General features: G+C 73.2%; 50 protein-coding genes, 1 tRNA gene and 1 pseudogene (1 of these 52 only partly in view). 28 read left to right on the top strand and 24 right to left on the bottom strand.

The annotated features are described in order from the left end of the window. The 3 genes from ABEB07_RS14025 to ABEB07_RS14015 all read left to right on the top strand — a co-directional run. Positions 1-612, top strand: partial view of an acyl-CoA dehydrogenase family protein gene (locus ABEB07_RS14025; protein ID WP_345668612.1) — the 3' portion only. Its footprint begins 540 nt before the window's first position; only the last 612 of its 1,152 coding nucleotides appear in the window; its start codon lies beyond the left edge, outside the window; it ends in the stop codon at positions 610-612. An 80-nt stretch (positions 613-692) separates the two neighbouring features. Next, positions 693-980, top strand: coding sequence for a YiaA/YiaB family inner membrane protein (locus tag ABEB07_RS14020; RefSeq protein WP_164587291.1), 288 nt, complete (start codon positions 693-695; stop codon positions 978-980). A 91-nt stretch (positions 981-1,071) separates the two neighbouring features. Continuing rightward, positions 1,072-1,734, top strand: a complete 663-nt coding sequence (locus ABEB07_RS14015; RefSeq protein ID WP_345668611.1) for a TetR/AcrR family transcriptional regulator — start codon at positions 1,072-1,074, stop codon at positions 1,732-1,734. Between the two features lie 13 nt (positions 1,735-1,747). Here the strand turns inward: ABEB07_RS14015 and ABEB07_RS14010 are convergent, their stop codons facing one another. Further along, positions 1,748-2,209 carry a MaoC family dehydratase gene (locus ABEB07_RS14010; RefSeq protein ID WP_345668610.1) on the bottom strand — a complete coding sequence of 154 codons (462 nt, stop codon included), beginning with the start codon at positions 2,207-2,209 and terminating at the stop codon, positions 1,748-1,750. A gap of 116 nt (positions 2,210-2,325) precedes the next feature. Here ABEB07_RS14010 and soxR point away from each other — a divergent pair, with 116 nt between their 5' ends. Continuing rightward, complete coding sequence (soxR, locus tag ABEB07_RS14005; RefSeq protein ID WP_176148364.1) at positions 2,326-2,808, top strand: redox-sensitive transcriptional activator SoxR; 483 nt, start codon at positions 2,326-2,328, stop codon at positions 2,806-2,808. Between the two features lie 304 nt (positions 2,809-3,112). Here the strand turns inward: soxR and ABEB07_RS14000 are convergent, their stop codons facing one another. Beyond that, positions 3,113-3,715: a hypothetical protein gene (locus ABEB07_RS14000; protein ID WP_164587521.1), complete on the bottom strand. Its 603-nt coding sequence runs from the start codon at positions 3,713-3,715 to the stop codon at positions 3,113-3,115. Positions 3,716-4,006: 291 nt separating this feature from the next. Between ABEB07_RS14000 and ABEB07_RS13995 the strand changes: the two genes are divergently transcribed. Continuing rightward, complete coding sequence (locus tag ABEB07_RS13995) at positions 4,007-6,799, top strand: penicillin acylase family protein (protein ID WP_345668609.1); 2,793 nt, start codon at positions 4,007-4,009, stop codon at positions 6,797-6,799. 66 nt (positions 6,800-6,865) lie between these two features. Here the strand turns inward: ABEB07_RS13995 and ABEB07_RS13990 are convergent, their stop codons facing one another. After that, the gene (locus ABEB07_RS13990) at positions 6,866-8,113 is read right to left on the bottom strand and encodes an exo-beta-N-acetylmuramidase NamZ family protein (protein ID WP_345668608.1); all 1,248 of its coding nucleotides are present in this window, start codon (positions 8,111-8,113) and stop codon (positions 6,866-6,868) included. 183 nt (positions 8,114-8,296) lie between these two features. Here ABEB07_RS13990 and ABEB07_RS13985 point away from each other — a divergent pair, with 183 nt between their 5' ends. Genes ABEB07_RS13985 through ABEB07_RS13975 form a run of 3 tightly spaced genes read left to right on the top strand, consistent with a single transcriptional unit; the run spans position 8,297 to position 11,371 of the window. Then, positions 8,297-9,061, top strand: coding sequence for an SDR family oxidoreductase (locus ABEB07_RS13985; RefSeq protein ID WP_176148361.1), 765 nt, complete (start codon positions 8,297-8,299; stop codon positions 9,059-9,061). Continuing rightward, entirely contained in the window at positions 9,058-10,752 is a 1,695-nt protein-coding gene (locus ABEB07_RS13980; protein WP_345668607.1) for a class I adenylate-forming enzyme family protein, read from the top strand. Before ABEB07_RS13985 ends, ABEB07_RS13980 begins: the two co-directional genes overlap by 4 nt. Before the next feature lie 25 nt (positions 10,753-10,777). After that, the gene (locus ABEB07_RS13975) at positions 10,778-11,371 is read left to right on the top strand and encodes a TetR/AcrR family transcriptional regulator (RefSeq protein WP_176148359.1); all 594 of its coding nucleotides are present in this window, start codon (positions 10,778-10,780) and stop codon (positions 11,369-11,371) included. A 59-nt stretch (positions 11,372-11,430) separates the two neighbouring features. Here ABEB07_RS13975 and ABEB07_RS13970 read toward each other — a convergent pair whose 3' ends face one another. The 6 genes from ABEB07_RS13970 to ABEB07_RS13945 form a co-directional block, all read right to left on the bottom strand. Further along, positions 11,431-12,645 carry an acyl-CoA dehydrogenase family protein gene (locus tag ABEB07_RS13970; protein ID WP_345668606.1) on the bottom strand — a complete coding sequence of 405 codons (1,215 nt, stop codon included), beginning with the start codon at positions 12,643-12,645 and terminating at the stop codon, positions 11,431-11,433. Positions 12,646-12,651: 6 nt separating this feature from the next. Beyond that, positions 12,652-13,686, bottom strand: a complete 1,035-nt coding sequence (locus tag ABEB07_RS13965; RefSeq protein WP_345668605.1) for a phosphotransferase family protein — start codon at positions 13,684-13,686, stop codon at positions 12,652-12,654. A gap of 130 nt (positions 13,687-13,816) precedes the next feature. Beyond that, a complete protein-coding gene (locus tag ABEB07_RS13960) occupies positions 13,817-14,119 on the bottom strand; it encodes a DUF202 domain-containing protein (RefSeq protein WP_345668604.1) in 303 nt (100 codons plus the stop codon). A 299-nt stretch (positions 14,120-14,418) separates the two neighbouring features. After that, on the bottom strand, positions 14,419-14,811 hold the full coding sequence (locus ABEB07_RS13955) for a YidH family protein (protein ID WP_176148355.1): 393 nt from the start codon (positions 14,809-14,811) through the stop codon (positions 14,419-14,421). Between the two features lie 46 nt (positions 14,812-14,857). Beyond that, on the bottom strand, positions 14,858-15,373 hold the full coding sequence (locus ABEB07_RS13950; RefSeq protein ID WP_345668603.1) for an NUDIX hydrolase: 516 nt from the start codon (positions 15,371-15,373) through the stop codon (positions 14,858-14,860). A 100-nt stretch (positions 15,374-15,473) separates the two neighbouring features. Beyond that, on the bottom strand, positions 15,474-16,370 hold the full coding sequence (locus ABEB07_RS13945) for a DMT family transporter (protein ID WP_345668601.1): 897 nt from the start codon (positions 16,368-16,370) through the stop codon (positions 15,474-15,476). Between the two features lie 557 nt (positions 16,371-16,927). Between ABEB07_RS13945 and ABEB07_RS13940 the strand changes: the two genes are divergently transcribed. The 4 genes from ABEB07_RS13940 to ABEB07_RS13925 all read left to right on the top strand — a co-directional run bounded on the left by ABEB07_RS13940 (position 16,928) and on the right by ABEB07_RS13925 (position 21,100). Continuing rightward, entirely contained in the window at positions 16,928-17,875 is a 948-nt protein-coding gene (locus ABEB07_RS13940; protein WP_345668599.1) for a hypothetical protein, read from the top strand. Positions 17,876-18,060: 185 nt separating this feature from the next. Continuing rightward, the gene (locus tag ABEB07_RS13935) at positions 18,061-19,614 is read left to right on the top strand and encodes an APC family permease (RefSeq protein WP_345668597.1); all 1,554 of its coding nucleotides are present in this window, start codon (positions 18,061-18,063) and stop codon (positions 19,612-19,614) included. Positions 19,615-19,701: 87 nt separating this feature from the next. Continuing rightward, on the top strand, positions 19,702-20,490 hold the full coding sequence (locus ABEB07_RS13930; protein ID WP_176148351.1) for a molybdopterin-dependent oxidoreductase: 789 nt from the start codon (positions 19,702-19,704) through the stop codon (positions 20,488-20,490). Beyond that, complete coding sequence (locus tag ABEB07_RS13925) at positions 20,474-21,100, top strand: cytochrome b/b6 domain-containing protein (RefSeq protein ID WP_345668596.1); 627 nt, start codon at positions 20,474-20,476, stop codon at positions 21,098-21,100. The genes ABEB07_RS13930 and ABEB07_RS13925 overlap by 17 nt, the downstream gene beginning before the upstream one ends. A gap of 92 nt (positions 21,101-21,192) precedes the next feature. On the opposite strand, the gene ABEB07_RS13920 is transcribed toward ABEB07_RS13925, so the two are convergent. Both ABEB07_RS13920 and ABEB07_RS13915 read right to left on the bottom strand, forming a co-directional pair. Further along, entirely contained in the window at positions 21,193-22,590 is a 1,398-nt protein-coding gene (locus tag ABEB07_RS13920) for a GntP family permease (RefSeq protein ID WP_345668595.1), read from the bottom strand. A 79-nt stretch (positions 22,591-22,669) separates the two neighbouring features. After that, complete coding sequence (locus ABEB07_RS13915; RefSeq protein ID WP_345668594.1) at positions 22,670-23,215, bottom strand: gluconokinase; 546 nt, start codon at positions 23,213-23,215, stop codon at positions 22,670-22,672. Between the two features lie 143 nt (positions 23,216-23,358). Here ABEB07_RS13915 and ABEB07_RS13910 point away from each other — a divergent pair, with 143 nt between their 5' ends. Next, entirely contained in the window at positions 23,359-24,060 is a 702-nt protein-coding gene (locus ABEB07_RS13910) for a FadR/GntR family transcriptional regulator (protein WP_176148350.1), read from the top strand. A gap of 30 nt (positions 24,061-24,090) precedes the next feature. Here the strand turns inward: ABEB07_RS13910 and ABEB07_RS13905 are convergent, their stop codons facing one another. Beyond that, positions 24,091-24,465, bottom strand: coding sequence for a YchJ family protein (locus tag ABEB07_RS13905; RefSeq protein ID WP_345668593.1), 375 nt, complete (start codon positions 24,463-24,465; stop codon positions 24,091-24,093). Positions 24,466-24,634: 169 nt separating this feature from the next. Here ABEB07_RS13905 and ABEB07_RS13900 point away from each other — a divergent pair, with 169 nt between their 5' ends. Together ABEB07_RS13900 and ABEB07_RS13895 are read left to right on the top strand one after the other, a co-directional pair. Further along, positions 24,635-24,946, top strand: a complete 312-nt coding sequence (locus ABEB07_RS13900; RefSeq protein WP_164581994.1) for a dsRBD fold-containing protein — start codon at positions 24,635-24,637, stop codon at positions 24,944-24,946. Between the two features lie 10 nt (positions 24,947-24,956). Further along, the gene (locus tag ABEB07_RS13895) at positions 24,957-26,249 is read left to right on the top strand and encodes a phosphoribosyltransferase family protein (RefSeq protein ID WP_345668592.1); all 1,293 of its coding nucleotides are present in this window, start codon (positions 24,957-24,959) and stop codon (positions 26,247-26,249) included. A 58-nt stretch (positions 26,250-26,307) separates the two neighbouring features. Here ABEB07_RS13895 and ABEB07_RS13890 read toward each other — a convergent pair. Beyond that, positions 26,308-26,395 (bottom strand) — tRNA-Leu (locus ABEB07_RS13890). Between the two features lie 223 nt (positions 26,396-26,618). Between ABEB07_RS13890 and ABEB07_RS13885 the strand changes: the two genes are divergently transcribed. The 3 genes from ABEB07_RS13885 to ABEB07_RS13875 all read left to right on the top strand — a co-directional run bounded on the left by ABEB07_RS13885 (position 26,619) and on the right by ABEB07_RS13875 (position 29,399). Then, the gene (locus ABEB07_RS13885) at positions 26,619-27,944 is read left to right on the top strand and encodes a M20/M25/M40 family metallo-hydrolase (RefSeq protein WP_345668591.1); all 1,326 of its coding nucleotides are present in this window, start codon (positions 26,619-26,621) and stop codon (positions 27,942-27,944) included. 143 nt (positions 27,945-28,087) lie between these two features. Continuing rightward, positions 28,088-28,321, top strand: coding sequence for a chaplin ChpH (gene chpH, locus ABEB07_RS13880; RefSeq protein ID WP_009187766.1), 234 nt, complete (start codon positions 28,088-28,090; stop codon positions 28,319-28,321). Positions 28,322-28,514: 193 nt separating this feature from the next. Beyond that, entirely contained in the window at positions 28,515-29,399 is an 885-nt protein-coding gene (locus ABEB07_RS13875; RefSeq protein WP_345668590.1) for a chaplin family protein, read from the top strand. 100 nt (positions 29,400-29,499) lie between these two features. On the opposite strand, the gene ABEB07_RS13870 is transcribed toward ABEB07_RS13875, so the two are convergent. Beyond that, the gene (locus tag ABEB07_RS13870) at positions 29,500-29,688 is read right to left on the bottom strand and encodes a DUF5703 family protein (RefSeq protein WP_164587194.1); all 189 of its coding nucleotides are present in this window, start codon (positions 29,686-29,688) and stop codon (positions 29,500-29,502) included. A 47-nt stretch (positions 29,689-29,735) separates the two neighbouring features. On the opposite strand from ABEB07_RS13870, the gene ABEB07_RS13865 reads away from it, so the two are divergent. Next, the gene (locus ABEB07_RS13865) at positions 29,736-30,482 is read left to right on the top strand and encodes a hypothetical protein (RefSeq protein WP_345668589.1); all 747 of its coding nucleotides are present in this window, start codon (positions 29,736-29,738) and stop codon (positions 30,480-30,482) included. Between the two features lie 126 nt (positions 30,483-30,608). On the opposite strand, the gene ABEB07_RS13860 is transcribed toward ABEB07_RS13865, so the two are convergent. Together ABEB07_RS13860 and ABEB07_RS13855 are read right to left on the bottom strand one after the other, a co-directional pair. Further along, the gene (locus ABEB07_RS13860) at positions 30,609-33,344 is read right to left on the bottom strand and encodes a helix-hairpin-helix domain-containing protein (RefSeq protein ID WP_345668588.1); all 2,736 of its coding nucleotides are present in this window, start codon (positions 33,342-33,344) and stop codon (positions 30,609-30,611) included. Then, positions 33,341-34,324, bottom strand: a complete 984-nt coding sequence (locus ABEB07_RS13855) for an aldo/keto reductase (protein WP_176148344.1) — start codon at positions 34,322-34,324, stop codon at positions 33,341-33,343. The genes ABEB07_RS13860 and ABEB07_RS13855 overlap by 4 nt, the downstream gene beginning before the upstream one ends. A 255-nt stretch (positions 34,325-34,579) precedes the next feature. Between ABEB07_RS13855 and ABEB07_RS13850 the strand changes: the two genes are divergently transcribed. Next, a complete protein-coding gene (locus tag ABEB07_RS13850) occupies positions 34,580-35,635 on the top strand; it encodes an LLM class F420-dependent oxidoreductase (protein WP_345668586.1) in 1,056 nt (351 codons plus the stop codon). Between the two features lie 138 nt (positions 35,636-35,773). Here the strand turns inward: ABEB07_RS13850 and corA are convergent, their stop codons facing one another. After that, positions 35,774-36,775 (bottom strand): magnesium/cobalt transporter CorA, encoded by a 1,002-nt coding sequence (gene corA, locus ABEB07_RS13845; RefSeq protein ID WP_345668585.1) that lies wholly within the window; start codon positions 36,773-36,775, stop codon positions 35,774-35,776. Positions 36,776-36,836: 61 nt separating this feature from the next. Here corA and ABEB07_RS13840 point away from each other — a divergent pair, with 61 nt between their 5' ends. The 4 genes from ABEB07_RS13840 (at position 36,837) to mshC (ending at position 40,368) form a co-directional block, all read left to right on the top strand. Further along, positions 36,837-37,523 (top strand): histidine phosphatase family protein, encoded by a 687-nt coding sequence (locus tag ABEB07_RS13840; protein ID WP_345668584.1) that lies wholly within the window; start codon positions 36,837-36,839, stop codon positions 37,521-37,523. Between the two features lie 107 nt (positions 37,524-37,630). Continuing rightward, the gene (locus ABEB07_RS13835; protein WP_164586043.1) at positions 37,631-38,221 is read left to right on the top strand and encodes a DUF3090 domain-containing protein; all 591 of its coding nucleotides are present in this window, start codon (positions 37,631-37,633) and stop codon (positions 38,219-38,221) included. Then, on the top strand, positions 38,185-39,015 hold the full coding sequence (locus ABEB07_RS13830) for an SCO1664 family protein (RefSeq protein WP_345668583.1): 831 nt from the start codon (positions 38,185-38,187) through the stop codon (positions 39,013-39,015). The genes ABEB07_RS13835 and ABEB07_RS13830 overlap by 37 nt, the downstream gene beginning before the upstream one ends. Positions 39,016-39,138: 123 nt before the next feature. Continuing rightward, positions 39,139-40,368, top strand: a complete 1,230-nt coding sequence (mshC, locus tag ABEB07_RS13825; RefSeq protein ID WP_345668582.1) for a cysteine--1-D-myo-inosityl 2-amino-2-deoxy-alpha-D-glucopyranoside ligase — start codon at positions 39,139-39,141, stop codon at positions 40,366-40,368. Between the two features lie 107 nt (positions 40,369-40,475). On the opposite strand, the gene ABEB07_RS13820 is transcribed toward mshC, so the two are convergent. The 5 genes from ABEB07_RS13820 to ABEB07_RS13800 all read right to left on the bottom strand — a co-directional run bounded on the left by ABEB07_RS13820 (position 40,476) and on the right by ABEB07_RS13800 (position 47,111). Continuing rightward, positions 40,476-41,600: a PAC2 family protein gene (locus tag ABEB07_RS13820; RefSeq protein ID WP_345668581.1), complete on the bottom strand. Its 1,125-nt coding sequence runs from the start codon at positions 41,598-41,600 to the stop codon at positions 40,476-40,478. Positions 41,601-41,948: 348 nt separating this feature from the next. Next, positions 41,949-43,565 (bottom strand): glycerol-3-phosphate dehydrogenase/oxidase, encoded by a 1,617-nt coding sequence (locus tag ABEB07_RS13815; protein ID WP_164584679.1) that lies wholly within the window; start codon positions 43,563-43,565, stop codon positions 41,949-41,951. Between the two features lie 9 nt (positions 43,566-43,574). After that, positions 43,575-45,113 (bottom strand): glycerol kinase GlpK, encoded by a 1,539-nt coding sequence (glpK, locus tag ABEB07_RS13810; protein WP_176148337.1) that lies wholly within the window; start codon positions 45,111-45,113, stop codon positions 43,575-43,577. 97 nt (positions 45,114-45,210) lie between these two features. Next, positions 45,211-46,005: an MIP/aquaporin family protein gene (locus ABEB07_RS13805; protein WP_345668580.1), complete on the bottom strand. Its 795-nt coding sequence runs from the start codon at positions 46,003-46,005 to the stop codon at positions 45,211-45,213. Between the two features lie 341 nt (positions 46,006-46,346). Continuing rightward, positions 46,347-47,111 carry an IclR family transcriptional regulator gene (locus ABEB07_RS13800; RefSeq protein WP_164584682.1) on the bottom strand — a complete coding sequence of 255 codons (765 nt, stop codon included), beginning with the start codon at positions 47,109-47,111 and terminating at the stop codon, positions 46,347-46,349. A gap of 307 nt (positions 47,112-47,418) precedes the next feature. On the opposite strand from ABEB07_RS13800, the gene metH reads away from it, so the two are divergent. The 3 genes from metH (at position 47,419) to ABEB07_RS13785 (ending at position 53,872) form a co-directional block, all read left to right on the top strand. Continuing rightward, positions 47,419-50,937: a methionine synthase gene (metH, locus tag ABEB07_RS13795; protein ID WP_345668579.1), complete on the top strand. Its 3,519-nt coding sequence runs from the start codon at positions 47,419-47,421 to the stop codon at positions 50,935-50,937. 207 nt (positions 50,938-51,144) lie between these two features. After that, positions 51,145-51,846 (top strand): HAD family hydrolase, encoded by a 702-nt coding sequence (locus ABEB07_RS13790; RefSeq protein ID WP_345668578.1) that lies wholly within the window; start codon positions 51,145-51,147, stop codon positions 51,844-51,846. A gap of 421 nt (positions 51,847-52,267) precedes the next feature. Next, a complete protein-coding gene (locus ABEB07_RS13785) occupies positions 52,268-53,872 on the top strand; it encodes an ABC transporter substrate-binding protein (RefSeq protein ID WP_176148334.1) in 1,605 nt (534 codons plus the stop codon). A 94-nt stretch (positions 53,873-53,966) separates the two neighbouring features. Here the strand turns inward: ABEB07_RS13785 and ABEB07_RS13780 are convergent, their stop codons facing one another. Continuing rightward, positions 53,967-54,638, bottom strand: coding sequence for a response regulator (locus ABEB07_RS13780; protein ID WP_164583224.1), 672 nt, complete (start codon positions 54,636-54,638; stop codon positions 53,967-53,969). Positions 54,639-54,660: 22 nt separating this feature from the next. Continuing rightward, complete coding sequence (locus tag ABEB07_RS13775; RefSeq protein ID WP_345668577.1) at positions 54,661-55,809, bottom strand: RecB family exonuclease; 1,149 nt, start codon at positions 55,807-55,809, stop codon at positions 54,661-54,663. A 181-nt stretch (positions 55,810-55,990) separates the two neighbouring features. On the opposite strand from ABEB07_RS13775, the pseudogene ABEB07_RS13770 reads away from it, so the two are divergent. Continuing rightward, positions 55,991-56,533 (top strand): annotated as a pseudogene (locus tag ABEB07_RS13770) (hypothetical protein); the annotation flags it as partial.

Here is a 56,533-nt window from a genome sequence, read left to right as displayed (position 1 = left end):
GTCTCCGCCTTCCTTGTCCCCACCGACACCCCCGGCCTGACCCGCCGCACCGTCCACGGCAAGCTGGGCCTGCGCGGCCAGACCACCGCCGAACTGGTGCTGGAGAACGTGCGGGTGCCGGCGACGGCGATGCTGGCGCCGGAGGGCAAGGGCTTCGCGGTCGCCATGTCCGCGCTGGCCAAGGGCCGGATGTCGGTGGCGGCCGGCTGCGTGGGCATAGCCCAGGCCGCGCTGGACGCCGCGGTCCGCTACGCCGGTGAGCGCGAGCAGTTCGGCAGGACGATCGCCCACCACCAGCTGGTCCAGGAGCTGATCAGCGACATCGCCGTCGACGTGGACGCGGCCCGGCTGCTGACCTGGCGGGTCGCCGACCTGATCGACCGCGGCCTGCCGTTCGCCGTGGAGTCCTCCAAGGCCAAGCTGTTCGCCTCCGAGGCCGCCGTGCGGGCCGCCAACAACGCCCTCCAGGTCTTCGGCGGCTACGGCTACATCGACGAGTACCCGGCGGGCAAGCTGCTGCGCGACGCCCGCGTGATGACCCTGTACGAGGGCACCAGCCAGATCCAGAAGCTGGTCATCGGACGGGCGCTGACGGGCGTGTCCGCCTTCTGAGCCCCGGACACGGGGCCTGAGTACCCGCCTGAGTACTCCGGCGGATGTGGCGGCGGCCGCGTCCGCCGATGCTGTCCGGCATGAGTGACACACCGGTCAAGCAGCAGAGCACGGCCGCCTTCCACGGCCAGGCCGTCGCCTCCTTCTCGGTCGCCCTGGCGGCCACCGCCATCGGCATCTTCCGGCTCGACGCCAACGCCTGGGTCCGGGGCTTCCTCGCCGTCGCCGTGCTGTATCTGGTCACCTCCGCCTTCACCCTCGCCAAGGTGATCCGGGACCGTCAGGAGGCCGGCCAGATCGTCAGCCGGGTCGACCAGGCCCGGCTGGAGAAGCTGCTCGCCGAGCACGACCCCTTCGAAAAGCCGTGAGGCCGCCGGTCGGACCCCGCTCCGTCCACTAAGCGCCCGCTCAGCTTCAACGGTATGGTGGGGCCAGGACGCAGAGAGGGGCTTGTGAGCGATGAGTACGGCGGAGGAGACGGGCGGCGACGCGCAGCCGTGGGGCGAGGTCACCCCGGACGCGGCCCGGAGGCTGCTGGTGGCAGCCGTGGAGGCCTTCGCCGAGCGGGGCTACCACGCGACGACGACCCGTGACATCGCGGGCCGCGCCGGCATGAGCCCGGCCGCGCTCTACATCCACTACAAGACCAAGGAAGAACTGCTCCACCGGATCAGCCGGATCGGCCACGAGAAGGCCCTGGAGATCCTGCGCACCGCGGGCCGGCGCGAGGGCTGCGCGGCCGACCGGCTCGCCGACGCGGTCGGCTCCTTCGTCCGCTGGCACGCCGGCGGGCGCACCACCGCGCGCGTCGTGCAGTACGAGCTGGACTCGCTCGGCCCCGACGCCCGCGCCGAGATCCTCGCGCTGCGCCGCCAGGTCGACGCCGAGGTGCGCGCGATCATCGAGGAGGGCGTGGCGGCGGGCGAGTTCGAGGTGCTGGACGTGCACGGCACCACCCTGGCCGTGCTCTCCCTGTGCATCGACGTCGCCCGCTGGTTCAACGTGGACGGGCCCTACACCCCGGAGGAGGTCGGCGCGCTCTACGCCGACCTCGTCCTGCGGATGGTCGGCGCCAAGCCGGCCGGCCCCGCCCAGGAGCGCTCCGGCGCCGCTCAGAGGTAGTCTCCGGCGCCGCTCAGAGGTAGTAGCGGGAGACCGACTCCGCCACGCACACCGGCTTGTCGCCGCCCTCGCGTTCCACGGTGAAGGCGACGGTCACCTGCACCCCGCCCGGCACGTCGTCCACCCCGGTGATCACGGCGGTGGCGCGCAGCCGCGAGCCGACGGGGACGGGGGCGGGGAAGCGGACCTTGTTGGTGCCGTAGTTGACGCCCATCCGCACGCCCTCGGCCCCGAGCAGCTGCGGCCCGAACAGGGGCAGCAGGGACAGGGTCAGATAGCCGTGGGCGATGGTGGTGCCGAACGGGCCGGCGGCGGCCTTCTCCGGGTCCACATGGATCCACTGGTGGTCGCCGGTCGCCTCGGCGAACAGGTCGATCCGCTTCTGGTCGATCTCCAGCCAGTCGGTGTGCCCCAGCTGCTCGCCCACCGCCGCCCTCAGCTCGTCGACGGAGGTGAAGATCCTCGGCTCTGCCATGTGCCCGGCCTCTCGCATCGCGTATCACTGTCTAAGCAACTGCTTAGCATGCTAGCGCCCGCGGCCCCTGTCAACGAACGGCCGCGGCGACACGGCGGGTGGGTAGGCTGTGACGGGTGCCCCAGATTCCCGGCAAGATCCACGAGCTGACCGTCGGGCAGGTCGCCGCGCGCAGCGGCGCCGCCGTCTCCGCCCTGCACTTCTACGAGTCCAAGGGCCTGATCAGCAGCCGCCGCACCAGCGGCAACCAGCGCCGTTACGCCCGTGACACCCTGCGCCGGGTGGCCTTCGTCCGGGCCGCGCAGCGCGTCGGCATCCCGCTGGCCACGATCCGCGAGGCGCTCGCCGAACTCCCCGAGGAGCGCACCCCGACCAAGGCGGACTGGGCCCGCCTGTCGGAGCGGTGGCGCTCCGAACTCGACGAGCGCATCCAGCAGTTGAACCGGCTGCGCGACCACCTCACCGACTGCATCGGCTGCGGCTGCCTGTCCCTGGACACCTGCGTCCTGTCCAACCCGGACGACGTGTTCGGCGAGCGCCTGTCCGGCTCCCGCCTGCTGGCGGAACGCCCCACCGGGGAGCCCCGCCCCACCGCGTGAGTCCGCCCGGCCTCCAACGCCGCGAGGCGCCCCGGCCGACGGCGCCCGGGAGCCCCCGCCGCACCCGGCGCGGCCCGGCACCGCCAGCCGCCCTCGGGCACACGGGAGCCTCCGCCCCGCCGGTTCTGGCGCAGCCCGGCACCCGCAGCCGCCCTCCGGCGCGCGGAAGTCCCCGCCGGATACGACGCCGGCCGCACCGGCAGCCGCCCCCGGCGCGCGGGAGACCCCGTCCCGCCAGGCCCGGCGCGGGCCGCCCCCGGCGGCCGCCCCCGGCGCGCGGGAGCCCCGCCCCGCCGGATACGGCTCAGGCCGACACCAGCAGCCGCCCCCGCCTGGCACAGGCCAGCGCTCCGTCGGTGAGGACCGGGCGCGGGACCAGGATGCCGCAGTCCGCGCAGACCGGGCCCGAGGACGGCTCGTGGTCCAGGCCGTGCCGCCAGACCAGGCGCTCGCCGTCGCACACCGGGCACGCCGCGCCCGGCTCGCGCTCCAGCGCGTCGATCAGCCGGCGCAGCACCTCCGCCAGCGGCTCACCGGGATGCACCCGCGGATCGTCGCACCAGGCCACCCCGAAACCGCCCCAGGTCAGCCGGTGCCAGTCGTCCACGCTGCCCGGCCGGCGCAGCCCGTCGTGCTTCTCCTTCCTGCGCCGCCGGGCGAACCCGGCCTCGTAGTCGAGCCACACCGAGCGCGCCTCCTCCAGCTCCTCCAGCGCGGCCACGAGCCGCACCGGATCGGGAGACCTGTCCTCGGGACCGAACCCGGCCCGCGAGCACAGATGGTCCCAGGTCGCCCGGTGCCCGTAAGGGGCGAACCGCTCCAAGCACTTGCGCAGCGAGTAACGCCGCAGTGCCAGATCGCACCGCGGGTCCCTCACCTGTCTCGCCAGACTCCGAAAACCGGCCATCGCCCTGCACCTCCGTCACACCTGCACCTGTACTTCGGTCACTTCGGCGGCTGCGTACCGTCCTTCGCACCCGGTCGTCGTACGAGCGTCGCCGAGTAGACGTGCCGACCGGCGATCCGGCTCCATCCGATGTCCGATGTCCGCCATGTCTCCGCCGTGCCTCCGTCCCCCTCGACCGTCATCTCCGCCACGAGGTGGTGCCGTGACGCCAAAAAGTGACGCATGTTCATCTTCCAACTCGGGGATACCGGCAGTAACGTCCGGGCCCACCCCATCGGGAGGAGTTGGCCCATGCCACGGCGCACCCCACACGACGCGCTCGACGAAGTGAGAACTCCCCGCAGAATGAACGGGTTCCTGAAGACCGCATCCGTATGCGTCCTCATTGCCGGTCTTTTGTCGCCCTTTTCCCAAGCGGTGGCCGTCGACGCCGCACCGAAGGCCGCCGCGGGCGACTACTGCGGCGGCCAGTGCTCGGACATCCTGCCGCCCGGCGAGAACGGCAACGCCACCCTCGCCCAGATCCTGCTGAACCAGGGCTTCGGCACCCAGCCCAGCCACGCCGAGGACCAGCTCGGCCCGTACGCCAACCTGGCCAAGGGCTATCCGGCGCTCACCGACGACAAGATCAACACCTTCTTCAACGACGCCTCCTTCGGCGTCCCCGCCGGGCAGGTCGCCTCCACCGAGAAGCCCGCCGGCCGCGGCGACGTCACCATCGTGCGCGACAAGAAGTCCGGCGTCCCGCACATCACCGGCACCACCCGCTACGGCACCGAGTTCGGCGCCGGGTACGCGGCCGCCGAGGACCGGCTGTGGCTGATGGACGTCTTCCGGCACGTCGGCCGCGGCCAGTTGACCTCCTTCGCCGGCGGCGCGCCCGCCAACCAGGGCCTGGAGCAGCAGTTCTACCGCAACGCCCCCTACACCGAGGCCGACCTCCAGGCCCAGATCGACAGCGCCGTCGCCAAGGCCGGCGACCGCGGCCGGCAGACCCTCGACGACGTCAACGCCTACCTCGCCGGCATCAACGCCTACATAGACGCCGCCGACCCCGGCCGCTACTTCCCCGGCGAGTACGTCCTGACCGGCCACAAGGACGCCATCACCAACTCCGGCACCATCGACCACTTCAAGGTCACCGACCTGGTCGCCCTGGCCTCCGTGGTCGGTTCCCTGTTCGGCTCGGGCGGCGGCGGCGAGGTCAACAACGCCCTCTCCCTGCTGGCCGCCCAGGCCAAGTACGGCGTCCAGGAGGGCACCAAGGTCTGGGAGTCCTTCCGCGAACGCAACGACCCCGAGGCCGTCCTCACCCTGCACGACGGCCAGAGCTTCCCCTACGCCGCCAAGCCCGCCAGCCCCAAGGGCCAGGCGCTGCCCGACGCCGGCTCGGTGACCGCCGAGCCCCTGGTCTACGACCGCACCGGCGGCGCGGCCACCGGCGCCGCCAAAAGCGCCACCGGCACGGCCCAGAAATCCACCCTGTCCTCGGCCAGGCGCGGCATGTCCAACGCCCTCGTCGTCAGCGGCGCGCACACCGCGAGCGGCCACCCGGTCGCCGTCTTCGGCCCGCAGACCGGCTACTTCGCCCCCCAGCTGCTCCTGCTCCAGGAGATCCAGGGCCCGGGCATCAGCGCCCGCGGCGCCTCCTTCGCCGGCCTGAGCATGTACGTCGAACTCGGCCGCGGCCAGGACTACTCGTGGAGCGCCACCACCTCCGGCCAGGACATCATCGACACCTACGCCGTCGAGCTGTGCCAGGACGACCACCACTACCTGTTCCACGGCGTCTGCACGGCCATGGATCAGGTGCAGCAGGCCAACTCCTGGAAGCCCACCGTCGCCGACGGCACCGCGGCCGGCTCCTACACGATGCGTGTGTGGCGCACCAAGTACGGCCCCGTCCAGTACCGCGCCACCGTCGGCGGCAAGAAGGTCGCCTACACCACCCTGCGCTCCTCCTACCTGCACGAGGCCGACTCCATCATCGGCTTCCAGATGCTGAACGACCCCGACTTCGTCAAGGGCCCCGCCGACTTCCAGAAGGCGGCGCAGCACATCAACTTCACCTTCAACTGGTTCTACGCCGACTCCCAGCACACCGCCTACTACAACAGCGGCGACAACCCGGTCCGGGCGAGCGGCGTGGACGCGGAGTTCCCGGTCTGGGCGCAGCCGGCGTACGAGTGGCAGGGCTGGGACGCGGCCGCCAACACCGCGACCTACACCCCCGCCTCCGCGCACCCCAACTCCATCGACCAGGACTACTACATCTCCTGGAACAACAAGCAGGCCGAGGACTATGCCGCCGCGCCCTGGGGCGAGGGCTCGGTGCACCGCGGGAACCTGCTGGAGGACCGGGTCAAGAAGCTCGTCGCGGCCGGCGGGGTGACCCGCTCCGCCCTGACGAAGGCGATGGCGGACGCGGCCCTGGCCGACCTGCGCGCCGAGGACGTCCTGCCCAAGCTTCTGAAGGTGATCGACAGTTCGGCGGTCACCGACCCGGCGGCCGCCGCCGCGGTCGCCAAACTCCGGACCTGGGTGGCCGCGGGCGCCCAGCGCACCGAGACCTCGGCCGGCTCCAAGACGTACGCGAACGCCGACGCCATCCGCATCCTGGACGCCTGGTGGCCGCTGCTGGTGAAGGCCGAGTTCCAGCCGGGAATGGGCGACGACCTCTACAACGCCGTCGGCGCCAACCTGCCGATCGACGAGGCGCCCTCCGCCGGGCACGGCCCGACCGGCTCGCACGCCGGCAGCGCCTTCCAGTACGGCTGGTGGAGCTATGTCGACAAGGACATCCGGTCGGTGCTCGGTGAGTCCGTCCAGGGACCGCTGGCCCGCGCGTACTGCGGCAACGGCGACCTGAACGCCTGCCGGGACAGCCTGATCGGCACCCTCAAGCAGGCGGCTGCGCTGACCGCCGCGCAGGTCTACCCCGGCGACGACCAGTGCTCGGCGGGCGACCAGTGGTGCGCCGACTCGATCGTCCAGCGCGCGCTGGGCGGCATCAAGCACGGCAAGATCAGCTGGCAGAACCGGCCCACCTTCCAGCAGGTGGTGGAGTACACCTCGCACCGGTAACCGCCGGGCGCCCGACGGCGCGGGGCGGGGGCGCGGCACCGCACCCCCGCCCCGCGCACGGCCGGCTCAGTGGTAGGCGAGGTAGCGGGCGCGCACCTTCCGGAACGCGGCCAGCTCGTCGTGCCAGCCGGCCACCACCTCGTCGGTGTCCGCCCCGGCGTCGATCATCGTGCGCACCCGTGCCGAGCCGGTGAGCCTGTCGATCCAGTCGTCCGACCGCCAGGCGAAGCCGTCCCAGACCTGTTTGGCGGTGACCAGCAGCGCGATTCCGGTGCGCACCGGGTCGAAGGCGGCCCGGTCGTGTACGTGGAGCTGCACCCCGCCGACCGTCGTGCCCTGGAACTTGGAGAAGGTGGGCGCGAAGTACGCCTCGCGAAAGCGCACCCCGGGCAGCCCGAGCGCGTCGGCGGCGGCGGCCCAGCGGCCGTCGAGGCCCTCCGCGCCGAGGAGTTCGAAGGGGCGGGTGGTGCCGCGGCCCTCCGAGAGGTTGGTGCCCTCGAACAGGCAGGTGCCGGAGTAGACGAGGGCGGTGTCGGGGGTGGGCATGTTCGGGCTCGGCGGCACCCAGGTCAGGCCCGAGGCGTCGTAGAAGTCGGACCGCCGCCAGCCGGTCATCAGGACCGTCTCCAGCGGCACCGGCGTGCTCAGGAACTCGCCGTTGAACAGCCGCGCCAGCTCCGCGACCGTCATGCCGTGCGCCTGGGCGATCGGCTGCCGTCCGACGAAGGTCGCGAACTCCCGGTGCAGCACCGGACCCAGGGCCTGGCGGCCGGTCGCCGGGTTGGGCCGGTCCAGCACCACGAACCGCTTGCCGGCCAGCGCCGCGGCCTCCATGCAGTCGTACAGGGTCCAGATGTAGGTGTAGAAGCGGGCGCCGGCGTCCTGGATGTCGAAGACGACCGTGTCCACCCCGGAGGCGGTGAACACGTCGGCGAGCGGCTGCCCGCTCTTGAGATACGTGTCGTACACGGGCAGTCCGGTGGCCGGGTCGGTGTAGCGGCCCTCGGAGCCGCCCGCCTGCGCGGTGCCGCGGAAGCCGTGCTCGGGGCCGAAGACGGCGGTCAGCGCCACCCGGCGGTCGGCGTGCAGCACGTCCACGATGTGGCGCACGTCCCGGGTGACGCCGGTGGGGTTGGTGACGACGCCGACGCGCTGTCCGGCGAGGAGGGCGTAGCCGCTCTCGGCGAGCCGCTCGAACCCGGTCCGCGGCGACCGGTCGCGGCCCCGCGGGGCCGCCTCGGCCTGCGCGGCCGGGACGGACGAGGCCGCGACCGCGGCCGTCGTGGCGAGCAGGCTCCGGCGGGACAGCTTCATGCGGTGACCTCCGTGATCGCGACACGTGTCATGCGCACGCACGCTAGCGCGAGGCGGCGCGGCGGGGAACGCGCCGGACCGCCCCGACGACCGGACACCGGGCGGAAACCCCCCTTCCGGACTCCATACCGACCGGTTAGTGTGGCGCGGCAGAGCCGTAGTGTGCCGTGTCGAAGGAGACCGATGGTGCAAGCCGTTCAGGGTGCGGGAGTGGTCGTCACCGGGGCCGGAGGCGGCATCGGCGCCGCGCTGGCCCGCCGGTTCGCCGCCGAGGGCGCGAAGGTCGTCGTCAACGACCTCGACGCCGCCCGGGCCGCCGCCGTCGCCGACGAGATCGGCGGCATCGCGCTGCCCGGCGACGCCGCCGCGGTCGTCGCCGACGCGCGGGACGCGCTCGGCGGCACGGTCGACGTGTACTGCGCCAACGCCGGCCTCGGCTCCGGCGGCTCCGAGGCGGCCGGCGAGGAGGTCTGGGCACGGGCCTGGGACGTCAACGTCATGGCCCACGTCCGCGCCGCCGAGGCACTGCTCCCGGCCTGGCTGGAGCGCGGCGCCGGCCGGTTCGTCTCCACCGTCTCCGCCGCCGGCCTGCTCACCATGATCGGCGCCGCCCCCTACAGCGTCACCAAGCACGGCGCGTACGCCTTCGCCGAGTGGCTGTCGCTGACCTACCGGCACCGCGGGATCAAGGTGCACGCGATCTGCCCGCAGGGCGTGCGCACCGACATGCTGGCCGCCACCGGCAGCGCCGGCGACCTGGTGCTCCAGCCCACCGCGATCGAACCCGAGGACGTGGCCGACGCCCTGCTCAAGGGCATCGAGGAGGACCGCTTCCTCATCCTGCCGCACCCGGAGGTGGCCGGCTTCTACCGGGCGCGGGCCGCCGACCCCGACCGCTGGCTGGCCGGCATGAACCACCTCCAGCGCACCTGGGAGGAGACCCGGTGAGCGCCGCCCCCGCCTCCCGCTACGCCGCCAGGCCCTGGCTGGACCTGCTCGACGACGCCCAGCGCGCCCCCGTCCACCCGGCCGGCTCGCTCGTGCACGCCCTGCGCCGCTCGGCCGCCGAAGCCCCCGACCGCGCCTTCCTCGCCTACTTCGACGCCCGCCTCACCTACCGCGAGACGGACGAGCTGAGCGACTCGGTCGCCGGTCACCTCGCCGCGCGCGGCCTGCGGCCCGGCGAACGGGTCGCCGTCCTGCTCCAGAACTCCCCGCACTTCGTGCTCGCCGTCCTCGGCGCGTGGAAGGCCGGCGCCGTCGTCGTCCCGGTCAACCCCATGTACAAGTCGGCCGAGGTCGCCCACGTGCTGGCCGACGGCGAGGTGGCCGCGCTGATCTGCTCGGACCGCGCCTGGGAGTCCTACCTGCGCGAGACGGCCGCCGGCTCCCCGGTGCGGATCGCGCTCACCGCAAGCGAACGCGACCTCCAGACCCGCGACGACGCGCGCGTCCTCGCCTTCGAACGGCTGCCGCGGGCCGCCGACGCCGACGACCTGGTCGCCGTCGCCCGCGCCGGCCACCCGGCGCCCGAGGGCCGCGACCCGGCCCCGCACGACATCGCCCTGATCAGCTACACCTCGGGCACCAGCGGCACCCCCAAGGGCGCCACCAACACCCACGGCAACATCATGTACAACGCCGAGCGGCAGCGCACCGGCCTCGGCCTGCCCGAGGCGCCCGTGTACTTCGCGCTGGCGCCGCTGTTCCACATCACCGGCATGGTCTGCCAGTTCGGCGCCTGCCTGAACAGCGCGGGCACGCTGGTGCTGGCGTACCGCTTCGAACCCGGCGTGGTGCTGGAGGCGTTCGCCGAGCACCGGCCGCACTACACGGTCGGCCCCTCCACCGCCTTCATGGCGCTGGCCGCCCACCCCGACGTCACCCCCGACCACTTCGCCTCCTTCGCGGTCATCTCCTCCGGCGGCGCGCCGCTGCCGCCCGCGCTGGTCGAGAAGTTCCGGGCCGGCTTCGGACCGTACCTCCGCAACGGCTACGGCCTCACCGAGTGCACCGCGCCCTGCGCCTCCGTGCCGCCCGGCCGGGAGGCGCCCGTCGACCCGGTCTCCGGGACGCTCGCGGTGGGCGTGCCGGGCCCGGACACGGTGGTGCGGATCGTGGACGACGAGGGCCGGGAGCTGCCCTTCGGCGAGCCGGGCGAGATCGTCGTCAGCGGCCCGCAGGTGGTGCCCGGCTACTGGCGGCGGCCCGACGCCACCGCCGAGACCTTCCCCGACGGCGAGCTGCGCACCGGCGACATCGGCTTCATGGACGAACGCGGCTGGCTCTACGTCGTCGACCGCAAGAAGGACATGATCAACGCCTCCGGCTTCAAGGTGTGGCCGCGCGAGGTCGAGGACGTCCTCTACACCCACCCGGCGGTGCGCGAGGCGGCCGTGGTCGGGGTGCCCGACGGGTACCGCGGCGAGACCGTCCGGGCGTACATCAGCCTGCGTCCGGACGCCCGGGTGGCCCCGGAGGAACTGGCCGCGTACTGCAAGGAGAGACTGGCCGCCTACAAGTACCCGCGGCAGGTGGAGATCCTGCCCGAGTTGCCGAAGACGGCCAGTGGGAAGATCCTCCGTCGGGAACTGCGTTCCCGTACCCGAGGAACCCCGCGCGAACAGCAGGACCGGTAGGTCCACGGAAAGGCAGGTGGCGGCAGTGCCCACGACGACGGACCCGGCCGGGACCCCGGTTCCCCAGCGGCTCCTGGCCGCCGCCACCCGGCTCTTCGCCGAGCAGGGCTACGACCGCACCTCCGTGCAGGAGATCGTCGAGGCGGCCGGCGTCACCAAGGGCGCCCTCTACCACTACTTCGGCTCCAAGGACGACCTCCTGCACGAGGTGTACGCGCGCGTGCTGCGCGTCCAGCAGGAGCGGCTCGACGCCTTCGCCAACGCCGACGAGCCGGTGGAGCAGCGGCTGCGGGGCGCCGCCGCCGACGTCGTCGTCACCACGATCGACAACCTCGACGACGCGATGATCTTCTTCCGCTCCATGCACCACCTGAGCCCCGAGAAGAACAAGCAGGTCCGCGCCGAGCGCCGGCGCTACCACGAGCGCTTCCGCGCACTCATCGAGGAGGGCCAGGAGCAGGGCGTCTTCTCCCGGGCCACCCCGGCCGACCTGGTGGTGGACTACCACTTCGGCTCCGTCCACCACCTGTCCACCTGGTACCGCCCCGGCGGCCCGCTCACCCCCCAGGAGGTCGCCGACCACCTGGCCGACCTGCTGCTGCGGGCCCTGCGGCCGTAGACCCGAGCGGCAGGGGTAAGGGGCGGTCGCCATGGCGACCGCCCCTTACCCCTGTGGCCCTACAGGTACTTCTTCAGCTCCCGGCGGGCCAGCGACCGCTGGTGCACCTCGTCCGGGCCGTCGGCGAGCATCAGGGTGCGCGCCCCCGCGTACAGCTCGGCCAGCGGGAAGTCCTGGCTCACCCCGCCCGCGCCGTACAGCTGGATCGCCCGGTCCAGGATGGCGACCACCGCGCGGGGCGTGGCGATCTTGATGGCCTGGATCTCGGTGTGCGCGCCCCGGTTGCCGACGGTGTCCATCAGCCAGGCCGTCTTCAGCACCAGCAGCCGCAGCTGCTCGACCTGCACCCGCGCGTCGGCGATCCAGTTCTGCACCACGCCCTGCTGCGCCAGCGCCTTGCCGAACGCCGTACGGGACACCGCCCGGCGGCACATCAGCTCGATCGCCCGCTCGGCCATGCCGATCAGCCGCATGCAGTGGTGGATCCGGCCGGGGCCGAGCCGGGCCTGCGCGATGGCGAAACCGCCGCCCTCCTCGCCGATCAGGTTCGACACCGGCACGCGCGCGTGGTCGAAGACCACCTCGGCGTGCCCGCCGTGGTAGTGGTCCTCGTACCCGAACACCTGCATGGCCCGCTCGACGGTCACGCCCGGCGTGTCGCGCGGCACCAGCACCATGGACTGCTGACGGCGGATGTCGGCGCCGTCCGGGTCGGTCTTGCCCATCACGATGAAGATCGAGCAGTCCGGGTGCATCGCCCCGGAGATGTACCACTTGCGGCCGGTGACGACGTACTCGTCGCCGTCCCGCTCGATGTGCGTGGTGATGTTGGTGGCGTCCGAGGAGGCCACCTCCGGCTCGGTCATCGCGAACGCCGAGCGGATCTCACCGGCCAGCAGCGGCTGGAGCCACTGCTTCTTCTGCCGCTCGTCGCCGAACTGGGCCAGCACCTCCATGTTCCCGGTGTCCGGGGCCGCGCAGTTGGTGGCGGTGGGCGCCAGCTGCGGGGAGCGGCCGGTGATCTCGGCCAGCGGGGCGTACTGGAGGTTGGTCAGCCCGGCGCCGTGCTCGGCGTCCGGCAGGAACAGGTTCCACAGCCCCTGCCGGCGCGCCTCGGCCTTCAGCTCCTCCACCACCGGCGGGTTCTCCCACGGGGAGGCGAGCCGTGCCCGCTGCTCGTGCGCCACCGGCTCGGCCGGGTACACGAACTCGTCCATGAAGGCGAGGAGCCGGGCGCGCAGTTCCTCGGTGCGCGCGTCGAACGCGAAGTCCATGATGGATCAGCCCTCCTGGAGGCCCTCGTGAAGTGTGGTCAGACCGTGCTGGATGAAGACGGGGACGAGGTCACCGATGCGGTCGAAGCCGCGGCCGACCGTCTGGCCGAGCGTGTAGCGGTAGTGGATGCCCTCCAGGATCACGGCGAGCTTGAACCAGGCGAACGCCGTGTACCAGGCCACCGCCGAGACGTCGCGCCCCGAGCGCGCGGCGTACCGCTCGATCAGCTCGGCGGGGGAGGGGTGCCCGGCCGCCTCGGCGGTCGTGGACACCGGCGACTTCGGCAGGCCGAGCGGGGTGCAGTACATCACCAGCAGGCCCAGGTCGGTGAGCGGGTCGCCGAGCGTGGACATCTCCCAGTCGAGGATCGCGTTGATCCGGTCGTCCTGGCCGATCAGCACGTTGTCCAGGCGATAGTCGCCGTGCACGACGGTGGGCGCGGGGGAGTCGGGCAGCGCGCGGCCGAGCGCCGAGTGCAGCTCGTCGATGCCGGGCAGGTCGCGGTCGCGGGAGGCGTCCAGCTGCTTGCCCCAGCGGCGCAGCTGCCGGTCCAGGAACCCCTCCGGGCGGCCGAAGTCGGCGAGGCCCACCTCGGCGGGGTCCACCGCGTGCAGCTCGACCAGGGTGTCCACCAGCGACAGCACCGCGTCCCGGGTGCGCCGCTCGCCCAGCGGGGCGAGCTGGTCGGCGGTGCGGTACGGCGTGCCCTCGACGAACTCCATGACGTAGAACGGCGCGCCCAGCACCTCCTCGTCCTCGCACAGCAGCACCGGGCGCGGCACCGGCACGTTCGTCGGGTGCAGCGCGCTGATCACCCGGTGCTCGCGCCGCATGTCGTGCGCGGTGGCCAGCACATGGCCGAGCGGAGGCCGCCGGACCACCCACCGGGCGGCGCCGTCGGAGACCGCGTACGTCAGGTTCGAGCGCCCGCCCTCGATCAGCCGGCCGGTCAGCGGGCCCCGCACCAGGCCGGGCCGCTCCCGGTCCAGCAGGCGGCGCAGCCGGTCGAGGTCGAGTCCGGGCGGGTGGTCGGGGCTCATCATTGCTCCTACGGGCTGATCCGAGGGGAACGGGACGCGTCCATGATGCCGACCGGTCGGTATGTCGTCCAGTGGCTGACCCGGACGTGACCGGGGCCACCCTCCCTTTCAGCCCATTCCCGTCGGAAACTCAGGCGATCAGCGCCGCCGCGCAGACCGCCAGCGCGACCGTGGCCGCCACCGCCGCAGCGGCGAGGCGCGGGGGGAGCGCCCGCGGGGCCGCCCGGTCCAGGCGGCGGATGCGGAACTGGGCGATCAGCAGGAAGCAGAGCCAGAGCAGACAGCACACGGCGCACACGACGAGCCCGCCGGCCGTGGCCCCGCCGTGCAGGGTCGCCCGCACGGCCAGCACGGCGGCCACCGTCCCGGACAGCGTGGTACGCCGCCAGGCCAGCCGGGTCCGCTCGGGCTGAAGCCCAGGATCCCGCCGCACGACCCCCACCCCGACACCGTCCCGCCCGGCCCCCGAGCCGTCCCGTTCGGCCCCGGCACCGGCGCTGTCGCGTCCGGTCCCGGAGCCGTCGCGTTCCGCCGTGGTGCCGTCCCGCCCGGTTGCGGTGCCGTCGCGCCCTGCCCCCGAGCCGTCCCGTTCGGCCTCGGCACTGTCGCGCCCAGCCCCCGAGCCGTCCCGTTCGGCCCCGGCACCGGCGCCGTCCCGTCCGGTCTCGGCGCCGTCCCGTCCGGACCCCGCACCGTCGGGTCCGGACCCGATGCCGTCCGGCCCGGGCCCGTTCATCCCGCCCGGCCGGCGAGTACGACCACGACCATCACCACGGCGACCACCGCGACGAGCACGCTCAGCAGCGCGGGGAACCGCGACGTCGGCAGGTCCTCCCCGCGCCGCATCGCCCGCTCGCACCGCACCCAGTGGTTGATCGCCCGCAGCGAGCACAGCACGCCCGCGGCGAGCAGCGCCAGCGCGAGCCCGACCCGCCACGCCCAGCGCAGGTGCGGCAGGAACTGGTCCACCGCGAACCCGCCGCCGATCAGGGCGAGCGCGGTCCGCAGCCAGGCGAGGAAGGTCCGTTCGTTCGCCAGCGAGAAGCGGTAGTCCGGCGTCCGGCCCTCCTCCCGCACCTCTTCGGGGGCGAACCACAGCCGGACGTTCCGTACGAAGTCGATCACCCCAGGACCCTACCCAGGCGGGCGCGCCGACGGCCCGGGAGCCGCCTCACCGCATCGACCGGTAGGTCTTCAGCCGCTCGTACGCGGCCAGGCTGTCCGGCGTCCACTCCCACCCGGGCAGCCGGCGCTCCAGCTCGTCGGCCGGCAGGAAGTCGTGCCAGGCGACCTCCTCGACCTGCGGGCGCACCGGCAGCTCGCAGCGGACCTGGTACACCGCCGACCACCAGCTGAGGCCCCCCTCGTGCTCGTACAGGAACTTGAACAGGAACTCCGGGCGGGGCAGCCCGCTCACCCCCAGCTCCTCCTCCGCCTCGCGCAGCGCCGCCGCGTCGTAGCTCTCGCCGGCCCCGACGACCCCGCCCACGAACATGTCGTGCAGGGAGGGGAAGGTGAGCTTGGTCGCGGTGCGGCGGTGCACGAAGAGGCGGCCGTCGGCGTCCCGGGCCTCGATGAAGACACAGCGGTGCCGCAGCCCGCGGGTGTAGGCCTCGCCGCGCGGGGCCTGCCCGACGACGTGGTCGTTCTCGTCGACGATGTCGAGGATCTCGTCCGCAGCGCTCATGCCCCCATCCAACCAGGCGCCCCCGCCGCGGCGGACGGCCGGCGGCCGTCGAGACGGCGGGGGCGGGACGGGGGCGGGGCGGCCGTCGGCGGGCGCCGGGTCAGCGCGGCTGGAGCCGGTGCTCGCCGCGTTCGGTGGGCGAGGCCCCGCAGGGCATCGCCGGGTGCAGCCCCAGCAGGACGATGCCGGCGACGATCGCCGCGAGACCCGACGCCTCCCAGGCCAGCGCGGCCACGTCGGTGCGCAGCCGGTCGCCCAGGAAGCCCACCCCGCAGGCGATCCCGGCCAGCGGCTCGGCCGCCGTGAGCGCGGGCAGCGACATGCGCAGCGGCGCCGTCTCGAAGGCGCTCTGCACCAGGATCAGCCCGGTGACACCGATGGCGAACAGGCCGTACGGCTGCCAGCTGGTGAACAGCTCCGCCCAGCCGCCCGCCGAGAAGCGCTGCCCGCTCACCCGGGTGAGCGCGTCCTGCACGCCGTACAGCAGCCCGGCGGCCACCGCCAGCAGCACCGGACCCCAGCTCAGCCGGGAGCGCTTGGCGTAGGCGGTCAGCACCAGTGCCACGCCCACCATGGTCCCGATGATCAGCCAGTGCCGCAGCGGATCGGTGACCGCGGTGCCGGCCCGCGGCTGGCCGCCGAGGATGAACGCCGTCACCCCGCCGGCCAGCAGCGCGAGCCCCAGCCAGCCCTGGCGGCCCAGCGGCTGCCGGGTCTGTCTTCGCGACAGCGCGAGCGCGAACAGGAGGTTGGTCGCCAGCAGCGGTTCCACCAGGGAGATCTCCCCCCGGCCCAGCGCCACCGCGCCCAGCACCATGCCGACGACCATCAGCCCGAGACCGCCGAGCCAGCGCGGCACCCTGATCAGGTCCAGCAGCAGCCGGGGCGAGAGGAAGTCGCTCAGCGGGGCCCGCTGGGCGGCGTTCTGCTGGAGCACGAATCCGAACCCCAGGCAGCAGGCGGCGCTCACGGCGAGGATCAGAACCAGAACCGACACGCTGCGTACCTCGATCATCCGGTCGGGCCACGGGTGCGTAAGGGCCGACTCTAGCGGCCCGGGGCACCGTTCGCCGCTGGGAGTACCCGGATCCGGGCAGCCGACTCGGTCACGACGTCCACCGCGTCGGGGCGACGGCCCGGCCCTGCGGCCAGGGTGGGGCCTTTGGCGGCGCCGCGCCATGGCGTACGCCACACGAGTGAGACGCGCGCGGTCTCGCGGGCTCGTGACGCGAGACGCCGACCGGCGGCGGGCCGCGATGCCGATCAGGTCCTGCCACCCCCCAGGTGACACAAGTGCCTTTCCGGTCACCCCAGTTGACGCGTGTAACGCGCCGGTGGCCCTTGACGCCGGGTGTTGGCTGCGGGTTTGCTGTCCGTGATCAGCCGACGGTCGGCCGACGACCGGAGGGCGGACCGCGGCGAGCGGGTCGGACGGGGCGGCACCGCCCCACCGGACCGGCCCGCGGCCACCGCCACCGCACGGAGACCGGCGTGCGCGGCACGGACACGGCACGAACACAGCATCATCGAAGAGCGCGTAGAGGAAGTCCCGCGGTGTCCCCACCCCCGCCCCTCGGCCGCGGCCGCAAGCGCGCGGCCCAGGCCTTCGACGCCGCTCTCGACGACGCCGAACTCGGCGCCGCCCGCTCCGCGTTGGCCCAGGGCCGCTGGCAGGCGGTGCGCACCCTGCTGGCCCGCACCGGCGACGAGTGGGACCGGCGCGGCCATCGCGTCGCCGTCCTGGCCGAGCCCTCGCACACCGCGGCCTGGACCCGCGACTGGCTGCTGGCCGAACCCGAGTCCGCCGACGCCCGCGTCCTGCTCGGCATGGCACTGGTCCAGCGCGCCCTGCGCGGCGAGGAGAAGCCCGGCCCCGCCCGCGAGGCGTGCCGGGCCGCGGCCGCGCTCGCGCCCGCCGACCCCACTCCGTGGCTGGGACTGCTCCTGCTGGAGCGCGCCGTGGGCGAAGAGGCCGACGTGGTCCGCCTCTTCGACGAGGTGCGGCTGCGCCACCCCGACCACCACCACGCCCACCACGTGATGGTGGCCGCGCTCGCCGAGCGGCACGCCGACGCCGGCCCGGACCCGCTGCACGAGGTCTACGACTTCGCCAACTGGGCCGCCGAACAGGCCCCCGCCGACTCCCCGCTCGCCATCCTGCCGGTGGTCGCGCACGCCGAGCGCTACCGCGTGCTGGCCGGCGCCGGTCTCACTCCCGCCGATCCGGCCGCCTCCGGGCACTGGGCCGGCCGCCGGGCCCGGCAGGTGATGAAGACCGCCTTCGACTGGTGGCTGGAATGGGGCCAGGAGGGCCATCCACGGCACATGATCGACCTGAACTACCTCGCGCACGCCAAGCACTGCCAGGGGCGTGCCGCCGAGGCCGCCGCGCTGTTCCTCCGCATCGGCGACCACGCCACCCCGGCGCCGTGGTCGTACCCCGACCACGACCCGTGCGCCGCCTTCCGCACCGCCCGCGCCACCGCCCTGGGCACCGCCTAGCCCCACCACCCGCAAGCCGGCACGACCGCAAGCCCGCACGACCGCAAGCCCGCACGACGAGCAAGCCCGCACACGCGGCAAGCCGCACGTCCGCAACCGCACCAGAGCACCGCAAGAGCACCGCACACGAGCACCGCACACGAGCCATTCCCGCAAGCCTGACGAGGCCCGAAAGGACGGTCCCGATGACGACGGGCAGTTCGCGCACGAGCAGACCCACCGCCGGCGGCGACGGCATCAGCACCTTCAAGGGCCAGGAACGCGCGCTGCGCGCCGACCGCCTCGGCACGGGCGGCCTGCTCCTGTCCGTGCTGGCCGCGACCGCCCCGCTGATGGTGGTCGCCGGGGTGATGCCCACCACCTTCGCGGTGATGGGCATCGTCGGACAGCCCCTGCTCTTCGTGGTCCTCGGCGTCGTCCTCGTCCTCTTCAGCGTCGGCTACGCCGAGATGAGCCGGCACGTCCACAACGCGGGCGCCTTCTACGCGTACATCTCCCGCGGCCTCGGCGGCACGGCCGGCGCGAGCGCCGCGCTGGTCGCGCTGGTGGCGTACAACGCCCTCCAGGCCGGCATCTACGGCATCTTCGGCTTCGAGGTCTCCAACCTCTTCGCCACCTACGCCGACGTCACCGTCGCCTGGTGGATCCCGGCGCTGCTGGCCGTCGCCGCCGTCGGCGCGCTCGGCTGGCTGAAGATCGACGTCAACGCGCGCGTGCTCGGCGTCCTGCTGGTCATCGAGGTGATCCTGGTGGTCGTCTTCGACGTGGCCGCGATCGGCGACCCCGCCAAGGAGGGCCTGTCCCTGCACGCCTTCAACCCCGACACCCTCTCCGGCGCCGGGATCGGCACCGCGCTCTGCTTCTGCATCGCGGCCTTCCTCGGCTTCGAGCAGGCCCCGGTGTACGCCGAGGAGACCAGCCGCCCGCACGTCCTCGTGCCGCGCGTGATGTTCCTCGCGGTGGCCGGCGTCGCCGTCTTCTTCGCCGTCAGCAGCTGGGCGCTGACCGTCGCCGCCGGCCCGTCCGCGATCGTCGGCACCGCCCGCAAGGAGAGCGCGGGCCTGCTGTTCACCCTCACCGAGTCCCGGCTCGGCGGGACGTTCACGGACATCCTGCACGTGCTGTTCGTCACCGGCATGTTCGCGGCGATGCTCAGCTTCCACAACGTGGTGGCCCGCTACGCCTTCGCCATGGGCCGCGAGGGTCTGCTGCCCGCGACGTTCGGCCGCACCTCCAGCGCCAGCGGCGCGCCCGCCATCGGATCGCTGTCGCAGACCGTCTTCTCGCTGGTCGTCGTGATCGCCTTCGCGGTCGCCGACGACAAGCCGGCCGGCGACCCCACCGCGCCCGTGCTGCACCTGTTCACCTGGGGCGGCAACATCGGCGCGCTCGGCGTGATCGTGCTGATGGCGGCGGCCTCCCTGTCGGTGATCGTCTTCTTCGTCCGGCGCGGCGCGGCGGCGGCGCAGGCCTGGCGCCTGGTCACCTCCGCCCTGGCCGGCCTCGCCCTGCTGGTGATCGCCGTCTACACGGTCAAGGACTTCGACGTCCTGGTGGGCGCCGGGCCCGGCTCGGCGCTCAGCCGGATCCTGCCCGGCGTCATCGGCCTCGCCGTCGTCGTCGGCCTGGTCCAGGGCGCCGTCCTGCGCAGGCGCAGGCCCGAGGCGCACGCCCGCATCGGACTGGGCAACGAGGCGTTCCAGCTGGACAAGGCGGCCGCACCCGAACCGCGGCCGTAGCCCGCGGCCGCCGGAAAAGGTTACGGACCCCTGACGAGCACCCGCGTTCCCTGGCCCCGCCCCGGGCGCGGGTGCTCGAATGGAGGGGTGCACTCCGAACCGCCCGGCGACCCGGGACCGCCCGAGAGGCCCGGACCGCCGGAAGAACCCGAGAGCCCGGGACCGCCGGAGGAACCCGGCCGGCCCGTCGGCCGCCGCGTCTTCCTCGCCACCCTCGGCCTGGGCGCCCTGGGCGTGGCCGCCGCGCCCACCCTGCAACGCGGCCTGGAGGACTTCCTCGGCGCCGCCTCCGGCCACGACCCCACGGGCCTGACCGGACTGCTCCCCAACGGCGGCGGCTTCCGCTACTACTCGGTCACCGGCTCCGTGCCGCGCCGTGACGCCACGGACTACCGCCTCACCGTCGACGGCCTGGTCGACCGTCCCACGACGTACACGCTGGCCGGGCTGAGGGGCATGCCGCAGACCCGCATGGTGCGCGACGTGCAGTGCGTCACCGGCTGGCGGGTGCCCCGCACGCCCTTCCAGGGCGTCCGGCTGTCCCGGCTGCTGGACGCGGCCGGCGTCCGCCCCTCGGCGAAGGCGGTGCGCTTCACCTGCTTCGACGGCGCCTACAGCGAGAGCCTCACCCTCGCCCAGGCCCGCCGCCCCGACGTACTGGTCGCGCTGCGCATGCGGGACGCGGACATCGGCCACGACCACGGCGGCCCGGTCCGCCTCTACGTCGCCCCGATGTACTTCTACAAGTCCGCCAAGTGGCTCTCCGGCATCACCGTCACCGACGCGGTGCGGCCGGGCTACTGGGAGGAGCGCGGCTACGACGTCGACGCCTGGGTCGGCCGTTCGAACGGACGCGGCGATGACCCCACCGGCTGACGCCCCCGCGCCGCCCGGCGCCGCCGTACGCCGCTTCGGCCCCGCCCAGCGCCGGGTGCACCGCGCCACGGCCGTACTGATGGGGATCTGCGTGGTGACGGCGGCCTGCCTCTACGTCCCCCAGCTCGCCGTCCTCGTCGGCCGCCGCGATCTGGTGGTCCGCCTGCACGAGTGGGCCGGGCTCGCCCTGCCGGTCCCGGTCCTGCTGGGCCTGGCCTCCCGCGCGTTCCGCGCCGACCTGCGGCTGCTCGACCGGTTCGGCCCGCACGACAGGGTCTGGCTGCGGGCCGCGCTGCGCCGCGACAGGCGCCGCTCGTCCCGCCCGGCCGGGAAGTTCAACGCCGGCCAGAAGATCTACGCCGCCTGGATCGCCGGGGCCGCCCTCGTAATGCTGGGCACCGGCCTGATGATGTGGTTCACTCGGCTCGCCCCGCTGGTGTGGCGCACCGGCGCGACCTTCGTGCACGACTGGCTGGCCCTGACCGTCGGCGTGGTGCTGGCCGGCCACATCGGCATGGCGCTCGGCGACCCGGAGGCCCGGCGCGGCCTGCGCACCGGACGGGTCGGCCGCGAGTGGGCGAAACGCGAACACCCGCTGTGGCGGCCGTAGACACGCCCCGTCAGGAGGGGATGTCCACGGCCGCCGCAGCGGGTGACGGGAAGGGGATCGAAAGAGCGGCGCCTTCGCCGGACCGGTGACGCCTACAGGATCAGCGACAGCGCCAGGACCAGTGCGCCGGCCACCACGGACAGCAGCGTCTCCATGAGCGACCAGGTCTTGACGGTCTGCCCCACGTCCAGCCCGAAGTACTCCTTCACCAGCCAGAAACCGGCGTCGTTGACATGGCTGAAGAACAGCGAGCCGGCGCCGATCGCGAGGACCAGCAGGGCGGTGTGGGTGGTCGACATGTCGGCCGCCAGCGGGGCGATCAGACCGGCCGCCGAGACGGTCGCCACGGTCGCCGAACCGGTCGCGAGGCGGATCACCACCGCGATCAGCCAGGCCAGCAGCACCGCCGGGATCGACCAGTCCTTGGATATGTCCAGGATCATCTGACCCACGCCGCAGTCGATCAGCGTCTGTTTGAAGCCGCCGCCCGCGCCCACGATGAGCATGACGCCCGCGATGGGCATCAGGCCCTTCTCGACGGTGGAGTTGATCCGCTCCTTGGTGAAGCCTGCGGGCCGGCCCAGCGTGAACATGCCGACGATCACCGCGGCGAGCAGCGCGATCAGCGGGGAGCCGACCACGTCGAACACGCGCTGCGTCCGGTCCGCGGGGTCGTCCACGACGATGTCGACCAGCGCCTTGGCCAGCATCAGCACCACCGGCAGCAGCACCGTGGACAGCGCGGCGGCGAAGCTGGGACGGCGCTCCAGCTGCTCGGAGGCGCGCTGCGGCAGCATGCGGTCCGGGGCGGGCACGTCCACCCAGCGGGCCGCGACCTTGGAGAACAGCGGACCGGCGATGATCACCGAGGGGATCGCCACGACGATGCCCAGCGCCAGCGTCACGCCCAGGTTGGCCTTGAGCGCGTCGATCGCGACCAGCGGGCCGGGGTGCGGCGGGATCAGGCCGTGCATCACGGACAGACCGGCCAGCGCCGGGATGCCGATGCGCATCAGGGAGTAGTTGCCCCGCTTGGCGACCATCAGCACCACCGGGATCAGCAGCACGATGCCGACCTCGAAGAACAGCGGCAGACCGATCACCGAGGCGATCAGCACCATCGCCCAGGGCATGGCCCGGCCCTGGGCCTTCGCCAGGATCGTGTCCACGACCTGGTCGGCGCCGCCGGAGTCGGCCAGCAGCTTGCCGAGGACGGCGCCCAGCGCGATCAGCACGCCGACACCGGCCACCGTCGAGCCCAGCCCGGTGGTGAAGCTGGTGATCGCCTTGTCCAGGGGCGCCCCGGCGACCGCGCCGAGCGCGAGCGACCCGATGGTCAGCGACAGGAAGGCGTGCAGCTTGAACTTGGTGATGAGCACGACGATGACGGCGATGCCCACCAGGACGGCGATACCGAGCTGGGCGTGTCCGGCCGAGGTGATCGGCGGGGGCGCGTCCGCTGCCAGCATCTCGACGCTGAGTCTGGTCACGGGGTGTGTTCCCTTGGGGATGGAGAGGAGTGGGGTTCAGAGGTGCCGCGGCCGGCGGCCGTGGGGGAGAGGCGTCACGTCACCGGGGGGACGGTCCGGCCTCGGCCGGCGGTGCGGCGGCGTCGAGGCCGTCCAGCGCGGCGACGGCGCGCGCGGTGATCTCCTCGGGAGACCCGGCGACGTCCACCGCCACCCCGCGCTCGTCCGCCTCCAGCGGCTGGAGCGTGGCGAACTGGGAGTCCAGCAGCGCGGTCGGCATGAAGTGCCCCTGGCGGTGCCCCATGCGCTCCTCGATGAGCGCGCGGTCACCCGTCAGGTGCACGAACATGACGTCCGGAGCCGCCGCCCGGAGCCGGTCGCGGTACGACCGCTTCAGCGCCGAGCTGCTCACCACCCCGCCGAGCCCCGCCCGCCCGTGCGCCCAGGCGCCGATGGCGTCGAGCCACGGCCACCGGTCGTCGTCCTGGAGCGGGGTGCCGGCCGACATCTTGTCGATGTTGGCCCGCGGGTGGAAGTCGTCGCCCTCGGCGTACGGGACGCCGAGCCGGTCGGCGAGCAGGGGACCGATCGTGGTCTTGCCCGTGCCGGCGACGCCCATCACCACGACGACGTGGGGGGTGCGCATCACTGCCTCGCTGTCTTCCTCGACATGCGACGCCGACCTCCGGCGTCGGCCCCACTGAAACCCATTAGATACGACGAATTCAAGAGTGTGTGACATATAAGTCTGACTTTTTCGTCGCGTGATCCACCCCGTACGCTGAGTCCATGACCACTCCGGGCCGGGGGCTGCACGGCCGCGTCCTGGACGCCCTCGGCCCCGCCATCACCGCCGGCGAGTACCCTCCGGGCAGCGTTCTGCGCACCGACGAACTCGCCCAGCGTTTCGAGGTGTCGCGCTCCGTGATGCGCGAGGCGGTCCGCGTCCTGGAGTCCATGCACCTGGTCGCGTCGCGCCGCCGCGTCGGCGTCACCGTGCTCCCCACCGCGGAGTGGAACGTCTACGATCCGCAGGTCATCCGCTGGCGGCTGGCCGGCGCCGACCGCACCCGGCAGCTGCGCTCGCTGACCGTGCTGCGCTCGGCGGTCGAACCGGTCGCGGCCGGACTCGCCGCCCGCCACGCCACCCCCGAGCAGTGCTCCGAACTCACCGAGTGCGCCCTCGGCATGGTGGCCAACTCACGCGGCCACCGCCTGGAGCACTACCTCCGCCACGACGTCGCCTTCCACCGGGTGATCCTCAGCGCCTCCGGCAACGAGATGTTCGCCCGCCTCGGCGACGTCGTCGCGGAGGTGCTGACCGGGCGCACCCAGCACGAGGTCATGTTCGAGGACCCCGACCCGGCCGCCGTCACCCTGCACGTCCAGGTCGCCGAGGCGGTCCGCGCCCGCGACGCCGAACGCGCCGAGCGGCTGACCCGCGAGATCACGGTCGGCGCGCTCCAGGAACTGGACATCCTGGCGCCGTAGCCGCGAAGGCGGCCCCGCCCGTGCCCGCCCCTACTCGGGGAAGTCCCCGTCGACGTACGCCCAGGCCCCCTCGACCCGCTCGAACCGGCTGTGCTCGTGCAGCGAGCCGCCCCGCCAGGAGGCGCGGAACGTCACGGTGCCGGTGGTGTGGAAGGCGGAGCCGCCCGTCGTAGCGAGGACCTCAAGACCCGTCCAGCGGGTGCCCGGATCCAGGTCCAGCCGCGCGGGCCGGGTCCGCGGATGCCAGGTGCGCAGCAGATACGCCGCGTCCCCGCGTACGAAGGCGCAGTACCGCGACCGCATCAGCGCCTCCGCGGTCGGCGCCGCCGCGGCCCCCGAGTGGAAACGGCCGCAGCACTTCTCGTACGGCTCGGGCAGCCCGCACGGGCAGGAACGCGTGGTCATGGCCCCCATTCTGCCCGCGCCGCCGCACCCGCCCGCCACCGCCCGCCGTGACGCGGCCCGCCGTGGTGCCGCCCCCGCGCGGCGGAGGCACAGTGGAAGGAGACGACGAGAGGCCGGCGTGACCGGCGCGGCCGGGTGACCGGCGACCACGGCTGAGGAGGGACGGACGATGACGCGACCCGCCGACGGCAGGCCCTTGTCCGTCAAGGAATGGCGGCTGAATCTGTACCTGTCCGAACACGACCCGGACACCACGGCCCGGATCGTCCTGGACACCGGCGACAACGTCCTGGAGAGCTGCGCGGAGGCCCGCCGCAGCCCCTACGACTCGGCGGTCCCCGAGATCGGCGACGAACTCGCCGCCGGACGCGCCCTCATCGCACTCGGCCGCGATCTGCTGCGCGCCGCCGCGGGCGACATCGAGGCGGTCGGAGCACCCGAGGCGACGCCTCCCGCCCCGCTCTGGTCGCCCCGGGAGTGAGGTCGCGGCCGTGCTCTTCAGGAACCGCCCGCAGGCCGGCCGGCGGCTCGGCGACCGGCTGGCCCACCTGAGCGGACAGGACGTGGTGGTGCTCGGGCTGCCCCGCGGCGGCGTGCCGGTCGCCGCCGAGGTCGCCGCGCTGCTCGGCGCACCGCTCGACCTGTGCCTGGTACGCAAGCTCGGGGTGCCCGCGCAGCCCGAACTGGCCATGGGGGCGATCGGCGAGGACGGGGTGCGCGTGATCGACGACACCGTCGCGGGCCGCGCCGGGGTGCCGGCCCACGCGCTGGCCCGGGTCGAGGAGCGCGAGCGCCGCGAACTGGCACGGCGCGCCGTCCGCTACCGGGGCGAGCGCCCGCCGGTCGCCGTCGCCGGGCGGACGGTGGTGCTGGTCGACGACGGGGTGGCCACCGGCTCGACCGCCCGGGCCGCCTGCCGGACGGTGCGTGCCAGGGGCGCGGCCCGGATCGTGCTGGCGGTGCCCGTGGCGCCGCCGGACTGGACGGCGCGGCTGGCCGGCGAGGCCGACGAACTGATCAGCCTGGAGACCCCGGCCGCCTTCTTCGCAGTCGGCCAGTTCTACGACGACTTCACCCAGCTCGATGACGACGACGTGGTCGCCTGTCTGCGCCGGGCGCGCTCCGGCGGGAGCCGTACGGCGGTGGACCGGGAGATGGCGGCGGCCGTCGGCCCGGTGCGTCTGACCGGCCGGCTGACCGTCCCCGCCGACGCGGCCGGCATCGTCGTCTTCGCCCACGGCAGCGGCAGCGGACGGCACAGCCCGCGCAACCGTTTCGTCGCCGTCGGCCTCAACCGCGCCGGTCTCGGCACGCTCCTGTGCGACCTGCTCACCGAGGAGGAGGCGGCCGACCGGACCAAGGTGTTCGACATCGGGCTGCTGGCGGCGCGCCTCACCGCCGTCACCGCCCGGCTGCGCGCGAACCCCGAGGCCGGGAACCTGCCCGTCGGCTACTTCGGCGCCAGCACCGGGGCCGCCGCCGCCCTGCGGGCCGCCGCCGCGCCGGACGCGCACGTCGCCGCCGTCGTCTCCCGCGGCGGCCGCCCCGACCTGACCAGCCCCGCGCTGTCCTCGGTGACCGCCCCGACCCTGCTGGTGGTCGGCGGCGCCGACCACCAGGTCCTCGACCTCAACCGCCAGGCCCAAACCCAGCTGACCTGCGAGAACCACCTGACCGTCGTCCCCGGCGCCACCCACCTCTTCGAGGAGCCCGGCGCCCTGGAAGCGGTGACGGACCTGGCCCGCGACTGGTTCACGGACCACCTGCCCCCGGCACACGTGTGACCACCCGCGCCTCCCCACGCGAAAGGCGGCACCGGCTCAGCCGGTACCGCCTTCACGATGGTGTCCGAGGGGGGACTTGAACCCCCACGCCCGATAAAGGGCACTAGCACCTCAAGCTAGCGCGTCTGCCATTCCGCCACCCGGACAAGGTGTCTGTCGCGCGGGGTTTCCCCTCGCGGCGACGAAGGAAACATTACCAGGCTTTCGAGCCGCCCCGATCACCCCGGTGCGCCGCACCCGCCCCTCGCCCGATGTGAACGCGGTGTATCGGGCCGGGCCCTGTCTTGGGGTGGGAGCCGGCGGGGGGAGAGGATGAGGAGACCACCGGCACACGAGGTGGACCACCAGCACACAGCGGGAGGAAGCAGCGTGAGCGAGACGGACACCGCCAGGGGCGTCACCGGCGAGGACGAGGTCGTGGACCTCTGCCGCGAGCTGATCCAGATCGACACCAGCAACTACGGCGACCACTCGGGCCCGGGCGAGCGCAAGGCCGCCGAGTACGTCGCCGAGAAGCTCGCCGAGGTGGGGCTGGAGCCGAAGATCTTCGAGTCGCACCCCGGCCGCGCCTCCACCGTGGCCCGCATCGAGGGCGAGGACCCGTCCCGGCCCGCGCTGCTGATCCACGGCCACACCGACGTCGTGCCGGCCAACGCCGACGACTGGACCCACCACCCCTTCTCCGGCGAGGTCGCGGACGGCTGCGTGTGGGGGCGCGGCGCGGTCGACATGAAGGACATGGACGCGATGACGCTGGCGGTCGTGCGCGACCGGCTGCGCAGCGGACGCAAGCCCCCGCGGGACATCGTGCTCGCCTTCCTCGCCGACGAGGAGGCCGGCGGCACCTACGGCGCCCGCCACCTGGTCGACCACCACCCCGACCTGTTCGAGGGGGTCACCGAGGCGATCAGCGAGGTCGGCGGCTTCTCCTTCACGGTCAGCGAGCAGCGGCGGCTCTATCTGATCCAGACGGCCGAGAAGGGCATGCACTGGATGAAGCTGACCGTGGCCGGCACCGCCGGGCACGGCTCCATGATCCACCGGGACAACGCCATCACCGAGCTGTCGGAGGCGGTCGCCCGCCTCGGCCGGCACACGTTCCCGGTGCGGGTCACCAAGACCACCCGGGCCTTCCTCGACGAACTGGGCGACGCGCTCGGCACCGAGCTGGACCCGGAGAACATGGAGGGCACCCTCGCCAAGCTCGGCGGCATCGCCAAGCTCATCGGCGCGACCCTGAGCAACACCGCCAACCCCACGCAGCTGGGCGCGGGTTACAAGGTGAACGTCATTCCGGGCGAGGCCACGGCGCACGTCGACGGGCGGTTCCTGCCCGGCTTCGAGGAGGAGTTCCTGGCCGACCTGGACCGCATCCTCGGCCCCCGGGTCAAGCGCGAGGACGTGCACTCGGACAAGGCCGTCGAGACCACCTTCGACGGCGCCCTGGTGGACGCCATGCAGTCCGCGCTGCTGGCCGAGGACCCGGCCGCCAAGGCCGTCCCCTACATGCTCTCCGGCGGCACCGACGCCAAGTCCTTCGACGACCTCGGCATCCGCGGCTTCGGCTTCGCCCCGCTGAAGCTGCCGCCGGAGCTGGACTTCGCGGGCATGTTCCACGGCGTGGACGAGCGGGTCCCGGTGGACGGTCTGAAGTTCGGCGTGCGGGTGCTCGACCGGTTCATCGACGCGTCCTGAGGAAACGTCAGATATTCGGGCGCGCGTACGAGATTGACTGAGAAGGGTGAATGCGACGATAAGCTCGTAGCTCCAATGGTTGAGCCTCGTTACAGGTATTGCGATCGGCAAGGTGAGATCGCTTTTGCCAACGAGGAGGAATAATGATCAAGAAGGTCGTCGCTGCCGCGGTTGCCACCGGTGGACTGGTTCTCGCGGGCGCCGGTATGGCCGCCGCCGACTCCGGCGCCCAGGGTGCCGCCCTGCACTCCCCGGGTGTCGCCTCCGGCAACGTCGTGCAGGTGCCCGTGCACGTGCCGGTGAACGTCTGCGGCAACACGATCTCGGTGATCGGGCTGCTGAACCCCGCCTTCGGCAACACCTGCATCAACCACTGACGTCGTGCCCCGCCCCGTGAGGGTCTGACTTCATCGACTCCGTGGGGGGGTCTGAACCCGTCGGCTCCGAGAGCGCGCACCCTGCGCTCCGGGGCCGACCGGTTTTTCCGTGCGGTCACGACGGCGCATTTCCGCCCTGTCGCGCACGCGCGTTCCGGAAGATTCGAAAAAGTCGAAGGCAGGGATTCAGTACATGCGACAGGTCACCCGCAAGGGCCTGATGACCGTGGCCGCCGCCACCGGCGTGATCGCCGCCGCGAGCGGCGCGGCGCACGCCGACGCGGGCGCGTCCGGGTTCTCGTCCGGCTCGCCGGGCGTGCTGTCCGGCAACACGGTCCAGGTGCCGGTGCACATCCCGGTGAACGTCTGCGGCAACACCGTCAACGTCGTCGGGCTGCTCAACCCGGCGGTGGGAAACACGTGCGTCAACCACGGCGGCGGCGGTGACTCGTCCGGGGGACACGGCGGCGCACACGCCGGCGGGCACGCGAGCGACTCGCCGGGCGTCGGCTCCGGCAACGTCGTCCAGGTGCCGGTCGACGTCCCCGTGAACGTCTGCGGCAACACCGTCGACGTGGTCGGCGTCGGCAACGCCGCGCTGGGCAACGACTGCGCCAACGGCGGCCGCCACACCCCGCCCGGCGGCGGCCACGAGAACCCGCCCGGCAACCCCGGCACGCCCGGAACGCCGGGCAACCCCGGCAACCCCGGCACGCCCGGAACACCGGGCAACCCCGGGACTCCGGGCAACCCTGGTACGCCCGGTCACCCGGGCACGCCGGGGAATCCCGGAACACCGGGCAACCCTGGTACGCCCGGCAACCCGGGCACGCCCGGAAACCCTGGTACTCCCGGTCACCCCGGTACGCCCGTCACTCCGCCCGCCACGGGCGGCAAGACGCCCGGCGGAGCGGTGCACGTCAACCACCCGGGTACGCGGACCGGCTCCACACCCGGCAGCGGGGCGCAACTCGCCCACACCGGCAACGAGCTGCCGATGGGCCTCGCCCTGCCCGTCGGCGCGGGCGCGCTGCTGGCCGGCACCGTGCTGTACCGCAAGGCGCGGGCCCGGGTCTGACGGCTCGGCCACCCGGACGCCGGCCGTAGCGCCGTGCACATGACAGGGCGGGCCCCGCGAAGGCGGGGCCCGCCGTGCTGTCGGCGCCGTTCGACTCAGCTCACCACGTGGCGCGTACCTGGCGGATGATCCGCCGGCGCAGCCGCACCCTGCGGCTCCCGTCGTGCAGCAGACTCAGGCGGTCCAGCTCCCAGTGCCCGTACTCGGCGTGGTCGGTCAAAAGACGTGTGGCGTCCTTGCGGGAGACCCCGCGCGGTACGTACACGTCGACAAATTCGTATTCCGGCATCGCATCTATTGTGCGGGCTGGGGCCCGGTACGGATAGCGTCTGCACTATGTCTGATGCTGCGCAGCCCACCGCTGCCGAGGTACGCGCCGCCGCCGAGGCGGTCAAGACCGCGCTCGACCGCCACCTGGCCGCGGTCGAACGCCGGTCGGGGGAGGACGACCCGGCCGTCTACGAGGCGTTCAACGAGCTTGCCGCGGCCGCGGAGGCGTACGACGAACTGCTCTACGACCGCTACGACGAGGTCACCCCCTTCGAGATCCCCGGTGACGACGCGCTGCCGCCGTACACGGGTCCGGAGGAGCCGAACGCGATCAGCGTGCTGATCCGCCGCGACTACGCCGTGGCCGAGCCCCAGCGGCTGCTGGCCCAGGCCCAGCGGGTGGAGGCCGCGGACGTCGAGGCCGGCACCGGCATCGGCGCGGGCGCCGCCGGGACGGTGCACGGCGCGCTCGGCACGCTCTTCGGCGAGTACGAACCGGACGAGATCGCCTCGCGGCACAAGGAGTTCGGCCTGGAGGAGGGCGACTCCACCCTCTGGGTCACCGCCTCCGACGAACAGCCCGACCCCGGGGAATGGCTGGAGGAGCCCTTCGAGCACGTCGATCCGGAGCAGGTGGTCTGCCGCTTCGACGTCAGCACGGTCTTCGACGACGACCTCGACGAGGACGAGGACGAGGACGAGGGGGAGATCGACGACGCGGACGACGCGGACGACGCGGACGCCGTCGAGGACCTCGTCACCGGTCTCGTCGAGGACGACGACATCGAGCCGCTGGACAGGACCGAGCGCTAGAAGCGCCACGGCGCGAGGGGCGGCGGTCACGGGCACGCACGTGCACCCGTGACCGCCGCCCTCCTCGTTCCCGGGGCACGGCCCATCGACCGCGCCCCGTTCACCGCACGCCCGGTGCCCGACCCCTCACGCCTGGGCCAGGTCCTCCGCCTGTGCCGCCTGCGCGGCCAGCAGGAGGGGCAGCCGGGTGGTGCGCGGCCGGGCCGGCACCTCGGCCACGGCCCGCGGCAGCGCCTGCTCCACACCGTGCACCACGGACAGATGGCGGCTCGCCCGGCCGAACGCCGTGTACACCCACGGCCGGCTGAGCGCCTGCGCCGCGTCGCCCGGCAGCACCACGACCGCCGCCGGCCACCGGCCGCCCACGGCCTGGTGCGCGGTCAGCGCCCACCCGTGCCGCACACAGCTCTCCACCCGCTCCCTCGGTACGACCACGCGGTCACCCGAGCACGACAGGTGCAGTCCCTCGGCGTCGGCCGTCACCACCCGGCCCGGCAGCGCACGGCCGGGCACGGGGGAGTGGACGATCCGGTCGCCCGGGTCGAAGCCGCCGAACCGGCCGGGGCCCGGATTGAGCCGTTCCTTCAGCGCCGCGTTGAGCGCGCGCGTGCCCACGGCGCCGCCATGACCCGGGGTGATCACCACGGTCTGCTCGGCCGGCACGCCGATCGCCCGGGGCACCGAGTCCGCGACCAGCTGCACCGTCCGGTGCACGGCCTCGCCCGCGTCGCGCACGGGGACGACCACGAACTCCTTGCCGGGCGCGGCGACCTGGTTCAGCTCCCCGACGCCGATGCCGGAGACCAGCTCGCCCAGCGGTCCGGGGTCCGCCACCCGCGAGGCGACGTGCGGGCACACCCGGGCCGCCAGCAGATCGGCGAAGACCCGCCCGGGCCCCGCCGACCACAGCACCGCCGGATCTCCGGACAGCACCAGCCGGGCCCCGTCCGGCAGCGACTCCACGAGCAGGGCCGCCGTCTCCACGTCCAGCTGCGGGGCGTCGAGCACGACGAGGAGATCCAGGTCCAGCGCGCCGTCGGCGTCCCGCCCGGGCCCCTCCGCACCGGACAGCAGCCCGGCCACGGTCACGACGGCGGCATCCTCCGCGCCGCCGGACGCGCCCTCCCCGTCCTGTGCGCGCCCCGCTTCCGCGGCCTGCGGGTCCCCGGCTTCCGCACCCTGTGCGCGCCCCCGCTCCGGCGCGCGCCGCGCACCGGCCGCGCGGACCAGTTCCGCGAAGTCGTCCCGGCCCAGCGGACTGTGGGCGGCGGCCCAGGCACGCAGCCCGAGGGCGCGTGCCCCGGCCAGCAGCAGCGCCGGTTCGGCGCGGGACGCCGCACCGCCCGAGTGCAGCACCAGGCCGTGGCCCGAGACCGCGCGGACCAGCTCGCCGGCCGACCCCCGGGCGGGAGCGGCGACCCGCTCCCAGTCCTCGGCCGGGACGTCCTCGCCGGGAGCGGAGTTGATCAGGCGGCCCAGTCCGTCGGCCAGGCTCTCCTCGGCGAGCGCGTAACGCTCCAGGCCGACGAGCAGCCGCACCGGCCGTTCCTCGCCGGACTCGTCCTCGTCCCCGTCCCCCTCGGCATTCGGTGCGGCGGCCGGTGCTCCCGGCTCCTCCAGGGCGTCCTGGAACACCAGGGCCTCGCCCTCCGCGAGCGCGCTCTGCAGGGCCGCGTCCGCGTCGGGCACCCCGCGCTGCGCCAGGGCGGCGGTGAGCGCCGACGCCTCCAGCGACGTGTGCCCGGCGAGGGCGGCCTGCTCCAGCAGCCAGACCGTGAAGGCACGGCCGCGCCGCTCGTCGTCGGGCCGGCTCTCCGCGCCGAGCAGGGCCCGGGCGAAGCCGTCGGCCTGTTCCGGCCGCACACCCGTGACGTGCAGCAACTGCCACGGGTCGGCGCGCAGCCGGTCGGCCGCGCCCTCGCCGAGGGCCGCGGCGACCGGCAGGGCCAGCGACTCGGGGGCGCCGCCCTCGCCCAGGACTCCGTGAACGGCCTCGACGGTCCCGGGCGCGGGGGCCGCGGGCACGGCGGCGGCCTCGGCCGTCACCGGGCCCGGCCGCCGTACCGGCTCGGGCGCCGCCCGGCGTTGCGCGGGCTCCGGCTCAGGCGGGGTGTACACCGCCTGAGCGGGCTGATCGCCGCTCTCGACCGCGCGCACCGCCGCGAGCAGGTCGGCCGCCCGGCCGCTGAGCTTGGCCCCGCTCTCGATCGGCGCCTTCTTCTCGGCCTTCCGCCGCTCGATCCGCTCCCGCTCGGCCCGCTGCGCCGCCAACTCGGCCGCGGCCTCGGACAGCCCGGCCGCAGCCGCACCCTCCGCGCCCGAGTCGGAGCCCGTGCCCGTTCCCTCCGCGTCGGCGCCGGAGTCTGAACCCGTGTCCTCCGCGTCCGGGTCGGAACCCGTACTGGTGCTCTCCGCACCCGAGTCGGAACCCGCGCCCGTGCCCTCCACGTCGGCGCTGGAGCCTGAGCCCGTGCCCTCCGCGCCCGAGTCGGAGCCCGCCCCCGCGTCCTCCGCGCCCGAGTCGAGCCCCCGGTCCGTGCCCTCCGCATCCTCCGCGTCCGCCTCCGGGCCCCGGACGGAGTCCGCCTCCGCCGCGCCCTCCGCGTCCGAGTCGGCATCCCGGGCCCCGGCCACCGAACCGGCGTCCGCGCCCCCGCCCTGCGTGTCCTCCGCCGCCGTGTCCTCCTCCGCCGTCTTCGCAGGCGCCGCGTCGTCCCCGGCCGCCGCTTCGCCCCCCGGTGCCGGCTCTCCGGCCGGTGCGTCGTGCTCCGGTTCCGGGGCCGTCCCGGGTCCCGCCTCCGGGTCCGGGGTCCCCGGCCCGGCCTTCTCCGCGGTCTCCGGGGTCTCCGGCTCCGTGCTCACAGCGTGCTCCAGTCGTGATCGGGATAGCGGTGCACGGGCGCCGACACATCGTCGAGAGCCCGGCAGATCTCGTCAGGAAGACTAAGCGCCTCCACTGACAACGCCGCCGTCAGCTGCTGGACGGTGCGCGGGCCGATGACCGGCGCGGTCACGCCGGGCCGGTCCCTGACCCAGGCGAGGGCGACCTGCAGCGGAGTCACCGCGAGCCCGTCCGCCGCCGTCGCCACCGCGTCCACGATGCGGCTCGCCGCGTCGTCGAGATAGGGCTCGACGAACGGCGCCAGCTGCTCGGAGGCGCCCCGCGAGTCCGACGGCGTCGCGTTGCGGTACTTGCCGGTCAGCACCCCGCGGCCCAGCGGCGAGGAGGGCAGCAGTCCGACGCCCAGGTCGAGCGCGGCCGGCAGCACCTCCCGCTCGACGCCCCGTTGCAGCAGCGAGTACTCCATCTGAGTGCTCGCCAGCCGGGTCCGAGCGCCCGGCGCCGCGAGCTGCCAGGTCGCCGCCTTGGCCAGCTGCCAGCCGCAGAAGTCGGAGACTCCGGCGTAGCGCACCCGGCCGCTGCCGACGGCCAGGTCCAGGGCATGGAGGGTCTCCTCCAGCGGTGTCCCGGGGTCGTAGGCGTGCACGTGCCACACGTCCACGTGGTCCGTGCCGAGACGGGCGAGGGAGGCGTCCAGGGCCGCCAGCAGATGGCCGCGGGAGCCGTCCACCCGGCGGTCCGGGTCGGGGACGCTGCCCGCTTTCGTGGAGATGACCAGATCGCGGCGGGGCACCAGGCCGTCCATGAGCCGCCCGAGCAGGTATTCGGCCTCGCCGTCGCCGTACACGTCGGCCGTGTCGACGAGGGTGCCGCCCGCCTCCCAGAACGCCTTCAGCATGTCAGCGGCGTCGTGCTCGTCGGTGCCCCGGCCCCAGGTCAGGGTGCCGAGCCCGATGCGGGACACGCGCAGGCCGGTACGGCCGAGATGCCTCTGCTCCATGGACGCCGAGATTACTGGCCGAAAGGTAGGCGTGGGCCACCCTGTGGACAACCCACGCCCGCCCCTGTGGACGACCAGTTCCCGACCCTGTGGACAACCCGCGACGCCCCCGCTGGACAACCCGCGACGCCCTCGCGCCGACCCCGCGCCGCCCCCGCGAGGCGGCCGTCACACCCGCGTGGTCTGCCGCATCCGAGCCGCCCCGCGCTACTGTCTCCCGCACAGGCACGTTACTCATCGGTAAGGGGATGCGGCATGCGGCTCGGGATCAACCTCGGCTACTGGGGCGCCGGGATGGACGCGGACAACCTGGCCGTCGCCCAGGAGGCGGACCGGCTCGGATACGCCGTGTGCTGGGCGGCCGAGGCCTACGGCTCGGACGCGGCCACCGTGCTCTCCTGGGTCGCGGCCCAGACCGAGCGCATCGACGTCGGCTCGGCCATCTTCCAGATCCCGGCCCGCCAGCCCGCGATGACGGCGATGACCGCCGCCACGCTGGACTCGCTGTCCGGCGGCCGGTTCCGCCTCGGCCTCGGCGTCTCCGGGCCGCAGGTCTCCGAGGGCTGGTACGGCGTCAGGTTCGACAAGCCGCTGGCCCGCACCCGCGAGTACGTCGAGATCGTCCGCAAGGCCATGTCCCGCGAACGGCTGAGCCACGACGGCGAGCACTGGACGCTGCCGCTGCCCGGCGGCCCCGGCAAGCCGCTCAAGCTGACCGTGCACCCGCAGCGCGAGCACATCCCGCTCTACATCGCCGCCATCGGCCCCAAGAACCTGGAGCAGACCGGCGAGATCGCCGACGGCGCGCTGCTGATCTTCCCCTCCGCCGAGCACCTGGAGGAGACCGCGATCAAGCCGCTGCGGGCCGGCCGTGAGAAGGCGGGCCTGACGATGGACGGCTTCGACGTCTGCCCGACCCTGCCGCTCGCCCTGGGCGAGGACAAGGACGTGGCCACGCTCGCCGACACCTTCCGCCCCTACACGGCGCTCTACGTCGGCGGCATGGGCAGTCTGAAGCAGAACTTCTACAACCGCCTCGCCCGGCGCATGGGCTATGAGCAGGCGGCCGCCGAGATCCAGGAGAAGTACCTGTCCGGCGACAAGCAGGGCGCCGCGGACGCCGTCCCGCACGAGCTGATCGACCGGACCACCCTGCTCGGCTCCGTGGACCGGATCGCCGACCGGATGAAGGAGTACGCGGCGGCCGGCGTGACCACGCTGACCCTCGCCCCCGCGGGCTTCACCCTGGACGAGCGGCTCGCCGCCCTGCGCGCCGGCACCGAGGCACTGGAGCGCGCCGGCCTGGCGTGAGGCGCGTACGTTCCCGCGGCCGTGGCGAGGGCTCGGGGGAGGCTTCCCCGCCACGGCCGCCGACACCGGTAACAACGCCCGGGGCCCCGCCCGGTCACGGCCGCGCGGTGCGGACGAGGACGCCCACCTCGCCTACGGCTACAGCCACCCCCGCCGCTTGAACGTCCGGTACAGCACCACTTCCAGCACGGCCATCAGCGCGATCACCGCCGGATACGCCCACACCCAGTGCAGTTCGGGCATGTGCTCGAAGTTCATGCCGTAGATGCCGGCGAGCATCGTCGGGATGGCGGCCATCGCCGCCCACGCCGAGATCTTCCGCATGTCGTCGTTCTGCTGGACCCCGGTCTGCGCCAGATGCGCCGACAGTATGTCCGAGACCAGCCGGTCCAGGCTCTCCACGGACTCGTTGACGCGGGTCAGGTGGTCGCTGACGTCACGGAAGAAGGGCCGGGCGGCGTCGTCCACGAAGGGCACCGCGGTGGCGAAGGCGCTCTGGCCGGTGCCGCCGAGGCGGGACATCGGCGGCGCCAGCGGACCCGTGGCGCGCCGGAACTCGGTGATCTGCCGCTTGAAGTTGTAGATCCGCGAGGCGGTGTTGCGCGAGCCGCCCCGCTCGGGGGAGAAGACCTCCGCCTCCAGCTCCTCCAGGTCGGTCTGGAGCTCGGTCGCCACGTCCAGGTAGTGGTCGACGACCGTGTCGGCGATGGCGTACAGGACGGCGGTGGGGCCCTTGCCCAGCATCTCCGGCTCCTGCTCCAGCCGGTGCCGTACGGAGGTCAGCCCGTCGATCTCGCCGTGCCGGACCGTCACCACGAACGAGTCGCCCAGGAAGATCATGATCTCACCGGTCGAGACGGTGTCGCTGTCCGGCTCGTACCCCACCGGCTTCAGCACCACGAACAGCGAGTCGTCGTAGACCTCCAGCTTGGGCCGCTGGTGGGCCTTGAGGGCGTCCTCCACCGCCAGCTCGTGCAGCGCGAACTCCTCGCTGACCAGCGCGAACTCCTCCTCGCTCGGCTCGTGCAGCCCCACCCACACGAACCCGCCGGCCGCCCGCGCCTCGGCCAGGGCGTCGGAGAAGTCCTCCGGTCCCTCCCTGCGGTGCCCGTCGCGGTAGATGCCACAGTCCACGATCACGGAGCGTGTTCTCCTCTCACCCGGCCGACGCCGGAGTCGCCTGTACGCCTACCCTGGCCGCATGCCCACGTTGATCCTCGTCAGGCACGGACGCTCCACCGCCAACACCGAGGGACTGCTCGCCGGCTGGACGCCCGGCGTCGCCCTCGACGAGCGCGGCGCCGCGCAGGCGGCCGCACTGCCCGGCAGGCTCGCCGGCCTGCCGGTCGCCGAGGTCGTCACCAGCCCGCTGCAGCGCTGCCAGGAGACCGTACAGCCCCTTCTGGACGCACGGCCCGAGCTGAGCGCGCACACCGACGACCGCATCGGGGAGTGCCACTACGGCGACTGGTCCGGCCGCAAGCTCGCCGAACTCAAGGACGAGCCGCTGATGGAGGTCGTGCAGGCGCACCCCACGGCGGCGGCGTTCCCCGGCGGCGAGTCCATGCGCGCCATGCAGCACCGCGCCGCCGAGGCGGTGCGCGAGTGGAACGCGCGCGTGGAGCGCGACCACGGCCCCGACGCCGTCTACCTGATGTGCTCGCACGGCGACATCATCAAGTCGCTCGTCGCGGACGCGCTCGGCCTCCACCTCGACCTCTTCCAGCGGATCTCGGTCGAACCCTGCTCCGTCACCGCGATCCGCTACACCCGGCTGCGGCCCTTCCTGGTACGCCTCGGCGACACCGGCGACTTCGCCTCCCTGGCGCCCCGCGAGGAGCCCGGCGACGGCGACGCACCGGTCGGGGGCGGCGCGGGCGCGCCGTGATCGTCGGCCGCAGTAGGGTGAGGCGTCCGGCGCCGGCCCACCGGCCCCGGGCCCGTCACCCCGACGCCCCAGCCAGTTCCAACCCCCGATCCCCATGGAGACAGGACGTGTCCCGTCAGGTGTTCCTCTACGACCCCCCGGACCGCTTCGTGGCCGGTACGGTCGGACTGCCCGGACGCCGTACGTTCTTCCTCCAGGCCGCCGCCGGCCCCCGGGTGACCAGTGTGGCCCTGGAGAAGACGCAGGTCGCCGCGCTCGCCGAGCGCATGGACGAACTGCTCGACGAGGTGGTGCGGCGCAGCGGCGGCAACGCCCCGGTGCCCGCCATGGCCCCCGCCGAGATCGCCGACACCGCCCCGCTGGAGTCCCCCGTCGAGGAGGAGTTCCGGGTCGGCACCATGGCACTCGCCTGGGACGGCGAGGAGCAGCGGATGATCGTGGAGGCGCAGGCTCTGGTGGAGCTGGACGCCGACACCGAGGAGGACCTCGCCGAGGCCGAGGAGCGGCTGCTCCAGGACGAGGAGAACGGCCCCCCGATGCTGCGGGTCCGGCTCACCGGCACGCAGGCGCGGGCCTTCGCCAAACGCGCCCTCGACGTCGTCAACGCCGGGCGGCCGCCGTGCCCGCTGTGCAGCCTGCCCCTGGACCCGGAAGGACACGTATGTCCGCGCCAGAACGGATACCGCCGCGGAGCGTGACGCCCGGGACGGCCGCCGCCGAACTGCTGGCGCGCGGTGAGCTGACCGTGCGCGGGCGCATCCGCGAGGCCTCCAACGCGGCGCTGTTCTGCTCGGTCGCGCTCGACGGCCGGGAGGCGTCCTGCGTCTACAAGCCGGTCGCCGGGGAGCGCCCGCTGTGGGACTTCCCCGACGGCACCCTGGCCGGGCGCGAGGTGGCCGCCTACGAGGTCTCCGAGGCCACCGGCTGGGGCCTGGTGCCGCCCACCGTGCTGCGCGAGGGCCCGTACGGCGAGGGCATGGTCCAGCTGTGGATCGACGCCGAGCCGGAGGCCGAACTCCTCGCGCTCGTCGACGCCGAGGAACCCGGACCGGGCTGGAAGGCCATCGGCTTCGCCGAGGTCGGTGAGGACCGCACCGCGCTGCTCGTGCACGCCGACGACGAACGGCTGCGCCGGCTGGCCGTGCTGGACGCGGTGCTCAACAACGCCGACCGCAAGGGCGGCCATCTGCTGCCCACGGCGGACGGCCGGCTCTACGGCATTGATCACGGCGTCACGTTCCACGTCGAGGACAAGCTGCGCACGCTGCTGTGGGGCTGGGCGGGCGAGCCGCTGCCCGCCGAGGCGGTCGGCGTCCTGGAGGGGCTGCGCGACGCCCTGGGCGAGGGCGGCGCCCTGGCCGCCCGCCTGGCCGGGCTGATCACCCCGGCCGAGACGGACGCCACCCGCGCGCGGGTGGACGCCCTGCTCGCCTCCGGCGTCCACCCCGAGCCGGGCGGCCAGTGGCCGGCGATCCCCTGGCCGCCGGTGTAGACGCCCGCCACGCCCCGCGCTCAGGGGCGCTGCACACCCGCGCGAAATCGGCAAGAGCGCCTATCCGGCCGACTGGCCCGGTCCGGTTCGTGGACGGGACCGCGGTCCGGTTACGCTCATGACATGCATGCCTGGCCCGCTTCCGAGGTCCCCGCCCTGCCTGGTCAGGGCCGCGACCTGAGGATCCACGACACCGCGACCGGGGGTCCGGTCACCCTGACCCCCGGTCCCGTCGCCCGTATCTACGTCTGCGGCATCACGCCGTACGACGCGACCCACATGGGTCACGCGGCGACCTACAACGCGTTCGACCTCGTCCAGCGCGTGTGGCTCGACACCAAGCGGCAGGTCCACTACGTCCAGAACGTCACCGACGTCGACGATCCGCTGCTGGAGCGGGCGCGGCGCGACGCCATCGACTGGGTCGGGCTGGCCGAGCGGGAGACGTCCCTGTTCCGCGAGGACATGACCGCCCTGCGGATGCTGCCGCCCCGGCACTACATAGGCGCCGTGGAGGCCATACCCGGCATCGTTCCCCTGGTGGAGCGACTGCGGGACCTGGGCGCGGCGTACGAGCTGGACGGCGACGTGTACTTCTCCGTCGAGTCCGACCCGCACTTCGGCTCGGTCTCCCGCCTCGACGCCGCCGCGATGCGGCTGCTGTCCGCCGAGCGCGGCGGCGACCCCGACCGGCCCGGCAAGAAGAACCCGCTCGACCCGATGCTGTGGCTGGCCGCCCGCGACGGCGAACCCAGCTGGGACGGCGCCTCGCTCGGCCCGGGCCGCCCCGGCTGGCACATCGAGTGCGTGGCCATCGCCCTCGACCACCTCGGGATGGGCTTCGACGTCCAGGGCGGCGGCTCCGACCTCGCCTTCCCGCACCACGAGATGGGCGCCTCGCACGCCCAGGTGCTCACCGGCGAGTTCCCGATGGCCAGGGCCTACGTCCACGCCGGCATGGTCGCCCTCGACGGCGAGAAGATGTCCAAGTCCAAGGGCAACCTCGTCTTCGTCTCCCGGCTGCGGCGCGACGGCGTCGACCCGGCGGCGATCCGGCTCGCGCTGCTCGCCCACCACTACCGCTCCGACTGGGAGTGGACCGACCAGGTGCTCCAGGACGCCGTCGACCGGCTCGGCCGCTGGCGCGCGGCCGTCTCGCGGCCCGACGGACCGGCCGCGGACAAGCTGGTCGAGGAGATCCGCGACGCCCTCGCCGAGGACCTCGACGCCCCGGCCGCGCTCGCCGCGGTCGACCGCTGGGCCGCGCTCCAGGAGGAGCGGGGCGGCACGGACACGGGCTCACCCGGTCTGGTGTCGCGGGCCGTGGACGCCCTGCTGGGCGTGGCTCTCTGAGCTGAGACGTGATGCGGGGCCCGCCGGCCGGGCGGGCCCCGACGGACGCCGGAAGAACCGTCAGGGGCGGTGCGCTCGTGGCGCACCGCCCCTGACGGTTTCTCCGCTCAGTCCTCGTCGGACGAGTCGTCCGAGTCGTCGTCCGGCGCCGGATCGGTCTCCGGCCGGGATTCGCGCCGCGCGCGCGGACCGGTCTGCGGCCCGGAGCCGGCGTCGTCCTTCGGCTCGGTCCCCGGCTGCGGCTCGGTCCCCGGCCGCGGGTCGGCCTCCGGCTGCTCCGGCTCCGGCCTCGACGGCATCGGCGGGCGGGTGCGGCCGCCGGGGCCCTCGCGCAGATAGGAGCCGGCGTCGCCGCCGTCCGCCGTGGCGTGGCCGCCCGCCGTCGGGCCGCCGCCGTCCCGGCGCCGCAGATACCGCTCGAACTCGCGGGCGATCGCCTCGCCCGACGCCTCCGGCAGCTCGGCGGTGTCCCGGGCCTCCTCCAGCGTCTGCACGTACTCGGCGACCTCGCTGTCCTCGGCGGCCAGCTGGTCCACGCCCACCTGCCAGGCGCGCGCGTCCTCGGGCAGCTCGCCCAGCGGGATCCTGATGTCGAGCAGGTCCTCAAGGCGGTTCAGCAGGGCCAGCGTGGCCTTCGGGTTGGGCGGCTGCGACACGTAGTGCGGGACCGCCGCCCACAGGGAGACGGCCGGGACGCCGGCGTGCGTGCACGCCTCCTGGAGGACGCCCACGATGCCGGTGGGGCCCTCGTACTTGGTCTCCTCCAGGTCCATCCGGCGGGCCAGGTCCGCGTCCGAGGTGGTCCCGCTGATCGGGACCGGGCGGGTGTGCGGGGTGTCGCCGAGCAGCGCGCCCAGCACGACCACCAGCTCCACGCCGAGTTCGTGCGCGAAGCCCAGCAGCTCGTTGCAGAACGAACGCCAGCGCATGGACGGTTCGATCCCGCGCACCAGCACCAGGTCACGGGGTTTGTCGCCGCCGACCCGGACCACCGAGAGCCTGGTCGTCGGCCAAGTGATCTTGCGCACGCCGCCGTCCATGAACACCGTGGGGCGGTTCACCTGGAAGTCGTAGTAGTCCTCGGCGTCCAGTGCCGCGAACACCTCGCCCTTCCACTCCCGCTCCAGATGCGCGACCGCGGTCGAAGCGGCGTCGCCGGCATCGTTCCAGCCCTCGAACGCGGCCACCATGACCGGGTCGATCAGCTCGGGAACCCCCTCGAGCTCGATCACCCAGCGCCTCCTTCCGACGTGCCCTCGCCTGACCCGCCAACCTTACGGCGTTCGGCGGGAGCGCCCGCAGCCCCCGTGCACGGGGGAGTGAACGCATCACTACCCGTACGGGCCACCCGAACACCCATGATCGCCGATCCCGGACCTTTCGACCGCCGCGGGGGCCGCGGCCCGGGCGGCTGACCCGCGGTCACTGCGCCGGACGCGGCTGACGGTTCCCGCCGGGTGTGCTCAAATCGCCCTGTGCGCACGGGTTCTGACGCGCAGTGAGGCAGGGCCGTGCCGGAGGGCCGGCTCCCCGTGCGGGAGGAGCCGGCCCCGGCGCCGGTGACCGGCGTCACCCGGCGCTCACTCGCCGTCGAGCAGCCCCTGCACCTTCGCCCGCACCTCGTCCGTGGCCAGACCGCGGATCGTCAGCGTCGTACGGCGGCGCAGCACGTCGTCGGCCGTCTCGGCCCACTCGTGGTCGCGGGCCCAGACGACCTGCGCCCAGATCTCCGGGGCGTCGGGGTGGACCCGCTCGGCCAGCTCCGGGTTCTCGTTCGCCAGCCGGGCGATGTCGAAGGCCAGCGAGCCGTAGTGCGTGGCCAGGTGCCGGGCGGTCTCCGGCGCCATCCGCGGACCGGGCGCCGGGCGGTCCACCAGCAGCCGGTGGGCGACCGCGCGCGGGTTGGCGATGCCCGGCAGCGGCAGCTTCTTCGGCAGCGTGGAGATCGGCTCGAAGTCGTCGCCCAGCGGGTGGCCCGGCAGCTCCTCCAGCTTCTTCATCACCGTGCGGCCGATGTGCCGGAAGGTGGTCCACTTGCCGCCGGCCACGGACAGCATTCCGCCCCTGCCCTCGGTCACCACCGTCTCGCGCTTGGCCTTGGCGGTGCTGCCGGGGCCGCCCGGCAGCACCCGCAGACCGGCGAACGCGTAGGTGATCAGCTCCCGCCGCAGCTGCTGGTCCCGGACGGAGAACGCCGCCTCGTCCAGGATCTGGGCTATGTCGTGGTCGTTGACGGAGACGTCCGCCGGGTCGCCCTCGTACTCCTCGTCGGTGGTGCCGAGCAGCAGCATGTCCTCCCAGGGGAGGGCGAAGGTGATGCGGTACTTGTCGATCGGGGTGGCCAGCGCGGCCTTCCACGGCGCGGTCCGCTTCAGGACCAGGTGCGCGCCCTTGGACAGGCGGATGGACGGCGCGGCGTTCGCGTCCTCCATCCGGCGCAGGTGGTCCACCCACGGCCCGGTGGCGTTCAGCACCAGGCGGGCGTTCGCGCCGAACTCGTCGCCGGAGAGCTTGTCGCGCAGCTCGGCGCCGGTCACCCGGCCCTTGGTGAAGCGCAGCCCGGTGACCTCGGCGTGGTTGAGGACGACCGCGCCCGCCTCGACGGCCGCGCGGACCGTCATCAGGGCCATGCGCGCGTCGTTCATCTGGTCGTCGCCGTAGACGGCCACGGCCTTGAGGTTCTCGGTGCGCAGCTCGGGCACGTCCTGCGCCGCCTTGGCGGGGGAGAGGAGGTGGCCGACGCCGTCGCCGAACGCGGAGAGCGCGGAGTAGGCGAACACGCCCGCGCCGAGCTTCGCCGCGCCGTGCGGCCCGCCCTTGTACACCGGGAGGTAGAAGGTGAGCGGGTTCGCCAGGTGGGGGGCCACCTGGCGGGAGACCGCACGGCGCTCGAAGTGGTTCTCCGCCACCAGCTTCACCGCGCCGGTCTGCAGGTAGCGCAGACCGCCGTGCAGGAGCTTGGAGGAGGCGGAGGAGGTGGCGCCGGCGAAGTCGCCGGCGTCGACCAGGGCCACCCTGAGGCCGGACTGCGCGGCGTGCCAGGCGGTGGAGATGCCCAGGATGCCGCCGCCGATCACGAGGAGGTCGTACGTCGCCTTGGAGAGCTGCTCCCGGGTCTCGGCGCGGCTCGGGTTGGAGCCGGAGGCCGGGTGCGTCCCCAGGGCAGGCACGGACTGCAGGGTGGACTGACTGGTCATTGGGGTTTCTTACTCCTCGTCCTCGATCCAGCCCATGGTCCGCTCGACGGCCTTGAGCCAGTTCTTGTACTCACGGTCGCGGGTGTCCGCGTCCATGCGGGGGGTCCATTCGGCGGCCCGGCGCCAGTTCTGGCGCAGCTCGTCGGTGGAGGCCCAGAAGCCGACGGCGAGACCGGCGGCGTAGGCGGCGCCGAGGCAGGTGGTCTCGGCGACCATCGGACGCACCACGGGGGCGTCCAGGAAGTCCGAGAGCGTCTGCATCAGCAGGTTGTTGGAGGTCATGCCGCCGTCGACCTTGAGGGCGGTCAGCTCCACCCCGGAGTCCTTGGTCATGGCGTCGGCGATCTCCCGCGTCTGCCAGGCGGTGGCCTCCAGGACGGCGCGCGCGAGGTGCGCCTTGGTGACGTACCGGGTCAGGCCGGCGATCACACCGCGGGCGTCGGAGCGCCAGTACGGGGCGAACAGGCCGGAGAAGGCCGGCACGAAGTAGGCGCCGCCGTTGTCCTCGACGGAGAGCGCGAGGGTCTCGATCTCGGCGGCGGTGGAGATCAGCCCCATCTGGTCGCGCATCCACTGCACCAGCGAGCCGGTGACGGCGATCGAGCCCTCCAGGGCGTAGACCGGCTTCTGGTCGCCGATCTGGTAGCCGACCGTGGTCAGCAGCCCGCTGTAGGAGTTGATGAGCTTGTCGCCGGTGTTCATCACCATGAAGGTGCCGGTGCCGTACGTCGACTTGGTCTCGCCCTCGGAGAAGCAGGTCTGGCCGAACAGGGCCGCCTGCTGGTCGCCGAGCGCGGAGGCGACCGGGATGCCGCCGAGCAGCTCGCCGAGGCGGCCGCCCTTGATCTCGCCGTAGACCTCGGCGGAGGAGCGGATCTCGGGCAGGATCCGCGTCGGCACGCCGATCGACTCGGCGATCCGCTCGTCCCACGCCATGGTGTGCAGGTTCATCAGCAGGGTGCGGGAGGCGTTGGTGACGTCGGTGACGTGCTCGCCGCCGTCGACGCCGCCGGTCAGGTTCCAGATGACCCAGGTGTCCATGGTGCCGAAGAGGATGTCGCCCGCCTCGGCGCGCTCGCGCAGGCCCTCGACGTTGTCGAGCAGCCAGCGGGCCTTGGGGCCGGCGAAGTAGGAGGCGAGCGGCAGGCCGGTCTCGCGGCGGAAGCGGTCCTGGCCGACGTTGCGGCCCAGCTCCCGGCACAGGGAGTCGGTGCGGGTGTCCTGCCAGACGATGGCGTTGTGGACGGGCTCACCGGTGTTCTTGTCCCACAGCACGGTCGTCTCGCGCTGGTTGGTGATGCCGATGGCCTTGATGTCGTCGCGGGTGATGCCGGCCTTCTCGACGGCCCCGGCGACGACCTCCTGGACGTTGGTCCAGATCTCGTTGGCGTCGTGCTCGACCCAGCCCGGCTTCGGGAAGATCTGCTCGTGCTCCTTCTGGTCGACGGAGACGATCCGGCCGTCCCGGTCGAAGACGATGCAGCGGCTGGAGGTGGTGCCCTGGTCGATGGCGGCGATGAACGGTCCGGCGGTGTGCGCGTCGGTCACGGTGTGCTCCTGGGGTCCGGGTGGCTGTGGGGCGGTGGATACGGCGGTGCGGTCGGGGCCGGCGTCCGGCGGCCCGGGGCCGCGGACGCCGCGTCCGTCAGGCGAAGGCGAGGTTGTAGATGCCTGCGCCGATGGCGCCGCCGATCAGCGGGCCGACCACCGGGATCCAGGCGTAGCTCCAGTCGGAGCCGCCCTTGTTGGGCAGCGGCAGCAGGGCGTGCACGATGCGCGGGCCCAGGTCACGGGCGGGGTTGATGGCGTAGCCGGTGGGGCCGCCGAGGGAGAGGCCGACGGCGACCACCACGAGCGCGGTGATCAGACCGCCGAGGGTGCCCAGGCCGTTGCCGTTGTCGTTCAGGCCCTGGGTGAGGACCGCCAGGATCAGCACGACGGTGCCGATGATCTCGGTGGCGAGGTTCTGCACCACGTTGCGGATCTCCGGGCCGGTGGAGAAGACGCCGAGCACCGGTCCCGCGCCCTGCTCCTGGGCCTCGACGGCCTTGGCCGAGGTGGTCTGCGCGCCCGGGCCGCCGACGATCTCCTTGTCGGTCAGGTGCGCCTGGAACTGGCCGTAGTAGGCCAGCCAGACCAGCGTCGCGCCGATCATGGCGCCCAGCAGCTGGCCGCCGAGGTAGGTCGGCACGTTGGCCCAGCCGCCGTCCTTGATGGCGAGGGCCACCGTCACGGCGGGGTTGAGATGGGCGCCCGAGAGCGGGCCGGAGACGTAGACGGCCGTCATCACGGCGAAACCCCACCCGAAGGCGATGGCGAGCCAGCCGGCGTTACGGGCCTTGGAGGCCTTCAGGGTGACGGCGGCGCAGACGCCGCCGCCGAGCGCGATGAGTATGGCGGTACCGATGGTCTCGCCGATGAAGATGTCGGAGCTGGACACCCGCGACTCCTTTGTCCTTCGTCCAGGGGTAGCCGAACCCCGGGTCCCGCCGGGGGTCTGGCGCCCTCAGGGGTGAGAGCGATGCCGGCCTCTGGCGTTGTCACACTCTAACGCGTATTGCCGCAAGGTGTTCGACAATGCCGACCGATGGACGCGAGTCTTGCCCGCCACCCCATGGGCGTCAAGAGTTCTGTTGTCGAATGCACGATCGTTACTGATCGCGGCCCGTACATCCGTGCGAGCCGGGTCCGCCGGGCATGCCGAAGGCCGGTACGGCGACTGCCGTACCGGCCCGCGAAAGGAAGGGGTGTCCGGCGGGGCGGGGGAGTGCCCCGCAGCGCTCAGAAGCGGCCGGCGCCCAGGTCCCGGGAGACCGCGCGGGCGCAGTCCCGCACCGCCGCGATCAGCTCGTGCCGCAGCTCGCCGTCCCGGCCCACCCGCTCCACGGCGCCGGTGATGCCGACCGCGCCGACCGGCATCCGCCGCCGGTCGTGGATGGGCGCCGCGACGGACGCGACGCCCTCCCAGGTCTCCTCCACGTCGGCCGCGTAGCCCCGCGCGCGCGTGAGGTCGAGGATCCGCTCGAACTCCTCGACGGCGCACACGGTGCGGTCGGTGAAGACCTTGCGCTCGGCCTCCAGCGCCTCGCTGTGCGCCACCGGGTCGTAGGCGGAGAGGACCTTGCCGAGCGCGGTGGAGTGCAGCGGCTGCATCGCCCCGATCTCCAGCACCTGCCGGCTGTCGTCCGGGCGGAAGACGTGGTGCACGATCAGCACGCCCTGCTGGTGCAGCACGCCCAGGTAGACGCTCTCCCCGCTGGCGCGCGCGAGGTCGTCGGTCCACACCAGGGCGCGCGCCCGCAGTTCGTGCACGTCGAGGTAGGTGGTGCCCAGGCGCAGCAGCTCCGCGCCGAGCTGGTAGCGACCGGAGGCGTCGTCCTGTTCGACGAAACCCTCCTGCTGGAGGGTGCGCAGTATGCCGTGCGCGGTGCCCTTGGCGAGGCCGAGCGACGAGGCGATGTCCGACAGGCCGAGCCGTCGCTCGCCGCCCGCGAGCAGCCGCAGCATCGCGGCCGCCCGTTCGAGCGACTGGATGTTCCGTGCCATCGCCGTCCTGCCCTCCGTCCCCTTCGGCCGTCGGCGGCGATCCCGTCTACCACCGTTCGGCAATGTCGAACACTACCGGTCGTTGCCGACTCCCCGCCAATGGTCGGTCGACATCTGTTACGTCGTGCGTCGCCCGGACGTGACGCGGGTGCCATCCTCGTCCGAGCCGTGGACGCCCTGAACACCAGGGCCCGGCCCCCGCTACGCTTGCGGCGTGCACCGTCCCCGGGAAGCTCCGTGCGGAGCTCTCGGAACCGCCCGGGGAAGACGCAAAGCCGACAGCCGTCGCACCTAAGGGAGCCCCTTCATGGCCTCGTTGCCGCCGTCCCCTTCCGCAGACAGCCGGACCCGTGCGTCCGCCCTCCGCGAGGCGCTCGCCACCCGAGTGGTGGTCGCCGACGGAGCGATGGGCACCATGCTCCAGGCCCAGGACCCCACCCTCGAGGACTTCCAGGATCTCGAGGGCTGCAACGAGATCCTGAACGTCACCAGGCCGGACATCGTGGCCTCGGTGCACGCCGAGTACTTCGACGCGGGCGTCGACTGCGTCGAGACCAATACCTTCGGCGCCAACCTCACCGCCCTGGGCGAGTACGACATCCCCGAGCGCGTCGCCGAGCTGTCCGAGGCGGGCGCGCGCATCGCCCGCGAGACGGCCGACGGGTACGCCGCCCGCGACGGCCGCGCCCGCTGGGTGCTCGGCTCGATGGGACCGGGCACCAAGCTGCCCACGCTGGGCCACACCACCTACACCGCCATCCGCGACGCCTACCAGCGCAACGCCGAGGGCCTGCTCGCCGGCGGCGCGGACGCGCTGCTGGTGGAGACCACCCAGGACCTGCTCCAGACCAAGGCGTCCGTCGTCGCCGCCCGCCGCGCGATGGAGATCGCCGGGTACGAGGTCCCGCTGATCGTGTCGGTCACCGTCGAGACCACCGGCACCATGCTGCTCGGCTCCGAGATCGGCGCGGCGCTGACCGCGCTGGAGCCGCTGGGCATCGACATGATCGGCCTGAACTGCGCGACCGGCCCGGCCGAGATGAGCGAGCACCTGCGCTACCTGGCCCGCCACTCCCGCGTCCAGCTGTCCTGCATGCCCAACGCCGGCCTGCCCGAGCTGACCAAGGACGGCGCGCGCTACCCGCTCTCGGCCGGCGAGCTGGCCGACGCCCAGGAGAACTTCGTCCGCGACTACGGCCTCTCCCTGGTGGGCGGCTGCTGCGGCACCACGCCCGAACACCTGCGGCAGCTGGTGGAGCGGGTGCGCGGCCTCGCCCCGGTCGAGCGCGACCCGCGTCCCGAGCCCGGCGCGGCCTCCCTCTACCAGACGGTCCCCTTCCGCCAGGACACCTCGTACCTGGCGATCGGCGAGCGCACCAACGCCAACGGCTCCAAGAAGTTCCGCGAGGCCATGCTGGAGGGCCGCTGGGACAACTGCGTGGAGATGGCCCGCGACCAGATCCGCGAGGGCGCGCACCTGCTCGACCTGTGCGTGGACTACGTCGGCCGGGACGGCGTCGCCGACATGGCGGAGCTGGCCGGCCGGTTCGCCACCGCCTCCACCCTGCCGATCGTGCTGGACTCCACCGAGGTCGACGTCATCCGGGCGGGCCTGGAGAAGCTCGGCGGCCGGGCCGTGATCAACTCGGTGAACTACGAGGACGGCGACGGCCCCGAGTCGCGGTTCGCGAAGGTGACCGCGCTGGCCCGCGAGCACGGCGCGGCGCTGATCGCGCTCACCATCGACGAGGAGGGCCAGGCCCGTACCGCCGAGAAGAAGGTGGAGATCGCCGAGCGGCTGATCGACGACCTGACCGGCAACTGGGGCATCCGCGAGGAGGACATCCTCGTCGACTGTCTGACCTTCACCATCTGCACCGGGCAGGAGGAGTCCCGCAAGGACGGCGTCGCCACCATCGAGGGCATCCGCGAGCTGAAGCGGCGCCACCCGAAGGTGCAGACCACCCTGGGCCTGTCGAACATCTCCTTCGGCCTCAACCCGGCCGCCCGGATCCTGCTGAACTCCGTGTTCCTGGACGAGTGCGTCAAGGCGGGCCTGGACTCGGCGATCGTGCACGCCTCCAAGATCCTGCCGATCGCCCGCTTCGACGACGAGCAGGTCACCACCGCCCTGGACCTGATCCACGACCGCCGCCGCGAGGGCTACGACCCGCTGCAGAAGCTCATGCAGCTGTTCGAGGGCGCCACGGCGAAGTCGCTGAAGGCCGGCAAGGCCGAGGAACTGGCCGCCCTCCCGCTGGACGAACGCCTCAAGCGGCGGATCATCGACGGCGAGCGCAACGGCCTGGAGGCCGACCTGGACGAGGCGCTCACCGAGCGCCCGGCGCTCGACATCGTCAACGAGACCCTGCTGGACGGCATGAAGGTCGTCGGCGAGCTGTTCGGCTCCGGACAGATGCAGCTGCCGTTCGTCCTCCAGTCCGCCGAGGTGATGAAGACGGCCGTCGCCCACCTCGAACCGCACATGGAGAAGACCGACGAGGCCGGCAAGGGCACCATCGTGCTCGCCACCGTGCGCGGCGACGTGCACGACATCGGCAAGAACCTCGTCGACATCATCCTGTCCAACAACGGCTACAACGTCGTCAACCTCGGCATCAAGCAGCCCGTCTCCGCGATCCTGGAGGCCGCCGACGAGCACAGGGCCGACGTCATCGGCATGTCCGGGCTGCTGGTGAAGTCCACGGTGATCATGAAGGAGAACCTGGAGGAGCTGAACCAGCGCGGCCTGGCCGCCGACTACCCGGTGATCCTCGGCGGCGCCGCCCTGACCAGGGCCTACGTCGAGCAGGACCTGCACGAGATCTACGAGGGCGAGGTCCGCTACGCCCGCGACGCGTTCGAGGGGCTGCGCCTGATGGACGCCCTGATCGGCGTCAAGCGGGGCGTGCCCGGCGTCAAGCTGCCCGAGCTGAAGCAGCGCCGGGTGCGGGCCGCCGCCCCGGCCGCGGTCGAGGAGCAGCGGCCGGAGGAGGGGCACGTCCGCTCCGACGTGGCCACCGACAACCCGGTGCCCGAGCCGCCGTTCCGGGGCACCCGGGTGATCAAGGGCATCCAGCTCAAGGAGTACGCGACCTGGCTGGACGAGGGCGCGCTGTTCAAGGGGCAGTGGGGCCTCAAGCAGGCCCGCACCGGCGACGGGCCGACCTACGAGGAGCTGGTGGAGACCGAGGGCCGGCCCCGGCTGCGCGGCCTGCTGGACCGGCTGCACACCGAGAACCTGCTCGAAGCGGCGGTCGTCTACGGCTACTTCCCGTGCGTGTCCAAGGACGACGACCTGATCGTGCTGGACGAGCAGGGCAATGAGCGCACCCGGTTCACCTTCCCGCGCCAGCGCCGCGGCCGGCGGCTGTGCCTGGCCGACTTCTTCCGCCCGGAGGAGTCCGGCGAGATCGACGTCGTCGGCTTCCAGGTGGTCACCGTCGGCTCCCGGATCGGCGAGGAGACCGCGCGGCTGTTCGCCTCCGACTCCTACCGGGAGTACCTGGAGCTGCACGGACTGTCCGTGCAGCTGGCCGAGGCCCTCGCCGAGTACTGGCATGCCCGGGTCCGCGGCGAGCTGGGCTTCGGCGGCGAGGACCCGGCCGGCATGGAGGACATGTTCGCCCTGAAGTACCGCGGCGCCCGGTTCTCCCTCGGCTACGGCGCCTGCCCCGACCTGGAGGACCGCGCGAAGATCGCCGGCCTGCTCCAGCCGGAGCGCATCGGCGTCCACCTCTCCGAGGAGTTCCAGCTCCACCCGGAGCAGTCCACGGACGCGATCGTCATCCACCACCCGGAGGCGAAGTACTTCAACGCCCGCTGAGGCGGGCGCCGGGCCACGGCGCTCGTGGGGCCGTGGCCCGACGGGTGTCCGGCTTCCCCGTCCGCCGTCCGGCGAACGGGGGGACGCGAGGGCGCCGTGTGTTCCCGGTGCGCCGTTCGCACCGATCACGTCGTACACTGGTCGGTCCACTGCAGGCCGGTTCCCCGCGCGGGAACCGGCCTGCTCGTCCCTCAAGGAGGCGCCCGGATGACCAGTACGGTCCCCGCGCTCGGAACCCGGCACTCGGAAGGCTCAGCTCTCCAGGCCGTGCTTCTCGACATGGACGGCACCCTGGTGGACACGGAGGGCTTCTGGTGGGAGGTCGAGGTGGCGGTCTTCGCCGCCCTCGGACACACCCTCGACGAGGCGTGGCGGCACGTCGTCGTCGGCGGTCCCATGACCCGCAGCGCCGGCTTCCTGATCGAGGCCACCGGCGCCGCCGTCACCCTCGCCGAGCTGACCGTGCTGCTCAACCAGGGTTTCGAGGAACTGGTCGGGCACACCGTGCCGCTGATGCCGGGCGCCGCGCGCCTGCTGGCCGAACTGTCCGCGCACGGGATCCCCACCGCCCTGGTCTCCGCCTCCCACCGGCGCATCATCGACCGGGTCCTCGCCTCCCTCGGCCCGCACCACTTCGCCCTGTCCGTCGCCGGCGACGAGGTGGCCCGCACCAAGCCGCACCCCGACCCCTACCTGCTGGCCGCCTCCCGCCTCGGGGTGGACCCGGCCCGCTGCGCGGTCGTCGAGGACACCGCGACCGGCGTCGCCGCGGCCGAGGCCGCCGGCTGCCACGTGGTGGCCGTGCCCTCGGTCGCCCCCATCGCCCCCGCGCCCCGGCGCACGGTCGTCACCTCGCTCGAAGAGGTCGACCTGCCCTTCCTGCACGGTCTGGTGACACTGCCTCACTAGCCCTCGCTCACACCTCCCGGGTCCCGTCGGGCCGGTCCTCCGGCGGGCCCGGAAAGCGCGCGAAACGCGCCGGACGGCTGAATTCCGTTACGGTCGCGCAGAGTTGCCGAGGTGACGTTCATCACTTGAAAGAGGGTCGACAAGGGCGGGACGGTGTGCTTCCCGCCCCCTTTTCCGCGGGGTGCGCGTGCCCTTGTGTCCCGTTTGGTGGAACGCTGCACGAATCCTTCCACTGGCGCGTTTTCGGTGCGTCCACACCTGGTTCCGCTGTGTGATGGCACCCCGGCTCCGGCGGCCGCGAGCCACCGCGCGGGCGCGGACTAATGTCGTCGCGAGTACATCGAACCAACCCCGTGATCCGCCGCGACACACCCTCAGCCCGCCGGGTACACGGACCTGACAGCCCTGGAGAAACTCGAGCATGAACCGTAAGACTTTGGTGCTGCCGGCCGTGGTCGGCCTGCTCGCGCCGGTACTCGCCGCGTGCGGCGGGTCCGACAGCGGAAGCGACAGCGGCGACGCCATCGTCGTCGGCACCACGGACCGGTTCACCGCCTCCAAGGACGATCCCGCGCCCCTCGACCCGGCCTACGCCTACGACGTCGGCACCTGGAACATCCTGCGCCAGACCGTGCAGACCCTGATGATCCAGCCCAAGGGCGACGGCGACCCCGTGCCCGAGGCGGCCGAGAAGTGCGGCTTCACCGACAGCGGCAACGAACGCTACGTCTGCACCCTGCGCTCCGGACTGGAGTTCGCCAACGGCGACGAGATCACCGCGTCGGATGTGAAGTACTCCATCGACCGGGCCCGCGGCATCACGACCGACACCCAGGTCAACAGCCTGCTCTCCACCGTCGACACGGTCGAGACCCGGGGGGACCGCGAGGTCGTCTTCCACCTCAACACCGCCGACGCCACCTTCCCGTACAAGCTGTCGACGCCCGTCGCGGGCATCGTCAACCCCAAGGACTACGAGAAGAGCAAGCTGCGCGACGGCTTCGCGGTGGACGGCTCCGGCCCGTACACGATGAAGGCGAACGTCAAGAACGACGAGATGGTCGACGCCGTCTTCACCAAGAACCCCAAGTACAAGGGGACGCTGCAGGTCAACAACGACAAGGTGCAGATCCGTTCCTTCGCGGACGCCGACGCCATGGGTGCCGCCCTGAACAAGGGTGACATCGACGTCATGACCCGCGCCATGTCGCCCCAGCAGATCCAGAAGCTCTCCAACGCCTCCGGCGGCAACATCGACCTCGTCGAGATGCCCGGACTGGAGATCCGCTACCTGGGCTTCAACACCGACGCCACCAGCGTCAAGGACAGGGCCGTACGCCAGGCCATGGCCCAGATCATCAACCGCAGCGCGTTGGTCGCCAAGGTCTACGGCACCCAGGCCGAGCCGCTGTTCTCGCTGGTCCCGGCCACCGTCACCGGCCACTCGAACTCCTTCTTCAACAAGTACGGCGACCCCAGCGACAGCAAGGCGCGCACCCTGCTGAACAAGGCCGGCGTCACCACCCCGGTGAAGCTCACGCTGCACTACACGACCGACCACTACGGCCCGGCCACCAAGCAGGAGTTCGAGATCCTGCAGCAGCAGCTCAACGCCAGCGGCCTGTTCGACGTCAGCATCCAGGGCACCGAGTGGAAGGTGTTCCGCCCGGCCGAGCAGAAGGGCGCCTACGACGTCTACGGGATGGGCTGGTTCCCCGACTTCCCGGACCCCGACAACTTCATCGCGCCGTTCCTCGACAAGAACAACATGCTCGGCTCGCCCTACACCAACAACAAGATCCGCAACGAGCTGATCCCGCAGTCCCGCCGCCAGGCCGACCGGCTCTCCGCCTCCAGCAGCCTGACGGAGATCCAGGACGACGTCGCCGACGACGTGCCGGTGCTGCCGCTGTGGCAGGGCAAGCAGTACATCGCCGCCCGCGACGACATCACGGGCGCCGCGTACGCCCTCAACTCCTCCTCGACGCTCCAGCTGTGGCAGCTCGGCCGAGGTGTGAGCAGCTGACACCGGGTCACCCCCACGACCGAGGGCGCCCCTCCCGGAATTCCGGGAGGGGCGCCCTCGGTCGTACCGCCGTCCGTTTACGGGGCGTCAGGCGCTACTGCGCGCCCGGCCGCACCAGCCCGCTCTCGTACGCGTACACCGCCGCCTGCACGCGGTCCCGCAGCCCCAGCTTCGTCAGCACGTGCCCGACGTGCGTCTTGACGGTCGTCTCGCTGACGAACAGGTCCGCGGCGATCTCCGCGTTCGACAGGCCGCGCGCCACCAGCTTCAGCACCTCCACCTCACGGTCGGTGAGGGTGTGCAGGGTGTCCGGCACCGGCTCCTCGCCCGAGGGCAGATGGATGGCGTACTTGTCCAGCAGCCGGCGGGTGATGCTCGGCGCGAGCATCGCCTCGCCCCCGGCCACCACCCGGATCGCCTGCACCAGCTCGTTGGCGGGGGCGTCCTTGAGCAGGAAGCCGCTCGCCCCGGCGCGCAGCGCCTCCACCACGTACTCGTCGAGGTCGAAGGTGGTCAGCACCAGCACCTTGGCCGGGCCGTCGCGCTCGGGTCCGGTGATCTGCCGGGTCGCCTCCACGCCGTCCATCCGCGGCATGCGGATGTCCATCAGCACCACGTCGGGCTGAAGCGCCCGCACCTGGTCCAGGGCCTGGAGACCGTCGCCGGCCTCGCCCACGACCGCGATGTCCTGCTCCGCCTCCAGGATCATGCGGAATCCGGTGCGCAGCAGTGGCTGGTCGTCGACCAGTAGGACGCGGATGGCCACGTGAGTCTCCTTCGCCGGTTCCCTAGTCCGCGCCCATTCTGCCCTGCGGCGACGGCGCGGCCGGTGCCAGGGGCAGCGGGTAGGGCGGGGGAGTGCCGCCGAACTCCGGGCAGTGCGCCCGGTGGTCGCACCAGCCGCACAGCTTGGTGGGGCGCGGCCGCCAGTCACCGGTCTCGGTGGCCAGCCGGATCGCCTCCCACAGCGCCAGCAGCTTGCGCTCGATCCGCTCCAGATCGGCCGGGACCGGGTCGTACGTCAGTACGTCGCCGCTGCCCAGGTACACCAGCTGGAGCCGCCGCGGCACGACCCTCTTCAGCCGCCACACCACCAGGGCGTAGAACTTCATCTGGAACAGCGCGCCCTCCGCGTACTCGGGGCGGGGCGCCTTGCCGGTCTTGTAGTCGACGATGCGCACCTCGCCCGTCGGGGCCACGTCCACCCGGTCGATGATGCCGCGCAGCCGGAGCCCGGAGGCCAGCTCCGCCTCCACGAACAGCTCCCGCTCGGCCGGCTCCAGACGGGTCGGGTCCTCCAGCGTGAACCAGCGCTCCACCAGCCGCTCCGCCTCCGACAGCCAGCGCGCCAGCCGCTCGCCGTCCGCGTCGTCGGCGAACAGCTCCACCAGCTCCGGCCGCGACTCCCGCAGCCGGTCCCACTGACCGGGGATCAGCGCCCTGGCCCGCGGCGCGGTGCGCTCCGCGGCCGGCGCGTCGAACAGGCGCTCCAGCACCGCGTGCACCAGGGTGCCCCGCGTCGCCGCCTCGCTCGGCCTCTCCGGCAGCCGGTCGATCACCCGGAAGCGGTACAGCAACGGGCACTGCATGAAGTCCCCGGCACGCGACGGCGACAACGACACCGGCGGCGCGGCCGGACGCCCGCCGCCCCCGGCGCCCTCCCGCCCGGCACCGGCCGCCGCGCCCGGGACGGCCTCGGCCGCCGCGCTGGTCTCTGCCGCACCTGACGTGTCCGCCGTGGACGTGTCCACCGTGGTGTCCGCCGCGGGCTCGTGGTCCGTCGTCGGCGCGGCCGGCGCCGAGCCCCCGGCGGGCGCCTCGGGGGCGGTCGCCTGGGCGGGCACCGTCGTCGCCGTGGCCGCCGCCGTCCGCGGGGCGGGGCCGGACGCCGGTGTGCGGTCCGGTGCGGGTTCCGGCGCCTGCGTGCTCGTCTCCATGCCACAGACCCTACGGCCAGCCACCGACAGTGACCCATTCGTCCCGACTGACCAGGCCGACGGCGGGGCAGATGTCAGGGGTGCCGGACTGGACCGCGCGCCGCCGCCGCATACCATCGACCCGAGACCTCCCGTCCGGCAGGCACGGGAAACGCGCTTCGAACGAGGGGACACCGTGGACGTGAGCGGCGGAAGCGGGCAGCCGCGGTCCGGCAACGACGAGTCGGCGCAGTCCCCGACGGACCCCACGGCACCGGACGCCGGCCCCGCGCGCCGCCGCGACGCCGAACCGGCCGCACCGCCCCCCGAACCCGCGCGGCCCTCCGCACCGGCGAAGGCCCCCGAACCCGCGCGGCCCGCCGAGCCCGCCGACGGCGCGGCGCCGGAAGACCCCCGGCCGGCGCGGCCCTCCGGACCGCAGCCCCAGCAGCCGCCCCGGGACGACGACCGCCCCGCCGACGCACCCGGCGGCGGCACGCACGGCGACGCCGCACCCGGCGAAGGCACGCACGGCGACGGTGGCGCGCGAGGTGACGGCGCACCCGGCGAAGGCACGCACGGCGACGGTGGCACGCGCGGTGACGCCGCACCCGGCCAAGGCACGCACACCGACGCCGCGACGGGCGCGGCCCACCCGCCCCCGCCCCGGCACCCTCCGGCCGGAGCCGGCGCGACCGGCCCCGACGCCCACCCCGACCCCGACCCCGCGCACGCGGACCCCGGC

Source organism: Streptomyces similanensis, from assembly GCF_039543625.1.
Taxonomy (GTDB): Bacteria; Actinomycetota; Actinomycetes; order Streptomycetales; family Streptomycetaceae; genus Streptomyces; species Streptomyces similanensis.
Note: the sequence above shows the minus strand (reverse complement) of the source record. Positions and strands in the feature narration are given on the sequence as shown.

Excerpts from the sequence above, each read along its gene's own strand:
- ABEB07_RS14020 (WP_164587291.1), top strand. The coding sequence starts at position 693 with ATGAGTGACACACCGGTCAAGCAGCAGAGCACGGCCGCCTTCCACGGC.
- ABEB07_RS14015 (WP_345668611.1), top strand. The coding sequence starts at position 1,072 with ATGAGTACGGCGGAGGAGACGGGCGGCGACGCGCAGCCGTGGGGCGAG.
- ABEB07_RS14010 (WP_345668610.1), bottom strand. The coding sequence starts at position 2,209 with ATGGCAGAGCCGAGGATCTTCACCTCCGTCGACGAGCTGAGGGCGGCG.
- ABEB07_RS14000 (WP_164587521.1), bottom strand. The coding sequence starts at position 3,715 with ATGGCCGGTTTTCGGAGTCTGGCGAGACAGGTGAGGGACCCGCGGTGC.
- ABEB07_RS13995 (WP_345668609.1), top strand. The coding sequence starts at position 4,007 with ATGCCACGGCGCACCCCACACGACGCGCTCGACGAAGTGAGAACTCCC.
- ABEB07_RS13990 (WP_345668608.1), bottom strand. The coding sequence starts at position 8,113 with ATGAAGCTGTCCCGCCGGAGCCTGCTCGCCACGACGGCCGCGGTCGCG.
- ABEB07_RS13985 (WP_176148361.1), top strand. The coding sequence starts at position 8,297 with ATGGTGCAAGCCGTTCAGGGTGCGGGAGTGGTCGTCACCGGGGCCGGA.
- ABEB07_RS13970 (WP_345668606.1), bottom strand. The coding sequence starts at position 12,645 with ATGGACTTCGCGTTCGACGCGCGCACCGAGGAACTGCGCGCCCGGCTC.
- ABEB07_RS13965 (WP_345668605.1), bottom strand. The coding sequence starts at position 13,686 with ATGAGCCCCGACCACCCGCCCGGACTCGACCTCGACCGGCTGCGCCGC.
- ABEB07_RS13950 (WP_345668603.1), bottom strand. The coding sequence starts at position 15,373 with ATGAGCGCTGCGGACGAGATCCTCGACATCGTCGACGAGAACGACCAC.
- ABEB07_RS13935 (WP_345668597.1), top strand. The coding sequence starts at position 18,061 with ATGACGACGGGCAGTTCGCGCACGAGCAGACCCACCGCCGGCGGCGAC.
- ABEB07_RS13925 (WP_345668596.1), top strand. The coding sequence starts at position 20,474 with ATGACCCCACCGGCTGACGCCCCCGCGCCGCCCGGCGCCGCCGTACGC.
- ABEB07_RS13915 (WP_345668594.1), bottom strand. The coding sequence starts at position 23,215 with ATGCGCACCCCCCACGTCGTCGTGGTGATGGGCGTCGCCGGCACGGGC.
- ABEB07_RS13910 (WP_176148350.1), top strand. The coding sequence starts at position 23,359 with ATGACCACTCCGGGCCGGGGGCTGCACGGCCGCGTCCTGGACGCCCTC.
- ABEB07_RS13905 (WP_345668593.1), bottom strand. The coding sequence starts at position 24,465 with ATGACCACGCGTTCCTGCCCGTGCGGGCTGCCCGAGCCGTACGAGAAG.
- ABEB07_RS13900 (WP_164581994.1), top strand. The coding sequence starts at position 24,635 with ATGACGCGACCCGCCGACGGCAGGCCCTTGTCCGTCAAGGAATGGCGG.
- chpH (WP_009187766.1), top strand. The coding sequence starts at position 28,088 with ATGATCAAGAAGGTCGTCGCTGCCGCGGTTGCCACCGGTGGACTGGTT.
- ABEB07_RS13875 (WP_345668590.1), top strand. The coding sequence starts at position 28,515 with ATGCGACAGGTCACCCGCAAGGGCCTGATGACCGTGGCCGCCGCCACC.
- ABEB07_RS13870 (WP_164587194.1), bottom strand. The coding sequence starts at position 29,688 with ATGCCGGAATACGAATTTGTCGACGTGTACGTACCGCGCGGGGTCTCC.
- ABEB07_RS13865 (WP_345668589.1), top strand. The coding sequence starts at position 29,736 with ATGTCTGATGCTGCGCAGCCCACCGCTGCCGAGGTACGCGCCGCCGCC.
- ABEB07_RS13855 (WP_176148344.1), bottom strand. The coding sequence starts at position 34,324 with ATGGAGCAGAGGCATCTCGGCCGTACCGGCCTGCGCGTGTCCCGCATC.
- ABEB07_RS13850 (WP_345668586.1), top strand. The coding sequence starts at position 34,580 with ATGCGGCTCGGGATCAACCTCGGCTACTGGGGCGCCGGGATGGACGCG.
- ABEB07_RS13840 (WP_345668584.1), top strand. The coding sequence starts at position 36,837 with ATGCCCACGTTGATCCTCGTCAGGCACGGACGCTCCACCGCCAACACC.
- ABEB07_RS13830 (WP_345668583.1), top strand. The coding sequence starts at position 38,185 with ATGTCCGCGCCAGAACGGATACCGCCGCGGAGCGTGACGCCCGGGACG.
- mshC (WP_345668582.1), top strand. The coding sequence starts at position 39,139 with ATGCATGCCTGGCCCGCTTCCGAGGTCCCCGCCCTGCCTGGTCAGGGC.
- ABEB07_RS13815 (WP_164584679.1), bottom strand. The coding sequence starts at position 43,565 with ATGACCAGTCAGTCCACCCTGCAGTCCGTGCCTGCCCTGGGGACGCAC.
- ABEB07_RS13800 (WP_164584682.1), bottom strand. The coding sequence starts at position 47,111 with ATGGCACGGAACATCCAGTCGCTCGAACGGGCGGCCGCGATGCTGCGG.
- metH (WP_345668579.1), top strand. The coding sequence starts at position 47,419 with ATGGCCTCGTTGCCGCCGTCCCCTTCCGCAGACAGCCGGACCCGTGCG.
- ABEB07_RS13790 (WP_345668578.1), top strand. The coding sequence starts at position 51,145 with ATGACCAGTACGGTCCCCGCGCTCGGAACCCGGCACTCGGAAGGCTCA.
- ABEB07_RS13785 (WP_176148334.1), top strand. The coding sequence starts at position 52,268 with ATGAACCGTAAGACTTTGGTGCTGCCGGCCGTGGTCGGCCTGCTCGCG.
- ABEB07_RS13775 (WP_345668577.1), bottom strand. The coding sequence starts at position 55,809 with ATGGAGACGAGCACGCAGGCGCCGGAACCCGCACCGGACCGCACACCG.